This window comes from Aeromicrobium sp. 636 (assembly GCF_024433585.1).
Lineage (GTDB): Bacteria > Actinomycetota > Actinomycetes > Propionibacteriales > Nocardioidaceae > Aeromicrobium > Aeromicrobium senzhongii.
The window spans coordinates 1-57,671 of the sequence record NZ_WNJU01000003.1 but is presented as its reverse complement, the minus strand read 5'-3'; the positions used below and the strand labels follow the sequence as shown (position 1 = coordinate 57,671).

General features: G+C 68.8%; 48 protein-coding genes (1 of these 48 running past the window's edge). 33 read left to right on the top strand and 15 right to left on the bottom strand.

The window, feature by feature from the left end; translation table 11 throughout:
* The 3 genes from GL325_RS11025 to GL325_RS11015 all read left to right on the top strand — a co-directional run.
* On the top strand, positions 1–1,043 hold the 3' portion of the coding sequence (locus tag GL325_RS11025; RefSeq protein WP_187769604.1) for a glycosyltransferase. Its footprint begins 64 nt before the window's first position; the window shows 1,043 of its 1,107 coding nt (coding positions 65–1,107); the start codon falls outside the window, past its left edge; its stop codon occupies positions 1,041–1,043.
* A 245-nt stretch (positions 1,044–1,288) separates the two neighbouring features.
* Positions 1,289–2,068 (top strand): glycosyltransferase family 1 protein, encoded by a 780-nt coding sequence (locus GL325_RS11020; RefSeq protein WP_223111231.1) that lies wholly within the window; start codon positions 1,289–1,291, stop codon positions 2,066–2,068.
* Positions 2,065–2,976, top strand: a complete 912-nt coding sequence (locus GL325_RS11015) for a glycosyltransferase (protein WP_187769602.1) — start codon at positions 2,065–2,067, stop codon at positions 2,974–2,976. Before GL325_RS11020 ends, GL325_RS11015 begins: the two co-directional genes overlap by 4 nt.
* Here the strand turns inward: GL325_RS11015 and GL325_RS11010 are convergent.
* Positions 2,973–4,427: a lipopolysaccharide biosynthesis protein gene (locus GL325_RS11010; protein WP_187769601.1), complete on the bottom strand. Its 1,455-nt coding sequence runs from the start codon at positions 4,425–4,427 to the stop codon at positions 2,973–2,975. The genes GL325_RS11015 and GL325_RS11010 overlap by 4 nt on opposite strands.
* A gap of 64 nt (positions 4,428–4,491) precedes the next feature.
* On the opposite strand from GL325_RS11010, the gene GL325_RS16120 reads away from it, so the two are divergent.
* From GL325_RS16120 to GL325_RS11000, 4 genes are all read left to right on the top strand, one after another.
* A complete protein-coding gene (locus GL325_RS16120; protein ID WP_369412548.1) occupies positions 4,492–5,433 on the top strand; it encodes a glycosyltransferase family 2 protein in 942 nt (313 codons plus the stop codon).
* 53 nt (positions 5,434–5,486) lie between these two features.
* Entirely contained in the window at positions 5,487–6,668 is a 1,182-nt protein-coding gene (locus GL325_RS16115) for a polysaccharide pyruvyl transferase family protein (RefSeq protein ID WP_187769599.1), read from the top strand.
* A gap of 285 nt (positions 6,669–6,953) precedes the next feature.
* Positions 6,954–8,045 carry a glycosyltransferase gene (locus tag GL325_RS11005; RefSeq protein WP_187769598.1) on the top strand — a complete coding sequence of 364 codons (1,092 nt, stop codon included), beginning with the start codon at positions 6,954–6,956 and terminating at the stop codon, positions 8,043–8,045.
* 509 nt (positions 8,046–8,554) lie between these two features.
* The gene (locus GL325_RS11000) at positions 8,555–9,301 is read left to right on the top strand and encodes an O-antigen ligase (RefSeq protein WP_187769597.1); all 747 of its coding nucleotides are present in this window, start codon (positions 8,555–8,557) and stop codon (positions 9,299–9,301) included.
* 15 nt (positions 9,302–9,316) lie between these two features.
* Here GL325_RS11000 and GL325_RS10995 read toward each other — a convergent pair whose 3' ends face one another.
* On the bottom strand, positions 9,317–10,030 hold the full coding sequence (locus tag GL325_RS10995) for a MerR family transcriptional regulator (protein ID WP_255956079.1): 714 nt from the start codon (positions 10,028–10,030) through the stop codon (positions 9,317–9,319).
* Between the two features lie 125 nt (positions 10,031–10,155).
* Here GL325_RS10995 and GL325_RS10990 point away from each other — a divergent pair, with 125 nt between their 5' ends.
* The 4 genes from GL325_RS10990 to GL325_RS10975 all read left to right on the top strand — a co-directional run bounded on the left by GL325_RS10990 (position 10,156) and on the right by GL325_RS10975 (position 14,860).
* Positions 10,156–10,665 (top strand): VanZ family protein, encoded by a 510-nt coding sequence (locus GL325_RS10990; RefSeq protein ID WP_187769596.1) that lies wholly within the window; start codon positions 10,156–10,158, stop codon positions 10,663–10,665.
* A gap of 103 nt (positions 10,666–10,768) precedes the next feature.
* Positions 10,769–11,281 carry a VanZ family protein gene (locus tag GL325_RS10985; RefSeq protein WP_187769595.1) on the top strand — a complete coding sequence of 171 codons (513 nt, stop codon included), beginning with the start codon at positions 10,769–10,771 and terminating at the stop codon, positions 11,279–11,281.
* 136 nt (positions 11,282–11,417) lie between these two features.
* Positions 11,418–12,632: an acetyl-CoA C-acetyltransferase gene (locus GL325_RS10980; RefSeq protein ID WP_154597386.1), complete on the top strand. Its 1,215-nt coding sequence runs from the start codon at positions 11,418–11,420 to the stop codon at positions 12,630–12,632.
* Between the two features lie 35 nt (positions 12,633–12,667).
* Positions 12,668–14,860 carry a 3-hydroxyacyl-CoA dehydrogenase NAD-binding domain-containing protein gene (locus GL325_RS10975; protein ID WP_187769594.1) on the top strand — a complete coding sequence of 731 codons (2,193 nt, stop codon included), beginning with the start codon at positions 12,668–12,670 and terminating at the stop codon, positions 14,858–14,860.
* Positions 14,861–14,930: 70 nt separating this feature from the next.
* On the opposite strand, the gene GL325_RS10970 is transcribed toward GL325_RS10975, so the two are convergent.
* Positions 14,931–16,439, bottom strand: coding sequence for a sugar transferase (locus tag GL325_RS10970; RefSeq protein WP_187769593.1), 1,509 nt, complete (start codon positions 16,437–16,439; stop codon positions 14,931–14,933).
* A gap of 254 nt (positions 16,440–16,693) precedes the next feature.
* Here GL325_RS10970 and GL325_RS10965 point away from each other — a divergent pair, with 254 nt between their 5' ends.
* Both GL325_RS10965 and GL325_RS10960 read left to right on the top strand, forming a co-directional pair.
* Positions 16,694–17,218 (top strand): LPXTG cell wall anchor domain-containing protein, encoded by a 525-nt coding sequence (locus tag GL325_RS10965; protein ID WP_187769592.1) that lies wholly within the window; start codon positions 16,694–16,696, stop codon positions 17,216–17,218.
* Between the two features lie 87 nt (positions 17,219–17,305).
* On the top strand, positions 17,306–19,051 hold the full coding sequence (locus GL325_RS10960) for a DUF4012 domain-containing protein (RefSeq protein ID WP_187769591.1): 1,746 nt from the start codon (positions 17,306–17,308) through the stop codon (positions 19,049–19,051).
* A 14-nt stretch (positions 19,052–19,065) separates the two neighbouring features.
* On the opposite strand, the gene GL325_RS10955 is transcribed toward GL325_RS10960, so the two are convergent.
* A complete protein-coding gene (locus tag GL325_RS10955; RefSeq protein ID WP_154597391.1) occupies positions 19,066–19,593 on the bottom strand; it encodes a hypothetical protein in 528 nt (175 codons plus the stop codon).
* A gap of 80 nt (positions 19,594–19,673) precedes the next feature.
* Between GL325_RS10955 and GL325_RS10950 the strand changes: the two genes are divergently transcribed.
* The 4 genes from GL325_RS10950 to GL325_RS10935 all read left to right on the top strand — a co-directional run bounded on the left by GL325_RS10950 (position 19,674) and on the right by GL325_RS10935 (position 26,576).
* Complete coding sequence (locus GL325_RS10950) at positions 19,674–21,104, top strand: polysaccharide biosynthesis tyrosine autokinase (protein ID WP_187769590.1); 1,431 nt, start codon at positions 19,674–19,676, stop codon at positions 21,102–21,104.
* Between the two features lie 82 nt (positions 21,105–21,186).
* On the top strand, positions 21,187–22,053 hold the full coding sequence (locus GL325_RS10945; protein WP_187769589.1) for an aldose 1-epimerase family protein: 867 nt from the start codon (positions 21,187–21,189) through the stop codon (positions 22,051–22,053).
* Between the two features lie 61 nt (positions 22,054–22,114).
* Positions 22,115–24,628, top strand: coding sequence for a LuxR family transcriptional regulator (locus GL325_RS10940; protein WP_187769588.1), 2,514 nt, complete (start codon positions 22,115–22,117; stop codon positions 24,626–24,628).
* Positions 24,629–24,761: 133 nt separating this feature from the next.
* A complete protein-coding gene (locus GL325_RS10935; RefSeq protein ID WP_187769587.1) occupies positions 24,762–26,576 on the top strand; it encodes a collagen-binding domain-containing protein in 1,815 nt (604 codons plus the stop codon).
* 58 nt (positions 26,577–26,634) lie between these two features.
* On the opposite strand, the gene GL325_RS10930 is transcribed toward GL325_RS10935, so the two are convergent.
* Both GL325_RS10930 and GL325_RS10925 read right to left on the bottom strand, forming a co-directional pair.
* Positions 26,635–28,122 carry an amino acid permease gene (locus GL325_RS10930; RefSeq protein ID WP_187769586.1) on the bottom strand — a complete coding sequence of 496 codons (1,488 nt, stop codon included), beginning with the start codon at positions 28,120–28,122 and terminating at the stop codon, positions 26,635–26,637.
* A 52-nt stretch (positions 28,123–28,174) separates the two neighbouring features.
* Entirely contained in the window at positions 28,175–29,629 is a 1,455-nt protein-coding gene (locus GL325_RS10925) for an SDR family oxidoreductase (RefSeq protein WP_187769585.1), read from the bottom strand.
* A gap of 94 nt (positions 29,630–29,723) precedes the next feature.
* Here GL325_RS10925 and GL325_RS10920 point away from each other — a divergent pair, with 94 nt between their 5' ends.
* Positions 29,724–30,239 carry a hypothetical protein gene (locus GL325_RS10920; RefSeq protein WP_187769584.1) on the top strand — a complete coding sequence of 172 codons (516 nt, stop codon included), beginning with the start codon at positions 29,724–29,726 and terminating at the stop codon, positions 30,237–30,239.
* Here GL325_RS10920 and ptsP read toward each other — a convergent pair.
* A complete protein-coding gene (gene ptsP, locus GL325_RS10915) occupies positions 30,236–31,891 on the bottom strand; it encodes a phosphoenolpyruvate--protein phosphotransferase (protein WP_255956072.1) in 1,656 nt (551 codons plus the stop codon). The two genes, GL325_RS10920 and ptsP, sit on opposite strands and share 4 nt — an antisense overlap.
* Before the next feature lie 163 nt (positions 31,892–32,054).
* Here ptsP and GL325_RS10910 point away from each other — a divergent pair, with 163 nt between their 5' ends.
* The 7 genes from GL325_RS10910 to GL325_RS10880 all read left to right on the top strand — a co-directional run bounded on the left by GL325_RS10910 (position 32,055) and on the right by GL325_RS10880 (position 38,223).
* The gene (locus tag GL325_RS10910; RefSeq protein ID WP_187769582.1) at positions 32,055–33,020 is read left to right on the top strand and encodes a 1-phosphofructokinase family hexose kinase; all 966 of its coding nucleotides are present in this window, start codon (positions 32,055–32,057) and stop codon (positions 33,018–33,020) included.
* A complete protein-coding gene (locus GL325_RS10905) occupies positions 33,008–35,074 on the top strand; it encodes a fructose-specific PTS transporter subunit EIIC (protein WP_187769581.1) in 2,067 nt (688 codons plus the stop codon). Before GL325_RS10910 ends, GL325_RS10905 begins: the two co-directional genes overlap by 13 nt.
* Before the next feature lie 13 nt (positions 35,075–35,087).
* On the top strand, positions 35,088–35,351 hold the full coding sequence (locus tag GL325_RS10900) for an HPr family phosphocarrier protein (protein ID WP_154597401.1): 264 nt from the start codon (positions 35,088–35,090) through the stop codon (positions 35,349–35,351).
* Between the two features lie 89 nt (positions 35,352–35,440).
* A complete protein-coding gene (locus tag GL325_RS10895; protein WP_154597402.1) occupies positions 35,441–35,878 on the top strand; it encodes an OsmC family protein in 438 nt (145 codons plus the stop codon).
* Positions 35,879–35,945: 67 nt separating this feature from the next.
* On the top strand, positions 35,946–36,614 hold the full coding sequence (locus GL325_RS10890) for a nitroreductase (protein ID WP_187769580.1): 669 nt from the start codon (positions 35,946–35,948) through the stop codon (positions 36,612–36,614).
* On the top strand, positions 36,611–37,477 hold the full coding sequence (locus GL325_RS10885; protein WP_187769579.1) for an alpha/beta fold hydrolase: 867 nt from the start codon (positions 36,611–36,613) through the stop codon (positions 37,475–37,477). The genes GL325_RS10890 and GL325_RS10885 overlap by 4 nt, the downstream gene beginning before the upstream one ends.
* Positions 37,474–38,223 carry an enoyl-CoA hydratase-related protein gene (locus GL325_RS10880; RefSeq protein ID WP_154597405.1) on the top strand — a complete coding sequence of 250 codons (750 nt, stop codon included), beginning with the start codon at positions 37,474–37,476 and terminating at the stop codon, positions 38,221–38,223. Before GL325_RS10885 ends, GL325_RS10880 begins: the two co-directional genes overlap by 4 nt.
* Here the strand turns inward: GL325_RS10880 and GL325_RS10875 are convergent.
* Together GL325_RS10875 and GL325_RS10870 are read right to left on the bottom strand one after the other, a co-directional pair.
* Positions 38,210–40,048 carry an endonuclease/exonuclease/phosphatase family protein gene (locus GL325_RS10875; RefSeq protein ID WP_187769578.1) on the bottom strand — a complete coding sequence of 613 codons (1,839 nt, stop codon included), beginning with the start codon at positions 40,046–40,048 and terminating at the stop codon, positions 38,210–38,212. The two genes, GL325_RS10880 and GL325_RS10875, sit on opposite strands and share 14 nt — an antisense overlap.
* 36 nt (positions 40,049–40,084) lie before the next feature.
* A complete protein-coding gene (locus GL325_RS10870) occupies positions 40,085–41,485 on the bottom strand; it encodes a hypothetical protein (protein WP_187769577.1) in 1,401 nt (466 codons plus the stop codon).
* A 71-nt stretch (positions 41,486–41,556) separates the two neighbouring features.
* Here GL325_RS10870 and GL325_RS10865 point away from each other — a divergent pair, with 71 nt between their 5' ends.
* The 4 genes from GL325_RS10865 to GL325_RS10850 are packed head-to-tail and all read left to right on the top strand — an operon-like array spanning position 41,557 to position 44,421.
* On the top strand, positions 41,557–42,528 hold the full coding sequence (locus tag GL325_RS10865; protein ID WP_154597408.1) for an NADPH:quinone oxidoreductase family protein: 972 nt from the start codon (positions 41,557–41,559) through the stop codon (positions 42,526–42,528).
* 4 nt (positions 42,529–42,532) lie between these two features.
* On the top strand, positions 42,533–43,201 hold the full coding sequence (locus tag GL325_RS10860; protein WP_187769576.1) for a histidine phosphatase family protein: 669 nt from the start codon (positions 42,533–42,535) through the stop codon (positions 43,199–43,201).
* Between the two features lie 19 nt (positions 43,202–43,220).
* Positions 43,221–43,979 (top strand): SDR family oxidoreductase, encoded by a 759-nt coding sequence (locus tag GL325_RS10855; RefSeq protein ID WP_154597410.1) that lies wholly within the window; start codon positions 43,221–43,223, stop codon positions 43,977–43,979.
* 1 nt (position 43,980) lies between these two features.
* Positions 43,981–44,421, top strand: a complete 441-nt coding sequence (locus tag GL325_RS10850; protein ID WP_187411602.1) for a cytidine deaminase — start codon at positions 43,981–43,983, stop codon at positions 44,419–44,421.
* A 6-nt stretch (positions 44,422–44,427) separates the two neighbouring features.
* Here the strand turns inward: GL325_RS10850 and GL325_RS10845 are convergent, their stop codons facing one another.
* Positions 44,428–45,162 (bottom strand): nitroreductase, encoded by a 735-nt coding sequence (locus GL325_RS10845; protein ID WP_223111227.1) that lies wholly within the window; start codon positions 45,160–45,162, stop codon positions 44,428–44,430.
* Positions 45,159–46,160, bottom strand: coding sequence for an NADP-dependent oxidoreductase (locus GL325_RS10840; protein ID WP_154597423.1), 1,002 nt, complete (start codon positions 46,158–46,160; stop codon positions 45,159–45,161). The genes GL325_RS10845 and GL325_RS10840 overlap by 4 nt, the downstream gene beginning before the upstream one ends.
* 198 nt (positions 46,161–46,358) lie before the next feature.
* Between GL325_RS10840 and GL325_RS10835 the strand changes: the two genes are divergently transcribed.
* The 3 genes from GL325_RS10835 to GL325_RS10825 all read left to right on the top strand — a co-directional run bounded on the left by GL325_RS10835 (position 46,359) and on the right by GL325_RS10825 (position 50,068).
* The gene (locus GL325_RS10835) at positions 46,359–47,315 is read left to right on the top strand and encodes a phosphotriesterase (RefSeq protein WP_154597424.1); all 957 of its coding nucleotides are present in this window, start codon (positions 46,359–46,361) and stop codon (positions 47,313–47,315) included.
* Between the two features lie 219 nt (positions 47,316–47,534).
* On the top strand, positions 47,535–48,950 hold the full coding sequence (locus GL325_RS10830) for a DEAD/DEAH box helicase (RefSeq protein WP_154597425.1): 1,416 nt from the start codon (positions 47,535–47,537) through the stop codon (positions 48,948–48,950).
* Positions 48,951–49,207: 257 nt separating this feature from the next.
* Complete coding sequence (locus GL325_RS10825) at positions 49,208–50,068, top strand: alpha/beta hydrolase (protein WP_187769575.1); 861 nt, start codon at positions 49,208–49,210, stop codon at positions 50,066–50,068.
* A 139-nt stretch (positions 50,069–50,207) separates the two neighbouring features.
* On the opposite strand, the gene GL325_RS10820 is transcribed toward GL325_RS10825, so the two are convergent.
* The 3 genes from GL325_RS10820 to GL325_RS10810 form a co-directional block, all read right to left on the bottom strand.
* On the bottom strand, positions 50,208–51,191 hold the full coding sequence (locus GL325_RS10820; RefSeq protein ID WP_187769574.1) for a homoserine O-acetyltransferase: 984 nt from the start codon (positions 51,189–51,191) through the stop codon (positions 50,208–50,210).
* A 3-nt stretch (positions 51,192–51,194) separates the two neighbouring features.
* Positions 51,195–52,484, bottom strand: coding sequence for a bifunctional o-acetylhomoserine/o-acetylserine sulfhydrylase (locus tag GL325_RS10815; RefSeq protein ID WP_187769573.1), 1,290 nt, complete (start codon positions 52,482–52,484; stop codon positions 51,195–51,197).
* A gap of 121 nt (positions 52,485–52,605) precedes the next feature.
* Complete coding sequence (locus GL325_RS10810) at positions 52,606–53,928, bottom strand: ATP-dependent 6-phosphofructokinase (protein ID WP_187411598.1); 1,323 nt, start codon at positions 53,926–53,928, stop codon at positions 52,606–52,608.
* 139 nt (positions 53,929–54,067) lie between these two features.
* Here GL325_RS10810 and GL325_RS10805 point away from each other — a divergent pair, with 139 nt between their 5' ends.
* The gene (locus GL325_RS10805; protein WP_187769572.1) at positions 54,068–55,129 is read left to right on the top strand and encodes an alpha/beta hydrolase; all 1,062 of its coding nucleotides are present in this window, start codon (positions 54,068–54,070) and stop codon (positions 55,127–55,129) included.
* A 1-nt stretch (position 55,130) separates the two neighbouring features.
* On the opposite strand, the gene GL325_RS10800 is transcribed toward GL325_RS10805, so the two are convergent.
* Positions 55,131–57,671 (bottom strand): Ig-like domain-containing protein (locus tag GL325_RS10800; protein WP_187769571.1); only part of this gene is annotated, 2,541 nt, incomplete at its 5' end.

The following is a 57,671-nucleotide window of genomic DNA, read 5'->3' as shown; positions in this document are numbered from 1 at the left end:
AGCTCTCCCGGGTCCTGCCGAGTGCTCAGCGGATGTGTCTCTGGAACGACGCCCCTACGCGGTTTGGTGCAGACGTGAGGGAGACCTGGCTGGCGCGGTCGCCACTACGTCGTTCCAAGGCCTTGGCCTATCCGTTTCTTGCGGACGCTTGGAATCGAGTAGACATAAGTGGCGTTGATCGCGTCGTCGTGAGTTCTCACGCCTCATCGCACTACTTAGCTTCGCGCGCGGCCGAGTCCGGGATCCCGTCATTTGCGTATGTCCACACGCCACCCAGATACGTTTGGGCTCCGGAGTTTGATGAGCGAGGGCAGTCGGCTTTGGCGAGAGCCGGGCGCGGAGTGTTCAAGAGACTGGATCGGAAGCTGACCTCCCGGCGGGTCTCCTTTGCAGCGAACAGCCACTTCGTTCGGACGCGCATTCAGGATGCTTGGGGTATCGACGCGCGCGTGATTTACCCTCCCGTTGACGTGGAGGGGATCCAGGCGGTAAACGACTGGCGAACTGAGATTACTGATGAGGCGGAGATCCGGGTAATAGGTGCCTTGCCCGACCAATTTGTGCTTGGCGCATCGCGCCTGGTCGAGTACAAACGGCTTGACGTCGCCATCGAGGTTGGGGAAGCCCTAGGACTTCCGGTCGTCATCGCCGGATCAGGGCCATTCGAGGCGAGGTTGCGTGAGCTCGCGAGGGTTAGCAGCGTCCCTGTGACCTTCCTGGGGCGCGTAAGCACGCCAGCTCTGTACGCGCTGTATCAGGCTGCTGCGCTATTTGTATTCATGGCGATCGAGGACTTCGGGATCATGCCGGTCGAGGCTATGGCACTTGGTACGCCGGTCTTGGTCTCTGGAGTAGGTGGAGCACGTGAGAGCGTCGAAGCTGTCAGGGGCGGCGCCGTGCTAGAACCGGGGCAGCGCGTAGAAGGACTCGATCTCCGGGTGAGCGATGACATGAAACACAGGACGCTCGAATTCTCTCGGTCGTCGTTTGGTCGCGCGGTTCGCTCCTGGCTGACTGAACCCGAGGAGTCTGGCGTCGCATGACTACGGCAGTCATCAACGGCGCATTCCGGCCGCAACGCGTTACAGGCCAGCAACGGTACGCGCGTGAGATCGCGGATCGATTGATTCGGGATTACGGAGTGGATGAGCTCTCGATAAGCAGTGCTGCCGGTCCATTGAGCGCTTGGCTGCAGTCGCAAACTCTGAGCTTCCGAAACCGAGATCCAGAAGCCGTATTGCTGACTCTCACCAGCCGTGGTCCGATTTGGGCACGGCGGCAAGTGATCGTGGTCCACGACCTCTTCGTTCTCACGAATCCCGAGTGGTTCTCGCGGAAGTACTCCATTACGCACGCACCGGTCCTGCGCGCTCAGATGGCGAGCGCCGCCGCAATTGTGACCGTGAGCCCCGTTGTCGCGGAGCAGGTTTCCGGGCTGGTCGGAAGGAGCAAGAGGGTAGTGGTCGCTCCCAACGCGCCGGCGGATGAGTTTCTACGTGCTACTCCTGCCGCTTCGGTGAAGGTGCCGAGCGAGGTGGGCGAACGTCCGTTCATGCTCTGCGTAGGGAGCATGGACCCGAGGAAGAATCTTCGCCTTCTTATTGACGCTTATGCGGGTCTTCCTGTTTCTGTCCGCAAAGAGGTGCGGCTGGTCCTCGTCGGAGCCAAGTCTGGAAACTTCTCCAGCGCCGCCACAGCAAGTGGGACGGATCCGGAGGGTGTCATCAGGCTGGGATACGTGTCGGACGTTGAACTGGCCACTCTCTATAGGGCGGCTGAGGTGGTGCTCTTTCCTTCGTTGGCAGAGGGTTTCGGGCTGCCGATCGTGGAAGCGCTCGGCGTCGGTGCTCGGGTCATCGCGAGTGACATTCCTGTCTTTCGCTGGGTCGGAGGTGACATGGTCACCTTTGTCGACCCCCATAGCGAAAAGGGCTGGCGCACGGCGATGCAGAGGATTGCTGACGGCGGCGGACACGTATGCGAGGGACCCCATCGCCGCGAACTCGCGGGCCGGTTCTCTTGGGATGCGAGTGCCGCTCGGATCATGGACTTGGTGACGGGACTATGACCAACGTGCGGGACACGAACGTAGTGGCCGTTGTTCTGAACTGGCGCGACACTGCCAGGACAATCGCCTGCGCCGAATCCCTGACGGCGCTTCGCGAAGTGTCGTTGGTCGTCGTTGTCGACAACGAGTCGGACGGTGAACTGGCAGAGCGAGTGGGAACCTCTCTCTCGCCTGTCCTTGCGTCCAAGTTGCGAATCGTGCCGGTCGCGGAGAATCGCGGTTTTGCTGGTGGTGTAAATGTTGCTCTGCGTATCGAGGAAGTTCGATGCGCCGACATGGTGCTTGCCATCAATAACGACGCCGTGCTTGGGCGCTCGGCCTTGGTGCGTCTGCGTGATGCATTGGTGAGTCACCCAGCGGCTGGTGCGGTCGGTCCTATCGTCCGCAATGTGGATGGCACCGTCCAGAGCAAGGGCGCGGCGCTCACGCCGACGGGACTACGAATCTCCCAAGTTGCCACTTCCCCCGATTACCTAACCTGGGCCTGCGTCCTTCTCAGGGGCCAGGCTATGCGTGAGGTGGGACTCCTGGATGAACAGTTCTTCATGTACTGGGAGGACTACGACTACGGACTTCGGTTGAAGTCGGGCGGCTGGGGACTCCTATTAGTCGAAGATGCGGATGCCGTCCATGAGTTGTCGGCCTCCGGGTCGTCAGCAGGAAATCTCTTGCGCACCTATTACGCGGAGTCCCTGCTCTTATTCGCCATCAAATGGCGAGCGAACCTTGGCGTACGGCCATGGGTACATTTCGCTGCCATCCTGGGTTCACGTGTTGCCCGGCGTGACGGAAGGGGACTTCTTGCGCTCCTTGCGGCTATCCCATCCACGTTCAGGTACGTCGGTGCATGCCGGTCCGCGGAGGGAGCGACACCTCGCTGGGCGCTTCGGCCGCAGAAGAACTCCTAGGAACGGACGAGGCGCTTCAGGTCTGCAGCGGCTCCCCTGCTGGATGGGAAAACCAAGATGGATGCCGACGTGACCGTGATCGCTGCCGCCAGCCCGGCAGCTAACCCTCCGGCAGTCCCGGCCCACTCGCCAACCAGCCGTTCGCAGAGCGATCCAGCAATGAACCCGAGCCCGCCAGAGACGAGCAGTTTTCCGCCGTTCAGCAAGAACCTCACAGCGGGGAGCTCAACGGTACGGCCCAACCAGAAGAGGTTAAGAAGCCAACTGAACGCGAGTCCGGCTGAGTATCCAGTTGCTACGCCGTGGAGTCCGTAGAGCGAACCGACACATACAAGAGCAATCACCATGGGCTTGGATACGAGGTTGTACCTAAGCAGTTCCCTCGGTTTTGCGTGTACAAGGAACGCCCAATAACTCACGTAGGAAAGTACGTTGAAGCAACCTCCGACAGCCAAGATCGCAAAAATGGGAGCTGTCCGTTCCCATCCAGGTCCAAGTAGCAGGTCCACCAGCGGACTGGCGACGGCGGCTGTCGCCGCGAAGACGACGACTCCGGGGGCACCCAGCAGAAACTGGAGCTTCAGGAGTATCTCGTTCCTCTCGCGGGGACCTCTTTCTCTAGCGTTGAAAGTTGGAAGCGCCACCTGAGTCAGCGGGCCGAGAAGCCGGGATATCGGCGCGGTTAGCAACTGAAACGCCCGATTGTAGTAGCCAACCTCTGCGGGCCCCAGTGCTGCACCGATAACGATGGTGTCTACGTTGGCAGATGCGAAGGTCAGCACTTGCGAAGCACCAATGTGGGCACCGGCTCGGACTGTCTCAAGAGTGCCGGCTCCACGGGCGGGTCTCGCAGGGAGCCAACGCGCCACGCTGGTGCGGAGCAAAAGTAGCGCTATAGATGCCATGACTGCCTGCGCGACGAGCGCCCAGTAACCGCCGCCAGCAACCGCAATCCCTATTGCCGCGACGAGCGCCACGACCTGCGCCAATAGATCCGTGAGATTCAGTGCGAGAAACCGCCCCGCCCGGGCGAGTTGCACCTGTAACTGCACCTGGAGGCCATTGAGAACAAGTGTGAGAGCTAGGGCAGGCACGAGCGGTGTTAGCCGGGGCTCGTCGTAAAGTGCGGCGAGCAGCGGGGTGGAGGCTATGACGAGAACGGCTGCTGCGCTGCCTAGGAGTGCATTGACCCAGAACATGTTGGATGCCTGCTGATGCGAGAGCTCTCTAGCTTGCAGGGCGGCAGTGGGCATACCAAAGTCACGGAGCAAATCTCCGAGCGCCAGAGCGACGGTGACCATAGCCACCAAGCCAAAGTCATCTGGGTCCAGGAGGCGCGACAGGACTACCAAGGAGACGAGTTGGAGCAAGGTTTTCGACAACTGGGCGATCACCGTTATCCCGCCGCCACGAAGTCCTCGTTTGGCGTTTGATGTTGCCACGCTGGCCATCTTCGCAGAGTTCCTCGGATCGAATGGAAACGGTCGCTGGGTCCCCGTCCAGTACGGTTGCCCGGTGCCTTCCAATACCGGAAAACAAAGCCCGGCGTCAGTCGGGACGGGGGTTGATCTACCGGTTGTCGTCGCCGTTTGTACGTTTCGTCGCCCGGTGCTTCTGGCTGCCCTCCTTGAAGCTCTCACTTCGCAACTGGATACGAGAACACGGATAGTCGTCGTAGATAACGACCATGCGGGATCCGCAGAACGCGTAGTCAGGGAATTCTCGGGCGTCGCCTATGTCTTGGAGGGCCGACCAGGGGTCGCAGTCGCTCGCAACAGGGCGCTCCGAGAGCGGCGGCCGGGCGAAGCCATTGCATTTATCGACGACGATGAAATTCCCTCTTCGCAGTGGCTCGAGAACTTGCGGTCTTGCATGGGAGAGAGTGGCGGCGATGCGGTCGGGGGACCAGTGCTAACTCGGTACGCCTCCGGAGTCCCGTGCTGGGTCAGGCGGACGGGAATTCACCAGCGTTCTGAGCGTCCCGCGGGGCCCACCGGCCACCTCGCAACCAACAACGTATTGGTGGCGCCGAGCGCCTTCGAGAAGATGCCAGACCCCACATTCTCCCTTGAGTTCAACTCCACTGGCGGCGAGGACACCGATTTCTTTGATCGTCTGATCGCAGCGGGCGGGAGAACACACTGGTGCCCCAGCGCGACCGTCGAAGAAGTGGTGGAGCGGGATCGGTCGAATCTCCGCTGGATTTTCTCGCGCGGTGTCCAGACGGGCGTCACCTCGGCCCGTCTCGCAGCGAGAACAAAACCCCGGATACTCGTCGCCGCAAAGGGAGGAGCGCGATTCCTTCGCGGGGCTTGCCTACTGATTGCATCCCTCGGTCTGAACTTTGGATTGATTCGTTCAGCGATACTGGACCTCAGTAACGGGTTCGGCACGCTAAAGGGAAGTCTGGGGTTGACGAAGGACTATTACGGAGCCGGTAGTTCGGGTCACGAATAACAGGCGAGCTGTCCCCACGTCGGTTTCCCTGGCGCCTTCGCTACTGTGAGGTTATGGACGTTGCCCAGCAGTCCAAGCGCCGCGTCTTGATACGGACTTTGATGCGGACAACGACGCCCGAACACCTGAACTATGGCGGATTGCTGCAAGCTTGGGCTCTCCAGCAGGCTGTACGTGGGTTGGGGTACGAATGTGCGACTGATGAGTCGAGACCCGACGTGCCAATTCGCCCCCGAAGTCGTCTGTTGGCCAGAACGGTCGTGAAGGCCGCGCCGCCTGCCTTAGTCCCCATGAAGTTCGCTCGCAATCAGTTAGAGGCAGAGTTGAATGAGAGGCTCCTCAGGTTTGGCCTTCAGAACTTGGAACGGGTCCGGGTTTTCGGGCGGGACGGGCGTCTTGATGAGGACGCCCTCGACGATTTCGACGCATGGGTAGTCGGTAGCGACCAAGTTTGGCGGAGTGACTACGGCGACGTGTTGAGCTACCTCTTGGACTTTCTTCCCAAGTCGTTCGCTGGCCCCCGGGTTGCTTATGCGGCCTCGTTCGGGTCGGCCGAGCCGTCTGAGGAATCTGCGGCCCTCTCGCGGAGCGCCGGAGAGGCGGCCCGAAGGTTAACGGCCGTATCAGTCCGAGAAGATTCGGGCATTGACGTGACCCGTGAACTGTGGGGCGTCAAGGCAGAACGGGTCTTGGATCCGACTTTGTTGTTGTATCCGCACGACTATTCTGAGCGACTTTCGATTGAAACGCCTGAGGCAGCGCGTGGCGCTGTTGTCTCTTACGTCTTAGACCCTGACCAGCGAAAGCGAGCGTTCACCGAGGACCTGGCGAACGGTCTGGGTCTTGAGAGTTACCAAATGCTCCCGCCTCCGCCGCGTAGTTACGCCGCGTTTGTCGCTGATCGCGAACGCTATTTGCGCCCATCCGTGGAGGCGTGGATTGGTGCGATTGCCAACGCCGATTGCGTACTGACGGATTCGTTTCACGGTTGTGCCTTCGCCATTCTCTTTAGCCGCCCTTTTTTGGTGGTCCCAAACCACCAGAGGGGCTTGGCGCGATTCGAATCGCTCCTGCAGTTGGTCGGGCTCACGGACCGTTTCATCGGTGAGGGAGATGTCAGCAGGCAGATGCGTCGGCCTATCGACTGGGGGCAGGTACGGGCTTCGCTCGAAGCAGACCGACTTCGATCGATGGAGTTCCTTGGGTCGGCACTCAACTCACCGTCCCGACTTTAGGGGCACTCTTTGGTCTCTTGGGACTGCGAATGTGCCGCCCCATAGGCTTGCCGCATGGGACACGGTATCCAGCCAGTGGTCGGACGGGACCTGTATCGGCTGCGGTGCGTGCTCCTCCATGACCGGCTGGGCCGGCACGGCGCAGATCGGGACGAAGGGGACATATGAATAGGACATCTCCGGTGCTAGTGCCGAGTATCGCCGATTGTTCAGTGTTGCGCGCCATGGCGCGCGTTGCTGATCGTCGTCTCGTCCGCACCGTCAGGAAAGATTGGCGATGAGTGAATGACTGAGGAGCCCTCCGAGGGCGCGCTTAGAGTTTACGACGGCCTCCGCACGGCCCACTTGGAGAGGCTGCAGTGCCGCCAGCTCGGGAGTCTCTACTACCGCAAGACGAGCTACGACTTTGACGAGGATCTCGCGCGCAGGATGGGCGCGAGGAGGTTGGGACGTCTTGGCATTTTGGCAGGCGTCATTCGTTCTCGGTTCGCGGTGGTTCATGTGAACGAGCCATTGGACATGTATTGCTGGCCTACAACCTTGGTTGTCTATTTGGGGGTTGTGATTCGTCGCTTCGTCCTGCGACAACCCGCCATGGTCGTCACCTATGCCATTGAGAACAAGGATCTGGAGCGCGCGCTCGCTTTCCGCTTTCCTCGCTTACCTCGTGCGCTCGTTCGGGCTGCCGCTATCAGCGTCCCCTACCTGCTCGTGCGGTTCTCGGATCGAATCGCCTTTGGAACGCCGGCAGCCTTGGAGAATTATCGAAGGCTCCCTGGAAACCCACTCAAGCGAGTCTGCAACACGCTCATCGTGGGGACAGCCACGGTCTGCAAAGCATGTGACGCGGAGAAGAAGCGCGCGGGGAGCGTGGTCTTCCTGGGAGCCTTTGACGAGCGCAAGGGCGTGATTCCCTTCATGGAAGCCGTTGAGAGCATCAATGCAGATCTTCGGGTGGAGGTGCTTGGGAAGGGGCCTCTCGTCGACAGGGTGCTTGAGATGTCCACGGGTGATTCGCGCATTTGCGTCAGACAGGACCCCGATCGCGCGACCATTCACGACGTCCTTGCGTCGACCCGAGTATTGGTGCTCCCATCTGTGTCGACCGGAGAGTGGGTCGAGCAGATCGGCCTACCGATCGTGGAGGGACTTGCGCACGGTTGCGTAATCGTGACTACTCGCGAGACGGGCCTATCCCCCTGGCTGGAGGAGCATGGGCACGTTGTGATCAACTCGGCGAGCAGGACTGAACTCGCAGCAGCGATTCTTGCCGCGCTTCAAACTTCGAAGGCACCCTCGGAGGTCTTGATGGATCTGCCTGAGAAGGACCCGCGGCTCGCTGCTGACGACTGGCTTGAGGCTACGCCGTGGATGTGAGCCGAAGAACGCCGCCGACCACCTCCACAACTGATTCGGACCGCCAGCGGGTCGCGCGACGTGGCTGTGACCGGACCCTTGTTCTCATCTTGGTCGGACTCGCTCTGATCGGTCCCAGTGCCGGGTCCGCCTGGTTGGGGGTGTTGGCAGCGCTTTCTGGGGCGGCAACGTTCAATTCCCTCGTTCGGACCCATCGCGCGGGCTTGCGGGTGCATCGAGGGCCGGCGCTGTGGTCAGCGCTTTGGCTGACCGGCACATTTGTGATCGCCACTACGATCCATTCGCCCTTAACCGACGCTGCGGGTCAATTGCTGCTCTGGTTGCCGGTGGTGTGCGCTGTCCTCGCGCTGGAAAATGGATCGCCCCACAGTGTGTCTCGATTCGCGTGGGCTCTTGCCTCGATTGGCGTTGTTCAAGCAATAGTCGCGATCACGCAGTACACCACCCTGTGGCCCATGTGGGGCGGGTTCTTGGGCACCGGTCGAGGCCCCATTGTGGGAGTCAACAACGTGCTCCCTGAACTGGCGGGGCGGACAATTGGCACACTGTCCCACCCGATTGTCCTTGGTTCGGTCGCTGCACTTGTCATCCTCGTCCCGCTGACCACCGGATTCTCGCGAAGGCCGTGGTGGCGTCTTACCTGTCTAGCCGCCGGCGTGGTTGCGCTTTGCTTGTCGGGCACTCGTAGTGCGCTGATTGTCGTAGTGGTCGCGATCTTCGTCCAAGCGCTTCGAGGAAGGACGATCATCTCAGGAGTGTCAGGGAGAATCTGCCTGACGCTGCTGGCACTGTTCTCCATCACCTTGGTGGACTTTAGAGAACTGCGCGTGATCAGTTCCCTAGAAGGCTCGTTGTCGCTCATAAACCGGCTGGGTTCGTGGCGGGTCCTCATGACGGTATTCGAAGAGTCCCCGGCCGACCTACTGGTGGGCTTGGGCGCGAACGCCAACGAGATCTTGGCGCGAGAAGGCTACCTAGCAACCAGTCTCACGTCCGCTATCGACAACGCTTTCGTGTCGACCCTGCTGTCCGGCGGGCTTTCCGCGGTCCTCGTCTTGATCTTCATCTCTGTCCGAGCGTTGGCGAATTCCGATGCCCTTGCGTCCGGTCTGGCCTTGGTGTCTGTCGGGATGATGTTGTCGTTTGACGTGCTCTTCTGGCCGGTGCCTACGCTGGTGCTTCTCGTGGCGTCCTTCCGTCCAAGGCAGACCAAGCCTGAGGAGCCCACGGCGGCGAGTTCGCCTGACGCTTGGTGAGACAGCGAAGTTGACTCAGCTGCGTCGCCGAACGGTCTCCCGCTTCTGCTCGTCAATTGCCTGCTCGTAGGCGGTAACCAGCGCCTGAATCGTCAGTGGTTTGAACCGCTCGATCATCGCGGTCGTGGCTTCGGGCGGCTGCCCGGAAGACTTGAGGTGAGGCCACACTTGATCGCGGAAGAGCGCGGTCAGTTCGTTGGCCAGTGCCGTGCCGTGGGCAAGGATGACTTTCCGCGCCGCATGGGCAGCATCGATCGGCAGCTCTGCATCGAGGAACCCGATGCCCACGGCGAGGTGGGCCGGCGCCAGTCGGAAGACGTCTTCGTCGGGCGTGGGCTCGATGACGCCGAGAGCGATCAGTAGCTCCAGGTCGTCGTCAGAAAGTTCACGGCCGGCGCGCTTCTCCAGCGCGGGGCGTTCGACCGTTTCCGGTAGATCAGGCATCCACGGAGCCAGCAGGGTCCGGTGGAGCGCCACTTGGTCGGGGCTGGAGTCGGATGGGATCTTCTCGAGATATCCCTCGATGGCCTGCAAGGTGAAGCCGTGTGCTTGGAGCTCCCGAACCAGCTCGAGCCGGGCGATGTGGTCGGCTCCGTAGTACCCGTTGCGGCCCTCGCGTCGCGGTGGGGGGATGAGGCCCCGCCCTGCGTAGAACCGCACGGTTCGCACGGACATGCCGACGCGCTCAGCAAGCTGCTCGATGCCGATCGACTCCACGGGCTCGTTCACGGTCACGAGACTAGTGGGAGCCGTGAGTTGCCCTGATACACAGGGGAAAACCACTGCGATGGAGGTCACTTCGTTGATCCACGAAAGCACTCAACCGGCAGAAAAAGCGTTCTTACGCTGGCCGCATGGGTGCACACCGCCGACCGCCTCTCGCGCTTGCCTTCGTGGCTGCGTACGTCGCGGTGTTGGCGGTGGTGGGGTGGTGGCCGCGGCAGGTCGACGCGGATGTGGGGATCGTTCACTGGTCGCCCGTCCAGACCATGGCGCGGCTCGTGACGGTCCAGCCCGCTGAAGTCCTCGCGGGTGTCGAAGTGGCCGCCCATGCGGCGCTCTTCGTTCCGGTCGGCGTCTTCATCGCCTTGCGATGGCGACGGGCCTCCGCAGGCACGGCCGTGGTCGTCGCCTCAGCGCTGGCTCTCGCCATCGAGACCGTGCAGTGGATCGCGCCGATCGACCGGACTGCGTCGGCCGTCGATCTGGTGGCCGACGTCGCAGGAGGTCTCCTGGGTTTTGTCGCCGTGCGAGCCGTGACGCATCACCCGAGGGCGGGCGCGACGATCGTCGGGGGACTCGTCGTGATCGTTCTCGGCGTGGCGGCGGTGCTCATTTGGGGAATGGCCGTATCGACGGCCTGATTTCGCTCCGCTCGCGAAGGGCGCGGCTGGCCGGCGCGGGCAGCGACGAAGGTCACGCCCCGGGCCCCGCCTGCGAAGCAAGGGCCGTCCCTAGGCTGGGCCGATGGAGTCCCCGCCCCGGCCGCACGGTCCCGTGCTCGTCCTGGCCGGGGCCTACGCCGTGCTGCTGGCGCTGGTCGGACTGTGGCCCGATCACGTCGACTCCGGCCTGGGGCTGGTCGACCAGCCGGTCGTGCGTGCGCTCGCCGAGCTCCTGACGGTCACTCCGACGAGGTTGGTCTCCCTCGGCGAGGTGCTGGCCAACCTGTTCCTGTTCGTGCCGGTCGGCGTGGTCGTCGCGTATGGATGGCCCCGGGCCCGCCTGTCCGTGGCGGGCATCGCCGCACTGGCCATCTCCGCGGTGATCGAGACCGTGCAGTGGGCGGCCCCCATCGACCGGACGGCCTCGGCGCTGGACCTCGTCGTCAACACCGCCGGTGGCTGCTTGGGCTTCGTCGTCGTGCAGGCGGTGAGCGGTCGCCAGCGGGCGCAGTGGTGGGTGCTGGGCAGTCTGACGGCGATCGTCCTGGCGGTGTGCGCGGTGCTGGTCTGGGGACTGGTCGCCACCGGGTCCTGAAAGGTCGGGGCGGACGGCACGTGGGACCCTCGCGCGACTTGGGTTCAGGGTGAAATACTGGGGTCCTGTGGCCACTCTGACAGTAATGGTGTCAGAATCAGCGCCAACTGCTTTTCTTCCGGCTGTGAGGACATCCATGACCGAGGCATTCATCTACGACGCCATCCGTACCCCTCGTGGGCGCGGCAAGAAGACCGGGTCGCTCCACGAGGTCAAGCCGATCTCGCTGGTCAACGGCCTGCTCGACGAGATGCGGGTCCGCAACCCCGATCTCGATCCCAACCAGGTCGACGACGTGATCCTGGGCGTCGTCTCGCCCGTGGGTGACCAGGGCGCCGACATCGCCCGCACCGCTGTTCTGGCCGCCGGCTTCGGCGAGCAGGTCGCCGGTGTGCAGCTGAACCGCTTCTGCGCCTCGGGCCTGGAGTCGGTCAACCAGGCCGCCGCCCGCGTGAAGTCGGGCTGGGAGGACCTCATCGTCGCCGGTGGCGTCGAGTCCATGAGCCGTGTGCCCATGGGATCTGACGGCGGCGCCTGGGCGATGGACCCCAAGACGTCGCTCGACACCGGCTTCGCGCCCCAGGGCATCGGCGCCGACCTGATCGCCACGATCGAGGGCTACAGCCGCGAGGACGTCGACACGTTCGCCGCCGAGTCGCAGGCGCGCGCCGCCAAGGCGATCGCCAACGGCTACTTCGACAAGTCGATCGTTCCGGTCAAGGACCTCAGCGGTCTGACGATCCTCGATCACGACGAGTTCGTCCGCGAGGGCACCACCGTCGAGTCGCTGTCCGGCCTCAAGCCGTCCTTCGCCGACATCGGCGACCTCGGTGGCTTCGACGCCGTTGCGCTGCAGAAGTACGTGGACGTCGATCGGATCAACCACGTCCACCACGCGGGCAACAGCTCGGGCATCGTCGACGGCGCCTCGCTGGTGCTGATCGGCAACGAGCGTGCCGGTGAGCGTCACGGGCTCAAGCCGCGTGCGCGCATCGTCTCGACCGCCGTCATCGGCTCCGAGCCGACGATCATGCTGACGGGCCCCGGCCCCGCCTGCCGCAAGGCACTGGACAAGGCCGGCCTGTCGATCGAGGACATCGATCTGCTCGAGATCAACGAGGCCTTCGCCGCCGTCGCGCTCAAGCTCATGCGCGACCTCGACGACTTCCCGCACGACCGCACCAACGTCAACGGCGGCTCGATCGCGATGGGCCACCCGCTGGGTGCGACCGGCGCGATGATCCTGGGCACGCTCGTCGACGAGCTGGAGCGCCGCGAGAAGCGCTACGGCATGGCCACGCTCTGCATCGGCGGTGGCATGGGTATCGCCACCATCGTCGAGCGCATCTGATCCGACCGACCCGAACACACCACGAAGGAATACGCATGACCACGACTGACGCGGTGCGCTACGAGGTCGAGAACGGCATCGTCACCTTGACGATGGACGATCCGGACCAGAGCGCCAACACGATGAACGAGACCTACCGCGCCTCCATGGAGGCCGCGGTCGACCGTCTCGCCCGCGAGATCGCCGACGACGGCGACTCGATCAAGGGCGTCGTCGTCACCAGCGCGAAGAAGACCTTCTTCGCCGGTGGCGACCTCAAGCTCATGACCCAGGCCACGCCGGACGACGCCCAGGCGCTGTTCGACAACGTCGAGTCGATCAAGGCCACGCTGCGCAAGCTCGAGAAGATCGGCAAGCCCGTCGTCGCGGCCATCAACGGCGCCGCGCTCGGTGGCGGCCTCGAGATCGCCCTGGCGTGCCACCACCGCATCGCGGCGGAGGGTCGCTACGAGATCGGCCTGCCCGAGGTGTCGTTGGGCCTGCTGCCCGGTGGCGGCGGCGTCACGCGCACCGTGCGCATGTTCGGCATCCAGGACGCGCTGATGAACGTCCTGCTGCAGGGCCAGCGCAACAAGCCCGAGAAGGCGCTCAAGATCGGCCTGATCGATGAGATCGTGCCGGCGGGCGAGCTGATCGTCGCGGCGCGTGCGTGGATCGAGTCCAACGCGGGCAACGAGGAAGCGGCCTCGCAGCCGTGGGACCGCCCCGGCTACAAGATCCCCGGCGGCACGCCCAGCAACCCCAAGCTGGCGGCCTTCCTGCCCAGCTTCCCGGCCAACCTGAAGAAGCAGCTCAAGGGTGCGCCGTACATCGCGCCGCGCCACATCATGAGCGCTGCGGTCGAGGGTGCCCAGGTCGACTTCGACACCGCCAGCCGGATCGAGTCGCGCTACCTGGTCAACCTGCTGATCGGTCAGCAGTTCAAGAACATGACGCAGGCGTTCTTCTTCGACCTCGGCGCGATCAACGCCGGTGGCTCCCGTCCCGCGGGTGTCCCCGAGCGCAAGGCCGAGAAGCTGGCCGTGCTGGGCGCCGGCATGATGGGCGCGGGCATCGCCTACGAGGCGGCGCGTGCGGGCATCGAGGTCGTCCTGAAGGACATCAGCATCGAGGCTGCCGAGAAGGGCAAGAGCTACTCGGACAAGCTGCTGACCAAGCAGGTCGAGCGCGGTCGCCTGACGCAGGAGAAGAAGGACGAGATCCTCGGCCGCATCCAGCCCACGGCCGACTACGCCGACCTGGCCGGCTGCGACTTCGTCGTCGAGGCCGTCTTCGAGTCGGTCGAGCTGAAGCACAGCGTCTTCGGTGAGCTCGAGCCCATCGTCAACGGCGATGCCCTGCTCGGCTCGAACACGTCGACGCTGCCGATCACCACGTTGGCCGAGGGCGTCCAGCGTCCCGAGGACTTCATCGGCATCCACTTCTTCAGCCCGGTCGACAAGATGCAGCTGGTCGAGATCATCGTGGGCGAGAAGACGTCGGACGAGGCCCTGGCCCGCGCGATCGACTTCACGAAGCAGATCCGCAAGATCCCGATCGTCGTCAACGACAGCCGCGGCTTCTTCACCTCGCGCGTGTTCGGCACGCTGGTGATGGAGGGCGTCGAGATGCTGGCCGAGGGTGTCGACCCGATCCGCATCGAGCGCGCCTCGCAGCTGGCCGGCTTCCCGGGCCAGCCCTTGGCGATGTCCGACGAGGTCTCGCTGACGCTGCAGCAGAAGATCGAGGGCGAGGCCCGCAAGGCGGCCGCCGCCGAGGGCAAGGAGCTGCCGGTCACCCCCGCGATGGAGGTCGTCAACAAGATGGTCGAGCTCGGTCGCGCGGGCAAGGCCGCCGGCGCCGGCTTCTACGAGTACCCCGAGGGCGGCAAGAAGTTCCTGTGGCCCGAGCTGTGGGACCTCTTCGTCAAGGAGGGCGCCGACGTCCCGCTCGAGGACATCAAGGAGCGCCTGACGTTCATCATGGCTCTCGAGACGATCCGGTGCTTCGAGGAGGGCGTCATCCGCCAGGTGGCCGACGCCAACATCGGCTCCATCTTCGGCATCGGCTTCCCGCCGGTCCACGGTGGTGCGCTGCAGTACGTCAACGGCTACGAGTCCGCCGCCGGCGAGATCGGCGTCAAGGCGTTCACCGAGCGTGCGCAGCAGCTGGCCGAGAAGTACGGCGAGCGCTTCAGCCCGCCGGCCCTGCTGATCGAGAAGGCCGAGAAGGGCGAGAAGTTCGCCTGATCCGCACCCAGTGACGACGAAGCCCCGGTCCATCGGACCGGGGCTTCGTCGTGTGTCTGTTGGGTGATCCTCAGACAGCGCCGTCCTTGGCCAGCACGGCCTTCAGGGTGCGCGCCAGGATCTGCAGATCGCCCATCAGCGACCAGTTCTCGACGTAGTGCATGTCCAGCTGGATCGCCTCCTCCCACGTGAGGTTGGAGCGACCCGACACCTGCCACAGGCCCGTCATGCCGGGGCGTACCCGCAGCCGCCGCCAGTCGCTGTGGCGGTACAGGGCGACCTCGCCCTCGCGTTGCGGGCGGGGCCCGACGAGGCTCATCTCGCCGCGCAGCACGTTGATCAGCTGGGGCAGCTCGTCGATCGAGTACCGGCGGATGATCTGGCCGATCTTCGTGATGCGCGGGTCGTCCTCGACCTTGAACAACGGGGCGTCGGCGGTGCCCTGGGCCTCCAGCAGTTCGCGCAGTTCGGCGTCGGCGTTCTCGCGCATCGAGCGGAACTTGATCATGGGGAACGGGTCGCCGTTGCGGCCGACCCGCTCCTGCCGGTAGAAGATCGGGCCGGGGCTGGTCAGTTTCACGCCCAGGGCGGTGACGAGGAAGACGGGTGAGGCCAGCAGCAGGATCACGGCAGCACCGATCCGGTCGAAGACCAGCTTCGGCCAGTTCCCCGCCTCGGCGTACTGCGGCTTCTTCACGTGGACGAACGGCATGCCGGCGACAGTCCTCATGCTGATCCGCGAACCGGCGACGGCCACCAGGTTGGGCGAGAGCATCAGGTCGATGCCGGCTGCCTCGAGATCCCACGTCAGGTCCCGGAGTCCGTGGTGCCCCAGTTCGTCGGTGGAGGAGACCACCACCATGTCGGCGGCCGCCAGCTTCAGCGCCGACTGCAGCGACTCAGCCCCGCTGATGGCGGGGATGAACCGCTCGCCGATTCGGATTCCTTCGAGTCCGGCGTGACCGCCGGGACGCCACACGCCCGTGACATCGAGGCCGGCATGCGCATGCCGCGAGAACCAGCCCGCGATCTCGTTCGCCGACTCCGGAAGTCCGACGACGAGGACACGCTTGACGTTCTGGCCCCTGCTGAACTGGCGCTCGCGCGCCTTCCGCCAGGTGCGGCGCGAGAAGAGCAGCCCGACCAGCCCGAGGGGGAACGCGACGGCGAGGTATCCCCGCGAAAGGTTGAGCTCCAGCAGCAGGGCGATGATCGCGAGGACGCCGAACGTGGTGACCGTGACCCGCACGATCCGCTGGTACTCGTCGCTGGAGCCCAGCACGTTGCGGCTCCGGGTCGCGCCCAGGCGCAGGCCGAACCACCACACGAACGCCAACAGGACGCCGAACTTGGTGTAGCCGATGCCGAACTGCGGCTCGATGGTGTCGGCGTCAGGGCCCAGCCAGAGGTACTCGGAGGCCACGACGGCGGTCACCAGGATGACGAAGTCGGCGATCGCGATCCGTTGGACGTGTCTTCGGTGGGCAGCGCCGACGGCGCCGACCCGGTGTGGACGATGTGGTGCCGTGCTCCCGAGGTCGTCGGCGGTGGAGGGTTCTCTTCCGCTGTCGACTGTCACCTTGGTGACGATAAACCGTGCCAGGGTGCTCTTGACAAGTCTCAGGAAGAGAGTCCGGCAGATGATACGGGTGGGACCAATTGTTACAAGGGGGAAACCTGAGAAGTGTGATGTGAGTCACTCTGTTCGACAGAGCCGACCATCTCTGGTTGCATGGTACTCATCCCGCACCATTACTTTTATCGAGGGGAACCACTCAGATGGTCCTGAAAATGCTACGCCCGTTCACTCTTCTGATCGGATTCGGGGCCCTGATGGTTCTCGCCCTGGCCGGTCCCGCATCCTCCGAGGGCTATGGCGATCCCGCCATCGTCCAGGACGGTGCCGCCGAGGTCGCCGAGCCCGGCGCGCCCTTCACCGTCAGCTTCTCGTCCAACGTCGAGTGCGCCTGGTCCTCCAGCTTCGACGGCCAGACCGGTGCCACGGCTGTCGGCTTCGACTACAGCGCCACGTTCACCGCGCCCACCGAGCCCGGCACGTACGAGGGCACCGTCGTGTGCCGCTTCTCCAACGCCGGCCCGTTCCGTCCGGTCGCCTACAGCGCCGACGCCACGTACGCCGCCGGTCGCGACCAGGTGAGCACCCAGACCTTCACCGTGGTCGTTGACGGCGATGCTGCCAACGGCGGTGACGACGACACCGCGGGTGCGGGCGACAACAACAACGAGGGCGCCCTGGCCGACACCGGTGGATCCAACTGGCAGCTGCTCGCCGTCGGCGCCGGCCTGCTGGTCGTCGGTGGCGGGGTCGCCGTGGCCGCTCGACGTCGCAAGTCCTGAACACTCATCACCGCCGGCTGACCAGTCGGCACTCCTAGGATGGCCGCCATGTTCTCTCGGATCACATGGCGGTCTCCTGCTGTCTGGGTGACCACCGGATTCGTGCTGGCCGTCGTGGCCTTCGCGCTGGTGCCGTTCGGGCTGGAGGCGCGCACCGTGGCCTCCAGCCTGCTGCGGGCCCAGGATGAAGCCACGCGCGTCAAGGATCAGCTGGCGGCCGGCGATGCCGACGGGGCTCGCGCCTCATTGGCTCGGCTCCAGTCCGACAGCGCCGAGGCGCACCGGCTCAGCCGGGGCGGCATGTGGGACGCCACCGCGAAGATCCCGTGGCTCGGCCGCAACGTCGAGGCGGTCCAGATCACCTCGGCGTCGATCGACGACATCGCCGCCCGCGGGCTGCCGCCCGTCGTCGAGGCCGGATCAGCGCTCTCGGCCGACAGCTTCAAGCCGCGTGACGGCAAGATCGACGTCAAGGCCCTGGCCGCTCTGGCCCCGGCCGTGGCTTCGGCCAGCGGCGTGTTGGAGCAGAACGCCGACCGGATCGGTGCGATCGAGGCCGAGGGTCTCGTCGGTCCGCTGGTGCGTCCCGTGCTGGACCTGCAGCGTCAGATCGACGAGGCCGACCGCGCCGCCGACGCCGCCAGCCGCGTGATGGCCCTCGCGCCGGCCTCGCTCGGCGCCGACGGCGAACAGAACTACCTGCTGGTGTTCCAGACCAACGCCGAGATCCGCTCCACCGGTGGCATGGGTGGCGTGTTCGTGCTGCTCAGCACCGAGGACGGCAAGCTGACGCTCAGCGCGCAGTCGAGCTCCGACGAGCTCAACTTCGGAACCGATGGCTCGCGCCTGGCCGACGCCGAACTCAGTGACGACGAGGAGCAGGCGTTCGGCACGATCATGGGACGCGACGTCCGCTCGTCCAACATCAGCCCCGACTACCCGCGCGTCGCCCAGATCTGGGCCGACCGCGCCGAGGCGGCCTACGGGGTCGATGTCGACGGCGTGATCAGTCTGGACGCCATCGCCATGTCGTACGTGCTGCGCGGCGTCGGGTCAGTCGACGTCGGCACGGGGGCCAAGCTCACCGCGGACAACGCGATCGACCGCCTGCTGAACGGCGTCTACCTCGAGTACGAGGACCCCGCCGATCAGAACGCCTACTTCGAGGCGGCCACCGGCCGCACCTTCGAGGCCGTGATGAACGGCCGCGGTGACTGGACGCAGGTCGTCTCCTCGCTGTCCTCCGCCGTCAAGGAGCGTCGCCTGCAGGTGTGGTTCCGCGACAAGGACCGCCAGAAGGTCATCGCATCGACGGCCGTGGCCGGCCGGGTCACCCAGCCGGACGAGACGCCGCACGTCGGTCTCTACATCACCGATTCGGCCCAGTCGAAGATGCAGTACTACCTGCGGTACGACACCCGCGTGAAGGCCACGACCTGCTCGGCCGACCGGCGCCAGACCATCTCGGTCACGACGTCGTTCCGCAACCAGTTCAGCGGCAACCCGAAGAAGGCGCCCTGGTACATCGTCGGTCGCGGCAACCGCACCGAGAAGGGCAACCAGCTGCTGACCTACCGGCTGCTGACGCCCAAGGGTGGCAAGGTCACCGGCTTCACGATCGATGGCGCCGAGCAGTACCTGGCGTCCAGCAAGGTCACCTACAAGGACCGCGCCGTCCAGTACGGCACCCTGACGGTGCCGCCCGGGGACGAGATCTCGGTGACGTGGCAGGTCCAGACGGCGCCGGGCGCCGTCGCGGACGCGCGCTACTTCGAGACGCCGGGCATCGACACGTCCAGCAACGACGTCCGAGTGCCGAGCGCATGCCGGTAGCGCGAGGCGCGTCCTCAGCCCTCGAGGCGGCCGAGGACCTCCGCGATCGTCCGGACCGCGGTCTCGATGCGTGCGGCGACCTCGGCATGGACCTCGGTCGGCTGTCCGATCGGGTCGATCAGGTCGACGTCGCGCGGGCCGCGCGAGCGCTCGGTTGCCGCTGCGGCGACCAGGCCGGCGAAGTCCGTGGCCTCGACCTGCGTGCACAGCGCGGCGAACTCGACCAGCGTGAAGGTGCGCCGCAGGGCGCGCGGATCCAGGTCGAGCACATCGGCCCGATGCGCCCGCGTGGCGGTCAGCACCAGATCGGCCGCCGTGACCAGGTCGCGCTTCAGTTGGCGCGCGGTCCGCTCGGGCACGGGCACGTTCCGGGCGCGCAGTTGGGCGGCCGACTCGGGATCGATGGGCGTGCCGCGCGGTGCCATGACGCCGGCGCTGGCCACCTCGAACCGCGTCGGGTCCAGCAGCTGTGCCAACATCGCTTCCATCACCGGGGATCGACAGACGTTCGCGGTGCAGACGACCAAGATCCCGTGACTCACGGGCAGGAGCCTACTGCCGGAGACCCCCGGCCGCGGCCGTTGCCCGGACTCGCCCCTCACTTCCCCCTTCGGAGGCACCCATGGAGTTGAAGGACTACCTGCGCATCGCACGGGATCGGTGGCTGTTGATCGCCTTCGTGTGCTTGATCGTCGTCCTGGCGTCCGGCATGTACACGCTCTCGGTCACGCCGCAGTACCAGTCGACCGCTCGCCTGTTCGTCAAGACGCCGCAGAGCTCCGAGAGTGGCGAGCTGGCCCAGGGCGGTCAGTTCAGCCAGCAGCGAGTGAAGTCCTACGCCACGCTCATCAAGGGTGAGGAGGTGGCCAGCCGCGTCATCGAGAAGCTGGGCATCGACGAGACGCCCCAGCAGTTGATGGCACGCACCGAGACCGGCGTCGAGCTGGACACCGTCGTGCTCTCCGTGTCGGTCACCGACCCTTCGCCCGAGCGCGCCCAGCAGCTGACGCAGACCGTCGCCGAGGCGTTCGTCGGCTACGTGCGCGAGCTCGAGACCCCCGACGGCCAGAGCGAGGCGCCGGTCAAGGCCTCGATCGTGGACCGCGCGACGGTGGCGGACTCGCCCGTGTCGCCGCAGCCGGTGCGCAACCTCGGCCTCGGCCTGGTGCTGGGCCTGTTGCTCGGTTTCGGCCTGGCCGTGGCGCGCGAGATGATGGACAACCGCATCACCTCGCAGGAGGACATCAGCAAGGTGTCGGGCCGCGAGGTCCCGGTGCTGGGCAACATCCACTTCAACCGCGACGCCATCAAGAACCCGCTGGTGCGCGACCTGCCCGGGTACGACCCGCGGGTCGAGGCGTTCCGCGTGCTGCGCACGAACCTGCAGTTCATCGACGCCGGCGCCAGTCACAAGTGCTACGTCGTCACCAGCTCGGTGCCGTCGGAGGGCAAGTCCACGACGGCGGCGAACCTCGCGCAGATCCTGGCCAAGAGCGGTCAGCGTGTACTGCTCGTCGAGGCCGACCTGCGCCGACCCAAGCTGGCCGAGTACCTCCAGCTGGAGGGCAGCGTCGGCATCACCACGATCCTGCTCGGCCGCGTCGAGCCGCACGAGGCCATCCAGCAGGTCGGCGACTCGCTGGACGTCCTTCCCTCGGGCCGGATCCCCCCGAACCCGGCCGAGCTGCTGGAGTCGCCGGAGATGATCAAGCTGCTGCACCGTCTGCGCCAGGAGTACGACATCGTCCTGGTCGACGCTCCGCCGCTGCTGCCTGTCACGGACGCCGCTCCGCTGGCTGCGGCCACCGACGGCGCGATCATGGTGATCAAGCACGGGTCGACCACGACCGACCAGTACGCCGCCGCGCTCGAGCGCCTCAACAGCGTCGACGCTCGCCTGTGCGGCACGGTCGTGACGATGTCGCCCCAGCCCAAGAAGCGCGGGTCGGGCTCGGCCTACGGCTACGGGTACGGGTATGGCTACGGTTACGGACCCGAGTCGGCCAAGCGTGTCGCTCCCAAGCGCTCGCTGTTCGGCCGCGCGAAGAAGTGAACGTGACATTCTGCGTGTGACATTGAAGACCAAGCCCCTGTTCGCCGTGCGGACAGAGGCTTCGTCTGACTACGGTCAGGGCATGGGTTCGTCCATCGTCATCCGTGGGGAGAAGATCGCCGTGGCGATCTCGCCCGACGGCGCCGAGCCCGTCTCGATGCGTGACGAGGACGACCACGAGTACCTGTGGTCCGGTGACGACCCATGGCACCGCCACGCGCCGATCCTGTTCCCCGTGATCTGCCGGGTCCCCGACGACCGCATCCGCGTCGGCGACGAGACGTTCCCCATGCCGCAGCACGGCTTCGCCCGCGACCGCCGCTGGACGGTCGTCGACAGCGCGAACGACCGGGTCTCGCTCGTGCTCGTCTCCGACGAGGAGACGCGGAAGCACTTCCCCTTCGACTTCGCCCTGGCCGCGACGTACGTGACCGAGGGCCGCACCCTCACCACCCACTACACGGTCGAGAACCGCGGCGACGAGCCGATGCCGTTCGCGCTGGGCTCGCACCCGGCCTTCGTGTGGCCACTCGAGGACGGGCAGCCGCGGTCGATGCACCAGATCCGCTTCGACGAGCCCGAGACGGCGCCGATGCGTCGGGTCGTCGACAACCTGCTGACGCCCGAGCGCTTCGACAACCCGGCGTGGGAACGCGTCGTGACGCTCAACGACTCCTGGTTCACCGACGGCGCCGTGATCCTGCCCGAGGTCGCCAGCAAGGGCCTGACCTACTCCTCACCCCAGGGCCGCGTGGTGCGCCTGTCGTGGGAGGGCTTCACCGGCATCACCCTCTGGTCCGTCCCAGGTGCGCGCTTCGTGTGCGTCGAGCCGTGGCGCGGCCAGCCGGCACCGGTCGACTTCGTCGGCCAGTTCGCCGGCAAACCGGGCAACGTCGTCCTGCCGCCGGGCGGACGCGACACCCTGTCCTACTGCGTCGAACTCCTCTGACCAGCGCCCCCGGGGCGTGGGGGACAATGGAGGTTGACCCCCGGAACAGAGGAGATGCGGCGTGGCCGAGCTGGTGCGCCCACGCCTGATGGCACGCCTGGACACGGGCCTGCCGCTCGTCGTCGTCGAGGCACTGCCCGGATCGGGCAAGCGCACCCTGCTCCGCCAGTGGGCTGCCGACGCGAGCGCCGCTGAGGAGCGCCTGCTGGTTGACGCCGGAGGACACGAGCTCGACGCGGCCGGCGTCACGACCGCGCTGCTCGCCGCGTTGGACGCGCGGGGCGTGCCGATCGATGCGCGCGATGCGGCGACTCGCCCGGAGCGTGCCGCGGAGTCCGCACTGCGCGCCCTGGGGGAGGCGAGGATCGCGCTCGTCGGCGTCGACCGGGTCGAGCCGACGATCCTGCGTGACCTCGTCACCCGGTGGTCCCGTGAGGCAGGCGTCCGCACCGTCGTGGCCACGCAGGACGCGACCGATCTCATCGCGTTGCTCACCGAGAGCGCGATCGCGCACCGGCTCATCACCGACGCGGAACTGCGCCTGCAACGCAGTGAGCTCGCCTACTACCTGAGGTCGGCCCTGCCCGAGGTCACGGAGCCTGCCGTCGATCGGGTGATGGAGCTGACGGCCGGGACGGTGGGTCTCGTGGCCACGCTCGTGCGCAGCTGCCCCGGCGACGTCCTGGCCTCGACCCTCACCTGGGACGAGGTGGTCCCCGCGACGTGGGCGCCCTCCCCTCGGGCCACCGGCCCGTTCGAGCAGTTCCTCTCGGCGGCGATCCTGGTGCCGCGATTCCCGCTCAGCGCGCTGTCCGAACTGGTCGCCGTCCACGACGACCAGCGTCAGGTGGAGCGTGCCGTCGAACTGGGCCTGGCCGACCTGGCGATCTCCGGCCGCTCCCGGGCGCCGATGTTCACCTGGCGGCCCTTCGTGCGCGAGCACCTGCTGAGGATCCAGGACCGCTCGCCCGAGGACATCGCCCGTGAGCACGTGCGCATCGCCGGGATCGCGCGACGGCACGGCGACCACGAGCAGGAGGTGCTCTCGCTCGTGTCGGCCGGTGACCTGCCCGGCGCCGCACGCGCAGCGCGAGCGCGGATGTGGGAGCTGATGAGCACCGAGCACCTGTCCTCGTGGGCGCCGCTGCTCGAACTGCCGGTGGCCTCGCTCATGGACTTCCCGTCGCTCGCCTGCCTGCGCATGGTCCTGCGATCCCGGCTGGGGCACCGCCTGGGCCGCAGCACGGTGATGCGTGAACTGGGGCGCCGGACGCCCCCGTCGGGCAGCGGGCCGCCGGCCGACCGCTTCCACCACCGGGCGATGGCGGTCTACACCGCTGTCCGGCTCGGCGAGGTCGAGCTGGCCCACGGGGCGATCCAGGAACTGGGCGGCTTCGCCGAGTTGTTGCCCGACCTGAGCATGGACGCCGGCTCGGTCTCGGACCTGCTGCTGTCGGTCGAGGCCCTGGTCCGGATGGACCGGATCGACCTGGCCGCGTCGGCCGCCCGGTACGCGATCCGGGCGCTCGAGCTGGACGCAGCCCGGCTGACCGATCCGGACGGGCGTCGCCGCGACCACGCGGAGCTCGTGCTGGAGATGTGCGCTCGGCACGTGGGTGACCTGGAGGTGCTGGCCCGAGGCCCGGCGCCGAGCCTTCCGGTGGACCCGTGGCGCGAGCTGGACGTGGTCGCCGATGCGGTGCTGCGGGGGTGGGAGGCACTGGACGCCACGGACCCCGATCGTGCCGTTCGGCTGACGGGCGCGGCGATGGAGAAGGTCGACCCGGTGGAGTGGCCGTTGCTGCTGGTGGCGCATGCGCTCTCGGCCGCCGGGGCCGGCCGCCTCGACGAGCTGGACCGGGTGTGGGTCAGGTACCTGAGGGGCCGACGCTGGCGCTCGCGGCACCTCACGCCGACGAGGACGGGCGTGGCTGCCCGCCAGCTGGACGCGTTGTGCGTCCGTGTCCTGAACGTCTGGCCGCCCGGTGGTGAGAAGGACACCGTGTCGGCGGCACTCGATGCTCAGACAGGACCATCGGCCCTGGAGTCGGCCGGTCGGCCCTTGCCGCTGAACGAGCAGTTGACCAACGACGACCCGTTCCTGGACCTCGGCGCCCTCGACCCGCGGTCGCAGGAGATGGCGCTGATGCTCGAGACGACCCGCGCCGTGCGCGCCGGTGAGCCGGAGCGTGCTCTGGCGGCGTTGGGGCGGGCGACCGAGTGCGCCCCCGGATCGGGCCTCGTCCGGGTCCTGCTCGGCACGACGGCGCCGGCCGACCTGACGCGACTGCGCGAGTACGTCGCGGCGGGAACGGGTCAGGACGCGCAGCGGCTGTCCGACCTGCTGGCCGGAACGGTCGAGATCGGCCGCTCACGCGAGAGGGCGCCGCATCTGTCCGAGCGCGAGCGTGAGGTGCTGGCGCTCGTGCGCGCGGGGCGCACGAACAAGGAGATCGCCGAGCACCTCTTCCTCTCGGTGAACACGGTCAAGTTCCACCGCGCCAACCTCTACCGCAAGTTCGGCGTGGACACCCGCGACCGCCTCGTGGCGGCCATTCACCGACTGGGGATGTGACCCCCTTCACGGCAGGGGTGGGGAGGCGGGGTGGTTTCCCGTTCTTACCGGCCGATCGGGCCGTGTTCCTGCCTAGGTTCGACTCGACCGCCACAACGCCGTGGCGGTCTTGTGACGTTGGAGGAGCGAACTCGTGGACAGCACGACTCGGGTACGGAAGAACGCGAACCGCTGGACGGCACTGACGGTCGCGGTCACGGTGGCGGCCGGTGCAGGCCTGGCCGTGATGGCGGCGCCCACGGCGACGGCGGCGACCGACACCTTCAACCCGTTCTCGGTGAACCGCGGGTTCAGTGTGGTCGCGCAGGGTGACGCGGTGCTGGGCAACGGCGAGATCGAGGGATCGATCGCCGCGTTCGGCAGCGTCGCCTCGTCCGAGCGGAACGGCTACCCGGTGGTGCACACCGCCGCCGGCATGTCCGACTACGGCGTGCCGTCGATCGACGGAAAGCCGGTGCGGATCCTGGCGAACCGGTTCGTCGGCTCGGGTGCGTTCGACGTCTCCAACCGCGACGACACCAACACGATCAAGGCAGGCTCCGACGAGGCGCGCGCCGGCGTCAAGCTCGTCGACGTCACCGGACTGACCGGTTCGGCCCGTGGTGGCGGCGCCTGGGCCGCCGCGGGGAAGGACTTCCTGCGTGTCACGAACCCGTCCGGCGGCCTCCTCGACCTGAAGGTCGAGCCGTTCGCCACGTCGTCGGTGAGTGATCTGGCCACCTCGCTGCCCTCGGTGGCGGCGTACTTCCCGGGTCTGGCGGCCGAGCTCGCCCGGATCGACGACTGCCTCGTGTCGATGTACGACCCGGCGAACGACCTGGTCACGGTCGTGAACGCCCGCGAGGAGCACGGGATGCTGTTCCCCGACAACTTCTCGAGGACCCGTCCGAACGTGCTGGACTACGCCGCTGTCGCTGGCAAGACGGTCAAGATGGACCGGGCCGGCGGCTACGTGCCCACCGCGCAGGCGCCGCTGGTCATCAAGGTGCCCGCCGGGACCACGCGGGTCGGCGCCATCAACATCGAGGGATGGAGCGCGGACCGCAGTCGCGACCAGGCTTTCGCCCGCCACATCCTGATCGACCTGTCCGACGTCACAGGCCCGGTGCGGATCGACGGGCTGACCATGGGCGCGGTGTGGGCGCCCGACGCGGACCTGGTGTTCGACTCCAACGTCACCACCAACGGCCAGTGGTTCGCCGGGGACGTCACCACCGGACCTGCCCGCGGCGAGATCCACCACCACGCCTTCGACGCGGCGCTCCCGTGCGCCTCCGCGACGACGGAGCCGACGACGGAGCCGACGACGGAGCCGACGACGGAGCCGACCACGGAGCCCACGACGGAGCCCACGACCGAGCCGACGACGGAGCCCACGACGGAGCTCACGACGGAGCCGACCACGGAGCCCACGACCGAGCCGACGACGGAGCCGACGACGGAGCCGACGACGGAGCCGACCACGGAGCCCACGACGGAGCCGACGACGGAGCCGACGACGGAGCCGACGACGGAGCCGACCACGGAGCCCACGACGGAGCCCACGACCGAGCCGACGACCGAGCCGACGACCGAGCCGACGACCGAGCCGACGACCGAGCCGACGACCGAGCCGACGACCGAGCCGACGACGGAGCCGACCACGGAGCCGACCACGGAGCCGACGACCGAGCCGACGACCGAGCCGACCACGGAGCCGACGACCGAGCCGACGACCGAGCCGACCACGGAGCCGACGACCGAGCCCACCGAGATCGGCGGGTCCGGGGACAGCAACGACCCCGGTGAGTCCGGTTCCGGGGACGATCGCGGCGATGGGCCGGACGGCGGCTACCTGGCCTCCACAGGATCGGGCGCCACGGCGGCCATCGCGCTGAGCGGCCTGCTGGCGGTGCTGGTCGGTCTCGGCCTCATCGTCGCGCGCCGCGCGGGACGCAAGTCCAACTGACGATGCCGGTGAGGACGGTCGCGAGAACGCGGCCGTCCTCACCGTTCAGCGGTGTGGGTCAGTCGGCACGGGGCTCGGTCGGCGTGGCTTCAGGCGCCGCCTCCGACTGGCCGAGCCGCGAGTGCGTGCGCCCGTAGACCGCGTAGATCACGACGCCGATGGCCATCCAGATGATGAAGCGCTCCCACGTCAGCAGGGAGAGGTTCAGCATCAGCCAGATGCAGGTCAGGATCGAGCCGCTGGCCACGAGCGGAGCCCACTTCACGCGGAACGCCCGCGGCAGGTCCGGGCGCGTGCGGCGCAGGATCAGCACGCCGGCCGACACCAGCGCGAACGCGAACAGCGTGCCGATGCTGACCAGGTGACTCAACTCGGCCAGCGGGACGAAGCCGGCCAGGACCGCCACGACGGCCGACGTGATGAGCGTGATGCGGTGCGGGGTGCCGTACTTCGGGTGGACCGTCGCCAGCTGGCGCGGCAGCAGACCGTCGCGGCACATCGCGAACAGGATGCGCGACTGGCCCAGCAGCAGCACCAGGATCGTCGTGATCATGCCGGCGACGGCCCCCAGGGAGATGAGGTTGGCGGCCCACTCGACCCCGTTCGCCGAGAACGCCTCGGCCAGCGGTGCGCTCGTGTCCATCCGCTTGTCGGTGTACGGCAGCATGCCGGTGATCACGAACGACACGGCCATGTACAGCAGGGTGCAGATCAGCAGCGAGCCCAGGATGCCCCGGGGCACGTCGCGCTGCGGGTTCTTCGTCTCCTCGGCCGTCGTGGCGACGACGTCGAAGCCGATGTAGCTGAAGAAGACCACCGAGGCGGCCGCGACGATGCCCATGACACCGAACGCGGTCGGCGCCATGCCGAAGACCGCCTGCAGCAGTGTCTCGTCGGCGCCCTTGGCCAGCTCGGCCGGCTCCGACGGCGGGATGAACGGCGAGTAGTTCGCGGCCTTGATGTAGAACAGGCCGGCGATGACGACGAAGAGGACCACGCCGACCTTGATCGCGACGAAGATGCTCGAGACCGAGCTGGAGAGCTTGGTGCCCGCGATCACCAGGAATGCCAGGATCCCCACGATCGCCATCGCCGCGACGTCGACGACCGCCTGGTCGCCCGCGACCTGCGTCGGCAGCTCGAGCAGCTCCTGGAGATAGCCCGACCATCCTCGCGCGACCACCGCCGCACCCAGGGCCAGCTCGAGCAGCAGGTCCCAGCCGATGATCCAGGCGATGAACTCGCCCAGGGTCGCGTAACTGAACGTGTAGGCACTGCCGGCGACCGGCACGGCCGCCGCGAACTCGGCGTAACAGAGGGCGGCGAGGGCGCAGACGGCTCCGGCGATGAGGAAGCTGATGACGATGGCCGGGCCCGCGTGGTTGTGCGCCTCCTGCCCCGTCAGTACGAAGATGCCGGTGCCGATGATGACCCCGATACCGAAGACGATGAGGTCCTTCGTGGTCAGCTCGCGCTTGAGCTGGTGCTCCGGCTCATCGGTCTCCGCGATCGACTGTTCGATGCTCTTCGTCCGGAACAGGTTCATGGCCTCGATGCTGGTCCTCCGGAGGCGCTGTTGCAACCCGCCACCGTCAGGCTCAGTCCTCGGCCGCCTTCGCCACGTTGCGCTGCATGCCGCCGAAGATGATGCCGTGGAACGGCCACACGGCCCACCAGTAGAGATGGCCCAGTAGGCCGCGCGGATGGAACAGGGCGCGTTGATGGAAGGACGTCGTGCCCGAGTCGTCCGAACCCACCCGCAGCTCGAGCCACGCCAGTCCGGGCACCTTCATCTCGGCCCGCAGTCGCAGGAAGGAGCCCTCCTCCTCGTCCTCGACCCGCCAGAAGTCCACGGCGTCGCCGACCACCAGCCGGCTGTGGTCGCGCCGGCCCCGGCGCAGGCCGGGACCGCCGAACGCCCGGTCGATCAGCCCGCGGATCTGCCAGGCCAGCGGCCACGAGTACCAGCCGTGGTCGCCGCCGATGCCCTCGATGACCGCCCACAGCCGCTCGGGCGTCGCCTGGACCTCGCGCGTGCGCTCGTCGACGTAGAGCGAGCCGCCGGCCCAGTCCGGGTCGACGGGAAGCGGCTCGGACGGGGCGCCGCCGGTCGAGGCCGACGACCAGCGGGTGGGGACGTCGAGGTCGCGGATCTTGGTCAGGGCCAGTTCGACGGCCCGCTCGAAGCCGGTCCGGCCGCCCGGCGGCAGGTGGACGTAGCGCGTGATGTCGTCCTCCTGCGCGACGACGTTGTTGCGCAGACTCTCGACGAGCGGGCGGGCCAGGCTGGCGGGCACGGGCGTGACCAGGCCGACCCAGAGGCTCGAGACACGCGGCGACAGCACCGGCACCCGCAGGATGCGCCGCGGCGACAGCCCGGCCACCTTCGCGTAGCGCTGCATCATGTCGAGGTACGTCAGGACGTCCGGTCCGCCGATGTCGAAGCGCCGGTTCACGTCCGGCGGCAGGTTCGCGCAGCCGACCAGGATGTGCAGCACGTCGCGGATCGCGATCGGCTGGATGCGCGAGTCCACCCACCGCGGCGTGACCATCGCGGGTAGCCGTTCGGTGAGGTAGCGCAGCATCTCGAACGACGCCGAGCCCGAGCCGATGATGATTCCCGCCTGCAGGACCGCCGTCGGGACGGACGAGTCCAGCAGCACCCGGGCGACCTCGTCGCGCGAGCGCAGGTGCTCGGACAGCTCCTCGTTCTCGGGCGCCATCCCCGAGAGGTAGACGAAGCGCCCCACGCCGGCGTCCTCGGCGGCTCGGGCGATCGTGTCGGCCATCTCGTGCTCGGTGCGCACCAGATCGCCCTTCGAGCCGATCGAGTGCAGCAGGTAGTAGAAGACGTCGATGCCCTCACAGGCCCGTCGGACGTCGTCGCCGTCGGTCGCGTCGCCCACGACGATCTCGACCCGGTCGGCCCAGGGGTGGGCGCGCGCCTTCCGCTCGTCGCGGACGAGGACCCGCACCTCGTGCCCGGCGGCCAGCAGCTCGGGGACCAGACGGCCCCCGACGTATCCGGTCGAGCCGGTGACGAGACAGCGCATGGTCCGAGTCTCAGGGCCCGTCGTGCCCACCGCACCCGGGGGAGCCGGGGCGGTTCATGGGTGCCGGCCGGCCCGGTGCCCCATGATGGAACCCGTGTCCACGCTGCTGATCCTCATGTCCGTCGTCGTCACGCTCGTCTTCGGACTGTTCGCCGTGGGCGTGGTCCTGCTCCTGGTGCGGGCGACGCAGACCCCGCCCCACAAGATCCAGCAGTCCGGCTGGCAGGGCGCCGCCTCGGGGACGCCGCCCGTCCCGGGAGCCGGCTCCTGGAACGCCGAGGTGATGAGCGACGGACTCGTCGGCATGGCCGGTGGCAGCCTGCGATCGACCTTCGGGCGCTTCGACCTGCGCGACGGTGCCCTCGCGTTCACGCCGAACGGCGAGGCCGCGCCCGCCTGGCAGGCACGGTGCGCCGACCTCGCCGTGACCCGCCACGGCATGCTGTCGCCGCACGCGGTGACGTTGCAGGGCCCGATGGGCGTCGTGCGCTGCAGTGTCAGCATCGAGCACATCAACCGCTTCTCGCGCAACAGCATCAAGACGATGCGCCAGGCCAACTACGCCACCCAGTTCGTGCAGGTCCTGCGCGCCAACGGCGCCCGCGGCTAGGCGGGCTGCAGGACGTCCTTGGCCGCCTTGGCGGCGGTCAGGTTGTCGGTGGCCTCGAGGGCCGCGGCGGCGGCCTCCTCGCACTGCGCGAACGTGACCTGCGAGAGGCGCGCGCCGACGGCTCGCACGGCCGTGGCCGCGCAGGACAGCGACGTGACGCCCAAGCCGGTCAGCACGCACGCCAGCAGCGGATGGGCCGCAGCCTCGCCACAGACGCCGACGGGCTTGCCGGCCCGGCGTCCGGCATCGGCCACGAGCTTGATCGAGGCCAGCAGCGCGGGCTGCCACGGATCGGTCAGGTTGCTGAGCGTGGGCGCCATCCGGTCGGCCGCGAACGTGTACTGCGACAGGTCGTTGGTGCCGATCGAGACGAAGTCCAGGTGCCGGAACAGGCGGTCGGCCAGCAGCACGGTCGAGGGGGTCTCGATCATGATCCCGGCCAGCATGCCGCGCGCACGGACGCGCTCGGCGAACCACTGCGCCTCGGCCTCGGTGGTGACCATCGGAGCCATGACGCGCACGTCCGCGCTGGTCCGCTCGCGGGCCGCGGCGATGCCGTCCAGCTGACGATCGAGGATCCCCGGGTCGGCCAGGCCGATGCGCAGGCCGCGCACGCCCAGGGCCGGGTTCGGCTCGTCGGGCTGCGTCGCGAAGGCCAGCGGCTTGTCCGAGCCGGCGTCGAGCGTGCGAACGATGACCTTCTTGTCGCCCATGGCCTCGAAGACGGCGGAGTAGAGCTCGGCCTGCTCCTCGACGGACGGCTCGGTGGTGCGCTCGAGGAACAGCAGCTCGGTGCGGAACAGGCCGACGCCCTCGATCGGCTGCTCGGCGGCGACGCGGGCACCCGGGCCGTCCTGCACGTTGGCCAGGATCTGGACGGGATGACCGTCGGAGGTCCGGCCGGGGCCCGACCATCCCTCGGCCGCCTCGCGGCTGCGGCGGTCCTGCTCGATGAGCGCGTTGATCTGGTCCTCGTCCGGATCGACCGTGACGGTGCCGGCGGTGCCGTCGACGGCGACCCGCCCGCCCGCGGGGACCTCCTTGAGGTCGGTGACGGCGACGACGCAGGGGATGCCCAGCTGGCGGGCGATGATCGCGGTGTGGCTGGTCGAACCGCCCAGCTCGGTGGCGATCGCGACGATCTTGGTCGGATCGAGACCGGCGGTGTCGGCGGGCGCGAGGTCCTCGGCGAGCAGGACGACGGGCTCGTCCGGCACCGGGATGCCGGGCTCGGGCAGGTGGAGCAGCTCGGCGACGATCCGGTCGCGGACGTCGTAGAGGTCGGTGACGCGCTCGGCCATCAGGCCACCGGCCGCCGTGAACATGGCGGCGAGCTCGTCGATGGCCTTCGAGGTGGCCGTGGCCGGGCCGGCGCCGGCGGCGGCGTGCTTGGTGACGAACGTGGCCAGGCCACGGTCCTCGGCCAGGGCGGCCGTGGCGGCGAGCACCTCGGACGCAGCTCCGCTGGCGGCATCGGAACGGGCGCGCAGACGCTGCGCGACCTCGGCGGCGGCCGAGCCGAACGCGACCGTCGTGGCGGAGGGGTCACCGGCCGGTTCGTTCTCGGGGGCGGTGGGGCGCGGAGCCGGACGAACGGCCGGGCCGACACCGATTCCGGGGACGACGGCGGTTCCGGAGTAGAGGCTGGTCACCCTTCGACGGTATCCCGCGCGTGATCGGCCGCACAGGGGAGCCTTGACATTTCTGCGAATGAGACATAAAACAAGAAAAGACCACGTCAAAGTCACACGAAACCACATCGCGGAAGTGGCGCAGGCGTGTGACCGTGGAAGGAGCGGACCGAAGGGGGTCGTCGTGATCGTCACCGTCACTGCCAATCCCGCGACCGACAGGCTGATCAGCCTGCTCGAGCCGCTCGAGCCCGGTGCCGTCCTGCGCAGCGAGGCGGCCCACGACGATCCCGGTGGCAAGGGGATCAACGTCGCTCGGGTGCTGCACGCCGCGGGGGTGCCCGTGACCGCGGTCCTGCCGGGCGCCGAGGACGAGCCCCTGCTCGCCGCGCTCGACGACCTGGGACTGACTTACCGAGCCGTCCCCGTCCGCGAGCGGCTGCGGGTGAACCTGACCCTCGCCGATCCTGACGGCACCACGACCAAGATCAACTCGCCCGGCCCGACTCTGGACGAGGACGAGCTGAAGCAGCTCACCGAGACCCTCGTCGACGCCGCGCACCCCGGCGACTGGGCGGTTCTCTCCGGCTCGCTCCCGCCGGGCGTGCCCGGCGACTGGTACGCCGCCACGACCAACGCCCTGAAGCAGGCCGGTGTCCGCGTCGCCGTCGACACCTCGGGTGACGCCCTGGGGCGGACGGTCGAGCACGCGTCGCCCGATCTGCTCAAGCCCAACTCCGACGAGTTGGCCGAGCTGCTGGGATGCGACGCGAGCGAGATCGAGCGCGATCACGGCCAGGCCGCGGCCCGCGCCCAGCAACTGCGCGAGACCGGGGGAGTCGGCACCGTCCTGCTGACACTCGGTGGCGACGGCGCCGTGCTGGCCACCGCCGAGGGCTCCTGGTTCTGCCCGCCCGTCCGGATCACCCAGCGCAGCACCGTGGGTGCCGGGGACTCGTCCCTCGCCGGATACCTCGTCGCGGAGGTCGCGGGCCGGTCGCCGGCCGAGTGCCTCGCCAGCGCTGCTGCACACGGGGCCGCCGCGGCGTCCCTTCCCGGTTCGGCACTGCCGGTGCCGACCGACCTCCCGCCACTGCCCACCGCGGTGGCTGTCGAACCAGCCTCTTGGAGGACGACATGGAACAGCTGATCACCAACGACCTCGTCTCACTGGACGTCGACCTCGGCGCAGACTCCTCGGCCGTCATCGAGGCCCTGGCCGCCCGCATCACGTCGGTCGGCCGCGCGGTTTCGGCCGACGAGCTGGCCGACGCGGCCAAGGCGCGCGAGACGCAAGCCGGAACCGGCGTGCCGGGCGGCATCGCGATCCCGCACTGCCGCACTGCCACGGTCACGGCCCCGACGCTCGCCTTCGCGCGACTGACCAACCCTGCCGACTTCGGCGCCCCGGACGGGCCCGCCGACATCGTCTTCATGATCGCCGCGCCCGAGGGTGCCGGGGACGCCCACCTGAAGCTGCTCTCGTCGCTGGCGCGAGCGCTGGTCCGGCCCGACTTCACCCAGGCGCTGCGCGATGCGCAGACACCCGGTGAGATCGTCACCCTCGTCGAGGAGGTCACCTCGGGCACCGACCTCAAGTCCGGTGCGGCTCCCGCGAACACCGAGACGCCGGCGACGACCGGGAGCACCGGCGGCGACACGCCGCACCTCGTGGCCGTCACGGCCTGCACGACCGGCATCGCCCACACCTACATGGCGGCCGACGCGCTCACGCAGGCCGCGAGCGACGCCGGGATCGACCTGGTCGTCGAGCCGCAGGGCTCGTCCGGCAGCTCCCCGCTCACGCGGGAGCAGATCGCCGCGGCCGACGCCGTGATCTTCGCGACCGACGTGGGCGTCAAGGACCAGGCCAGGTTCGCCGGCAAGCCCGTCGTCCGCAGCGGCGTCAAGCGCGCCATCAACGAGCCGCGCGTCATGATCGACGAGGCGCTCGCGGCCGCGAACGACCCGTCGGCGCGCCGGGTCGAGGGCGACTCCGACGAGACGACCGCGGCCGAGTCCGGCGGCGAGAACGAGAACGCGGGCAAGAAGCTGCAGCGCTGGCTGTTGACCGGCGTCAGCTACATGATCCCGTTCGTGGCAGCCGGCGGCCTGATGATCGCGATCGGCTACCTGCTGGGGGGCTACGACGTCAGCGACAAGGCGAGCGACATCCTCGCCAACAACTCGCTGACGAACCTGCCCGCGGCCGGCGACCACGCCCTGTTCGGCAGTGCTTTCCTCTACTACATCGGCGCGCTGGTCTTCCTGCTCGGCTCGTGGGCCTTCAGCTTCCTGGTGCCCGCCCTGGCCGGCTTCATCGCCTACGCGATCGCCGACCGGCCGGGCATCGCGCCGGGCTTCGTCATGGGTTTCGCCGCCACCCAGATCGGCGTGACCGACACCAACCCCAACGGCGCCGGCTTCATCGGCGGCATCGTCGGCGGTCTGCTCGCCGGACTCGTCGCGGCGTGGTTCGCCCACCGCGGCGTGCCGCGCTGGCTGGCCGGCCTGATGCCGGTCGTCGTGATCCCGCTGGTCTCCACGCTGGTGGTCGGCATGGCGATGATCCTCGTGCTGGCCAAGCCGCTCGCGTGGCTGAACGAGGCCCTCGTCGACGGGCTCAACAGCATGACCGGCAGCTCGGCCATCGTGCTGGGCGCCGTGCTCGGCCTGATGATGTGCTTCGACCTCGGAGGACCGGTGAACAAGGCGGCCTACGTCTTCGCCGTCACGGGCCTGTCCACCACGGGCGCGCTCGATCCGGGCTCGTCGCAGTCCAAGATCATGGCGGCCGTGATGCTGGCCGGCATGGTGCCGCCGTTGGCGATGGCGCTCTCCACCGTGTTGCGTCCGAAGCTCTACACACCGGCCGAGCGCGAGAACGGCAAGGCGGCGTGGTTGCTCGGCGCCTCGTTCATCTCCGAGGGCGCCATCCCGTTCGCGGCGGCGGATCCCTTCCGGGTGATCCCGGCGATGATGGCCGGCGGCGTCGTCACCGGCGCGATGTCGATGGCCGCGGGCGTCACCTGCGTGGCGCCGCACGGCGGCATCTTCGTGTTCTTCGCGGTGGACCACGTGCTGTGGTTCTTCGCGTCGCTGGCCGCCGGGACACTGGTGGCAGGATTCCTCGTGACCGCCCTCAAGCAGGCCGGCCACTCCAAGCAGGCGGCCGCTGCCGCCGATGACCCCGTCAACGTCTGAGAGGACACCCCACATGCCCAGCAAGACCGTCACCGTCGGATCCGCCGTGGGACTCCACGCCCGTCCGGCCGCCACGATCGCTGCCGCCGTCAGCGAGTCGGGGGTCCCCGTCACCCTCGCGGTCGCCGGTGGCGACCCCGTCGACGCCGGCTCGGCGCTGCTGATCATGACGCTCGGCGCCGGCCAGGGCGCCGAGGTCACGGTCGAGAGCGACGACGAGGCGACGCTCGCCAAGATCGCCGCACTCGTCGAGGCCGACCTGGACGCCGACGCCTGATCCGCCCCACCGGTTCCCGTCCCACGTGGGCGGGAACCGGGCCGCGCGATGGGGGTGCCGCCGTGCCCGACCGGTCCTAGGGTCGAGGTATGAGCGTCGAATCCTCCATGCGCAGTGTCCATCTCGTCCGTACCGGTCCGCAGGAGTACCGCGCCGAGAACCCGCGCGGTGGCGTGATCGCCTTCGGCGAGGGACAGAACACCGACTTCACGCCGGTCGAGCTGCTGCTGGTCGCCCTCGGCGGCTGCAACGCGCTGACCCTCGAGGCGCTGACCAAGCGCGCCGAGCCCACCCGCTTCGACATCGCCGTCGAGGGCCAGAAGCGCGAGCGACCCGGTGGCGGCACGACTCTCGACGACCTCGTCGTCACGATCGACATCACCTTCCCTCATGACGAGGACGGCCGAGCCATGGCCGAGCGGGTGCCGTCGGCGATGGAGAAGTCGCACCAGCTGTGCACCGTCAGCCAGACCATCGAGTCCGCCTCGCCGGTCCGCGTCGTGCAGGTGCGCACCAGCCAGGAGTGATCCCGGCGCCCGGCGCAGAAACCGTCACGCGTGACCGGAAGTGATGCCCGGCCGGTACGGTGGCCTCATGGTCGACGCAGACGCCGAGGTCCTGGACCGCCTGCTGGCGGCGCGGTTCAGCTGCCGCGGGTTCCGTCCCGACGAGATTCCCGAGGACGACATCCGGGCGGTCCTGCGCTCGGCCTCCCGCACTCCCTCGTGGTGCAACGTCCAACCGTGGCACGTCGACATCGTGTCCGGTGACGCCCTCGAGCGGCTGCGCCGCGACCTCGCGGTCGACGCCTCCCTGGGCTCGGACTACCCGTTCCCGCCGGGGTACGAGGGTGTCCACGCCGAGCGGCGTCGCGAGGTCGGCTGGCAGCTGTACGAGGCCGTCGGCGTCGAGAAGGGCGACCGCGCGGCGTCGATGCGCGAGATGCTGCGCAACTTCGAGTTCTTCGACGCGCCCCACGTCGCCGTCGTCTCGGCGCCCGCGCCGCTGGGCGTGTACGCCGCCATCGACTGCGGGCTGTTCGTCCAGTCGTTCCTCCTCGCGGCACAGGCCCGCGGGATCGCCACGGTCGCCCAGGCGGCGCTGGCGCAGAAGTCCGACTTCCTGCGCGAGCGGCTCAACCTTCCGCAGGACCGCTCGATCGTCTGCGGCATCTCGTTCGGCTACGCCGACCCCGACCACCCGGCGAACTCGTTCCGCGCCGGCCGCGCGCAGGTGCACGAGCTGGCGAGGTTCCACCGGTGACCGTTCCCGAGTGGTTCCGCTGGGCCCTGGACCAGAAGCCGCAGCACCTCGAGGTCGAGGTCGACGGCGTCCCGATCGCCTACCGCGCCTGGGGTGACCCGGGCGACCCCGTCGCGGTGCTGGTCCACGGTGGCGCCGCGCACGCGGGCTGGTGGGACCACGTCGCACCCCACCTCGCGGTCGGGCACCGGGTCCTGGCGCCCGACCTGAGCGGGCACGGCGACAGCGGCCGTCGCGACGCGTACACGCTCGAGGCGTGGGCCCGCGAGATCCTCGCGGTCGCCTCGGCGGAGTCGGCCGAGAAGCCGGTCGTGTTCGGGCACAGCATGGGCGGGTTCGTCGCCCTCACGGCCGCCCGCGAGCACGGGGCCGATCTGCTCGGCGCCGCCGCGATCGACTCGCCGGTCCAGGCCGTCTCGCCCGAGGCGCGCTCGTGGCGGGCAGACCGTGCGGTGCTGTCGATGCCGCTCTACCCGGACGCGGCCACCATGGTCAGCCGGTTCCGGACGCTGCCCGAGGACCCCTCGTGCCTGCCGTACATCCGCGACCACATCGCCCGCGAGTCGATCCGCCACGTCGACCGACCGGACGGCACGGGGTGGACGTGGAAGTTCGATCCCCGCGTGTTCCTGCGCTCGATGATGGAGCCCGACGACGTGGCCCGCAGTCAGTGCGAGGTCGCGCTGTTGCGTGGCGAGCGGGGCATGGCCACCACGGACATCACCGAGGAGATCCGATCGCGGCTCGGCGGGAACGTGCCGGTGACCGTGATCCCGGACTCGGGCCACCACATCATGCTGGACCAGCCCACGGCACTGATCGCGGTGCTGCAGACGTTGCTCGGACAATGGAGGAGACGATGACCGATCTGCTGGTCGACCGCACGGACGGCGTCCTGCGACTGACGCTCAACTGCCCCGAACGGCTGAACTCGGTCACCACCGAGATGTTCGACGCGATGAGCGACGCGCTGGCCGACGCCGACGGGGTCCGCGTCGCCGTGATCACCGGCGAGGGCCGCGCCTTCTGCTCCGGAGCCGTGATGCGCCCGGACGCGACCAACACCGGCATCCTCGAGGCCGCCGACCGGTTGATCCACCTCGTCACCGAGGCGCCGTTCCCGGTCGTCGCGGCGCTCAACGGGCTGACCGCCGGCATCGGGTCCTCGCTGGCGCTGGCCGCCGATTTCCAGGTCGCGAAGGACACCGACTACATCCTCCAGGCGTTCGTCAACGTCGGCCTGATGGGCGACGGCGCGGCGCACGAGCTGATCGCCGCCTCGATCGGCCGCGCCCGCGCGACCCGGCTGTTGATGCTCGGCGAGAAGTTCCCCAACACCGAGGCGTTCGCCGCCGGGCTCATCACGCACTGCGTCAGCCCCGACGAGTGGCAGGCCACGGTCGACGGGTTGGTCGAGAAGCTGCGCACCGGGCCGACGATGGCCTACGCGCGCATCAAGCGGACGATCAACGCCGCGTCACTGATGAACCTCGACGAGACGCTGAGGACCGAGGCGGCCGAGCAGGCTGTCCTCGGCGCCAGCGCCGACTTCGCCGAGGGCGTCGCCGCCTTCACGGAGAAGCGGCGGGCCAGCTTCACCGGTCACTGACGGTGTTCATCGCCGCCAGCGCGAAGGTCGCGATCACCGGAAGGTGGTCCGAGGCCTGCAGCCGCGGCACCTCCACGTCGACGGCTCTGAGGGTGGGGCTCGAGAAGAGGTAGTCGATCCGTTGCTCCGGCCGGTCCGCCGGGCTGGTGGGCATGCCCCGGGGGGAGGCGTCGTGCAGACCCAGTGACGTCACCGTGGCGTGGGCTGCGCTGCCCTCCTGCATGTTGAAGTCGCCACCCAGGACGACCTCGCCGTCGAGCGTGCGCACCCAGTCCGCGAGATCGGCGGCCTGCGCCGTGACGCCCTCGTCGCCGTCGGTCGGCTGCAGGTGCGTCGAGACGAACCAGGTGGACGACCAGCGCCCGTCGGGCCGCACGGCGATGGCCTGCGCTCCGGTGACGGCGCCGTGTGAGGGCAGTTGGTGGCGTCGCACCTCGGCGCGGTCGGCGTCCAACAGCACGGCGTCGCCCCACACCGGATCCGCGGCGGCCCCGAACCAGGCCGTGCGGCCCGTCAGTCGAGCCAGGATCGCCAGTTGGTCCTGTCCGCCGTTGAGGAACCAGCCGCGGTCGATCTCGCTGATCAGAGCGACGTCGGCCGACGCCAGCACGGACGCGACCTCGCGCGGCCGGAACACGCCGTTCATGCCGTAGCCCATCCGCAGGTTGTACGCAGCGACCCGTACCTGCAGGTCGTCCACCGGCTCGGTCTCGAGCGGACGGATGGTCACCATCGGTCCGACCAGTGCCAGCGCGCCGGCGACCACCGCGGCGCCCGTGACGCCGACGAGAACGGCCGGGCGGGCCATGGGCCCGGAGGCCGTTGGGGCGGTGGCTCCGACGAGGCCGATGACCGCTGCCACGACGACCAGCAGCCAGTCCGCGCGGTAACCGAGGTCGTAGCCGGCGTAGTAGGCGAACAGCAGCGCGACCCAGACGACGCCCCCGGAGGCGATGGTCACGGCCCCGGCGCGCCGACCGGCGTTCGCCGCGAGCCACAGGTGCGCCAGTGCGGGCATCCCGATCAGGAACGCCACGACCGTCCAGGCAGGCAGAAGCCCTTCCGCGTCGGTGATCAGGGCCGAGACGGCCACCGCCAGCACGAGGGCCACGGCGGCCAACACGGCCGACCAACGCCGCACCGGGACGAGCGTCGCCAGGATCGCGAGAGTGGCGGCACAGGCGGTCGCGGCGGCTCCGAGCTCGCCGGCCGCCGCGGAGGCGCGGGCGGCGTTGGCCACGACCACGCCGCTCAGGAACAGTCCGGGTAAGAGCGTGAGGGCCAGGCGCCGGCCGAGCCCGTCCTCGCGGCCGCGACGGGTGAACGCCGGCACGAGACAGGCGATCTGGACCACGAGCAGTGCCCACGCCCAGCCGTCGGAGCGCCAGACCGCGCCCCACGTGCCGAGGGCCGCATGGGTGGTGACCGAGACGGCCAGTCCCGCCACGACGCCCGTGACGGCCGCCTCGCGATGGCGGGGCAGGGCCAGGGCGAGCCAGGTGACCGCCGCGACGACCCCGCCGGACGCCAGCACGAGGTGCGGCCGGCCGCCGTCGGTCGGCTCGAGTCCGATGCGGCTCAGCACGGCCGCCGCCAGCGCGATGCTCGCGGCGGCGTGCGAGATGCGGCGGCGCGTCCCGATCAGGGCCAGGACCACCGGGACGACCATGCAGGCGAGCGCGAACGCGCCGATCAGCTCAGGCGGCGTCGAGGCAGCCTGCCCGAAGATCGTGATGAGGGTCGGCGTCCACGCCCGCAACAGGTCCAGCAGCAGCCACGTCCCGCCCGCGAGGGCGACGACGTCGGTCCACCCGGGTCGATTCATGCCCCCCGTTCTACCGGGGCGGAACGTCGCGCGGGGTCAGGCGCGGGAACCGGCGAGTCCCAGCACCGCGGCCAGGCCCAGTGCCGAGCGCGGGTGGTAGCCCGCGGTCCACAGTCCGCCGTGCGCGGCCGCGAAGGCCTCCTCGCGCCACGGCTCGTCCGACGGCGTGCGGTCGCTGCGCAGGTCGTGGACCAGCAGGGCGGCCATCAGCACATTGCTCGTCGCCGGCTCGAAGATCTCGACGCCGAACCGGTGGGCACCGGCGTAGGCCGCGGCCAGCGCCCGGTTCTTGAGGACCGAGGCCGTCCGGGTCGCGGGTGCCACGTTGAGCGACACGGTCGCGCCCTCGGCGCGGGCGACGGCCGCGCGCCAGCGCTGGACCCGCTTGGCCAACGCGTAGTTGGGTCCCTGCTGCGGCACGAGGGAGTCGCACAGGCCGATCTCGGCCTCCGGCGGGTAGTTCCGCTGCAACAACCGGCCCCCGCTGAGGGCGCGGAAGGGCGCCCGGACGATCCGCCGGCCCGCCGAGTACGCCTCGTTGGACGTGGTGACCGCGCCCGCGGGCACGGCGAACACGTCGGTGGGGGTGGCCAGGTAGGCCAGCGCCGTGTCAGGGCGCTCGGCCAGCAGCCGCGTGGCGATCGCGTCGGCGGCCATCGACACCCGCACGTGGGTGGCGCCGTCGGCGTAGCAGTACGTGCCGAGCACGAGACGGCCGTCGAGGCTCTCGAGCCAGTGGGCCAGTTCGGGCAGGTTGTGCAGCAGGTCGGCGCCGGTCTCCTTGCCGCCGACGGGCAGCCGCACGCGACCTGCGCCCTCCCGCGCGTAGGACCGGATCCGCTGCTGGACGTCAGCACGGGGCAGGTCGACCGCGACCACGTCGGCACCCCAGCGCAGCAGGGACCGGTAAGGACCCATCTCGGCGCCGGCGCCCAGGACGACGACGGTGTCGCCCTCGAGGCGCAACCACTCGGGGTGCGCGGCGACCTCGCGGATCGCGTCGCAGAAGGTGGGCTCGACGACGCCTCGGCGCACCCAGTCGTCGAGCTGCGCGTCGAGCTCGGCCCCGGTCAGGCGCCGGCCGCGGTAGGGGATGCTCAGCTCGGTCTCCGGCTCGGCGTCACCCTGGATCTCGACCGTGCTCCACGGTGCCTCGGTCGGGGGCGCGGACACCGCCTCGGCCAGCGGGAGGTCGCCACAGAGCATCTGCTCGTTCATGCTGCGCAGTCCCTCGGAGGCGATCGTCACCGCGTCCTGCGGTGCCCCGAGCCCGGCTTCGACGAGCCGGGAGAAGTGGGTCAGGTACCCGCGCCGCCAGTTCGTCTCCTGCTCGACGGAGCGCGCGCCGACGGGGTCGACCTTGCGCAGCGCGTCGGCCACGACGTGCCGTGCGGTCGCGGTGGAGCTGTCAGTGGGGAAGCGAACTCCGGATGCCATGAACATGAGGATACCCTCATGTACGGCGAGATTGTCTAAGCAAGCGCTTAGGCATCCGCTAGGCTCACCCCATGCGAGCGATCCAGATCACATCCCTGGACGGCCCCGAAGCCGTCGAACTCGTCGAGATCGAGTCCCCGGCGCGGGCCGAAGACCAGGTCCTCATCGACGTCAAGGCCGCCGGCGTGGCCTTCCCCGAGCTGCTGCAGAGCCGCGGCCTGTACCAGCTCAAGCCACCGCTTCCCTTCGTCCCGGGCGCCGAGATCGCCGGTGTCGTCGTCGAGGCCCCGGTCGACTCCGGCTTCGCGCCCGGCGATCGCGTCGCCGCGCTGCCGATGCTGGGCGGCTTCGCCGAGCAGGTCGTCGCCGACGTGGACCTGACCTTCCCGCTGCCCGACGACGTCACGTTCGCCGAGGGTGCGTCCTTCATCTTCAACTACGGCACCGCGTACTTCGGTCTCGTCAACCGCGGCGCCCTGGCGCCCGGCGAGCGCGTGCTGGTCCACGGCGCCTCCGGTGGCATCGGCACCGCCTCGATCCAGGTCGCGAAGGCGTTCGGCGCCGGTCGCGTCATCGCCGTCACCTCGACCGACGAGAAGGGCGAGATCGCCATCGCGGCGGGCGCCGACGAGTACGTGCTCTCCGAGGGCTTCAAGGACGCCGTCAAGGCGCTCGGCGGCGTCGACATCGTCGTCGACCCGGTCGGCAACGCGCCCGAGGGCGACCGTTTCACCGACTCGCTGCGCTGCCTCAACGACGACGGCCGGATCCTGATCATCGGCTTCACGGCCGGCGCGATCCCCAAGATCGCCGCCAACCGCCTGCTGCTCAACAACCTCTCCGCCGTCGGCGTCGGCTGGGGCGCGTACGCGATGAAGCGTCCCGGGCTGATCAAGCAGCAGTGGGAGGCCATGGCCGAGCACCTGGCCTCGGGCGCGCTGCGTCCGGTCGTCGGCCAGACGTTCAGCCTCGAGCGTGCGTCGGAGGCATTGCTGACCCTCGACCGGGCTCAGGCCACCGGCAAGCTCGTCCTGGAGGTTTGAGCGCGTGGGAACCCTGCACCTGGTCCGCCATGGTCAGGCCTCCTTCGGCACCGACGACTACGACCGGCTGAGCGAGCTGGGAACGCGGCAGTCCGCCGCGCTCGGCACCTCGTGGGAGGCCGGGGGAGCCGTCTTCACCGACGCCATCGCGGGCGCGATGCTGCGGCACGCGCAGACCGCGATCGCCGCGATCGACGCGAGCGGTCTGGGTGAGGAGGACGCCGACCCCGGCCTGTCGGGCTACGACGTCGACGCACGGTGGAACGAGTACGACCACCTCGCCGTCGCGACGGCGTTCGACCCGGGCGCCCTGCAGAAGAACTCCAAGGAGTTCCAGGCCGCGCTGAACGAGGCGATCGAGGTGTGGCGCCGCGGTGAGGGCGACTTCTCCGAGCCCTACGCCGTCTTCCGCGACCGCGTCATGGCCGGGTTCGCGGAGGCGGTCGAGCTGGCGTCGCAGCGGGGCCGGCGGGTGCTGGTCTTCACGTCGGGCGGGCCCATCGCGATGGTGGTCTCGCACCTGATCACCGGTGACGACTCGGCGTTCCAGAAGCTCAACGACGTCGTCGTGAACTCCAGCGTCACCACGCTCATGGTCGGGGCCACCGGCCCGCGGGTGCTGACCTTCAACGATCATGGGCACCTGCCCGCGGCGGACGTCACCTTCCGCTGAGCGACACACGAGGAGCGACATGCGACGGAACACGCTGATCACGGGAGCCAGCTCGGGCCTGGGTGAGGGGATGGCGCGCCACCTGGCCGCCTCCGGTCACCACCTGGCCATCACGGCTCGACGCGTCGAGCGGCTCGAGGCCCTCAAGGCCGAGCTGCTCGCCGCGCACCCCGGGATCAAGGTCTCGGTGCACGCGCTCGACGTCAACGATCACGACGCGGTCTTCCGCGTCTTCGGCGAGGCCGCCGCCGAGCTCGGCGGCCTCGACCGGGTGATCGTCAACGCCGGCCTGGGCAAGGGCGGGCGCATCGGCACCGGCAAGTTCGAGGCCAACCGCGAGACCGCGATGACGAACTTCGTCGCCGCGCTGGCCCAGTGCGAGGCCGCCATGCAGCACTTCTACGAGCGCAAGACCGGCCACCTCGTCGTGATCTCGTCGATGTCCGCGATGCGCGGCATGCCGTCGTCGATGACGACGTACGCGGCCACCAAGGCCGGCGTCGCCCACATCGCCGAGGGCATCCGCTCGGACCTCATCGGCCGTTCCGGCCTCGAGATCAAGGTGACCACGCTCTACCCGGGCTACATCGCCAGCGAGATGAACGAGCAGGTCGAGCAGGAGCAGCGGCTCATGGTCGACACGAAGACCGGCACCGCCGCGATGGTGAAGTACATCGAGAAGGAGGTCGCCGAGGCCTCCGTGCCCGCGTGGCCGTGGGCTCCCATCGGCAAGGTCATGAAGCACGCGCCGTTGTCAGTCGTCCGCAAGCTGGTCTGAGGTGTCCGCGGCCCTTCCGGACTCCGCTCGTCCGCTCACCGAGGACGAGGCTGCCCTGGTCGAGCTGGCGCGCCGGACCATCGACGCGACCACCGACGCCGGACCGGACGAGGACGGCGTGCACACCATGGGTGCCGCCGTGCGCTCGAGCGACGGTCGCCTGTTCGCCGGTGTGAACCTCTACCACTTCACCGGCGGCCCGTGTGCCGAGCTGGTGGCGCTCGGCACGGCTCGTGCGGCCGGAGCCACCGAGATCACGCACGTGGTGGCGGTGGGCAACCACGGCCGGGGCGTCAAGGCCCCGTGCGGGCGCGACCGGCAGGTCATCGCCGATCTCCACCCGGCCGCGCGGGTCGTGGTGCCGACGCCCGAGGGACTCCGGAGCGTCTCGGTGCGGGACCTGCTGCCGCTGCAGTTCGACACGGCGGCCGAGCAGGCCTGAGCCGGCTCAGTCGAAGCCGACGAACCGCGCCACGTCGTCGACGGACTCGCGGGCCGAACGGACCAGGTTGGCCTGGAAGTCCGGGTCGGGGAAGCCCATCGCCACGGCGGTGAAGATGGTCTGGTCGTCGGGGATCTGCGCCTCGCGGCGGACCACGGCGCCCTGCATGATGCCCTGGCTGTTGATGACCGTGCCGAGGCCGTGCGACCACGCCGACAGCACGAGTGCGTGCACGACTGCGCCGAGGTCGAAGTGCGCGACCGGCCCGATCGGCTCGAGGCTGCGGTCGAACGCCACGACGATCGAGACCGGCGCGTCGAACTGACGGAACCCGCGCATCGTCCAGTCGAGGCGCCCGTCGGTGTCGTCGCGCGCAATGCCCATGGCGGCGAACAACCGCTTGGCGATGTCGACCTGGCGCTCGCGGTGGACGCCCTCGTACTTCTCGGACACCGTGATCTCGCGCTGGATCGGGGCACCACTGAGCATCAGCCGCGAGTTCTCGGCGCGGATGCGGTCCAGGACGTCGCCGGTCAGCACGTGCAGCTTCCACGGCTGGGTGTTCATCGACGAGGGGGCCAAGATGGCGTCGGCCAGGACGTCGCGAATCAGCTCCTGCGGGACCGGGTCGGGCCGGTAGCCGCGGATGCTGCGCCGCCCCCGGAGGAGGTCGCGCAGCGACGCGCGATCCCCCTCGCCGAGGGCGTGCAGCTCCTGCGGAGCCAGGTCGTGCGTGGTCACGCGATCTTCAGGACGAGCTTGCCGGTGTTGCGGCCCTCGAACAGGCCCAGCAGGGTGCGGCCGAACTCCTCGACCCCGCCCTCGACGACCGTCTCGCGCGCGACGAGCTGGCCGGACGAGATCAGCTCGGACATGTCGGCGATGGCCGCGGCGTCCTTCTCGGGGTAGTCGAAGACCAGGAAGCCCTGCATCTTCGCGCGGAAGACCAGCAGCGACATGTAGCGCTTGGGGCCCGGCGCCAGCTGCTCGTCGTTGTAGGTCGAGATCGCGCCGCAGATGATGACGCGGGCGCCGCGGCGCAGGTTGGCCAGCGCGGCGTCGAGGATGTCGCCGCCGACGTTGTCGAAGTAGACGTCGATGCCCTTCGGCGCGACGGCACGCAGGCGCTTGAGCACGTTCTCGTTCTTGTAGTCGATGACCTCGTCGAAGCCGATCTCCTTGAGCCAGGCGCACTTCTCGGGGCCGCCGGCGATGCCGATCACGGTGCAGCCCTTGGCCTTGGCCAGCTGGCCGGCGACGCTGCCGACGGCTCCGGCGGCAGCGGAGATCACGACCGTGTCACCGGCCTTCATCTCGCCGACCTCGTGCAGACCGTGGTACGCCGTGAGGCCGGGCATGCCGAGGGCGCCGAGCCAGGTGGCCGGGCCCGCGACGGAGGTGTCGATCTTCTGGACGCCCTCGCCGTCGGTGACCGCGTACTGGGTGACGCCGAAGTTGCCCGTGACGGCGTCGCCGACGGCGAAGTCGGGGTGGTTCGACTCGACGACCGTGCCGGTGGCGGCGGCGCGCATGACCTCACCGATCTGGACCGGCGGCAGGTACGAGCGAACGTCGTTGAGCCAGCCGCGCATCGCGGGATCGAGCGAGATGTGGTCGACCTTCACGAGGAACTCGCCGTCGCCGGGGGCGGGCAGGTCGACGGTCTCGCTGGCCCAGGTGCTGTCATCGGGGAGGCCGGAGGGTCGCTGGGCGAGGGTGATGCGCTCGGTGGTGGTCATGCTTCACGACCGTACTGGTTGGAGTCGACGCGGGACATGGTTGCGATGTCGGCGGGGGAGACGGGCGATTCCAGGGCGGATCGGGCGCTCACGGGGATTCCTCTCGGAAGACAGTTGAATTCGGACTCAGGTTCAGTACTGTAGGGATCCTATGATGTGACACAAAGCACATCAAGAGCGAAGATCCAAGGAGTGCGCATGGCGACCGTCCAGACCGTCAAAGGCCCGATCGACAGCAGCGATCTGGGACGGACCCTCGTCCACGAGCACGTCTTCGTGTTGGGCGAGGAGTACCGACTGAACTACGAGGACTGGGACGAGGATCAGAAGGTCGCCGACGCGGTCCGCGACCTCAACGACCTCAAGGCAGCCGGGATCGACACGATCTTCGACCCGACCGTCCTGGGCCTGGGCCGGTACATCCCGCGCATCCAGAAGGTCGCGGCGCAGACCGACCTGAACATCGTGGTGGCCACCGGTCTCTACACGTACAACGACGTCCCGCACCAGTTCGAGCACCGGGGCCCGGGCCTGCTGTTCGACCAGCCCGAGCCGCTGGTCGAGATGTTCCTCAAGGACATCAACGAGGGCATCGCCGACACCGGCGTGAAGGCCGCCTTCCTCAAGTGCGTCATCGAGGAGCCGGGCCTGACGCCGGGCGTCGAGCGCGTCATGCGTGCCGTGGGCCAGACCAGCTCGCAGACCGGCGCGCCCGTCACCGTCCACACCAACCCGCACACCCGCTCGGGCCTCGTGGCGCAGAAGGTCCTCGGCGAGGAGGGCGTCGATCCGGCGAAGATCGTGTTGGGTCACTCCGGTGACTCCGACGACATCGACTACCTCAGCGAGCTGGCCGAGAACGGCTCCCTGCTGGGCATGGACCGGTTCGGCCTGGACGTCTACCTGAGCACCGAGAAGCGCGTCGACACGATCGTCGAGCTGGTGCGCCGTGGGTACGTCGAGAAGATCACGCTGGCCCACGACGCCTCGTGCTTCATCGACTACTTCGACCCGAAGGCCAAGGCGGAGGTCCAGCCGAACTGGAACTTCCGCCACATCCCCGACGACGTGCTGCCGATGCTGCTGGAGAAGGGCGTCAGCGAGGACGACATCGACACGATGCTGGTGAAGAACCCGCGCCGATACTTCGAGTGATCCTCCCACTCGAACCTGGAGGACCCCGGCCCCGGCCGGGGTCCTTCGGCGTCCGGGGAGGGCGACGAGTCGGGGCTCACGTCGGCACGATGAGGCCGTCGCCGCGTGCGGCTGCTAGGGTCGAAAGGTGAACGCGCCTTTCGAGCGCTGTTCCGGCCCGACGATGTTGCGCGGAGAATCGCGCCCCTGGCAAGCGGGCACATCATCGATTGAGACCCCTTGACCCTGATTGACAGCAGCCCTGTGCTGCCCACGTTCAACGACTTCAACCTCGCCGACGGCCTCGTGCGCAAGCTCGCCATGCAGGACATCGTCAACCCGAGCCCCATCCAGCAGGCCGTCATCCCGGCCGCGCTCGAGGGCCGCAACGTCCTCGGCCGCGCCCGCACCGGATCGGGCAAGACGCTCGCGTTCGGCCTGCCGGTCCTGGCTCGCCTCGCCGGTGGCACCAGCCGCCCCAAGGCGCCCCGCGCGCTGATCCTGCTGCCCACCCGCGAGCTGGCCATCCAGGTGCACACCGCCCTGCTGCCGCTCGTGCAGAAGCTCGGCCTGAAGCACACCACCGTCTACGGCGGCGTGCCGATCAACAAGCAGATCAACGCCATGAAGGGCGGCGTCGACCTGGTCATCGCGACTCCCGGTCGCCTGACCGACCTGCTCGACCGTCGCTGCATGACGCTCGACGCCATCGAGATCACCGTCCTCGACGAGGCCGACCATCTGTGCGACCTCGGTTTCTTCAAGCCGATCGACGCGCTGCTCTCGCGCACCCCCGCGGGCAGCCAGCGCCTGCTGCTGTCGGCCACGCTCGACGGCGACGTCGACAAGCTCGTGAAGCGGCACCTGCCGCAGCACGCGCTGTTCGAGGTGGACTCCACCGACGACAACGTCGAGACGATGGAGCACCACGTGCTCGTCACCGAGGCGACCGACAAGACCCGCGCGGCCTACGAGCTGCTGAGCGCCAACCCGCGCAGCATCGTGTTCACCCGCACCCGTCGTGGCGCGACGCGCCTGGCCAAGCAGCTGAGCATGAAGGGCGTCACCGCCGTCGACATGCACGGCGATCTCTCGCAGCGTCACCGTGAGCGCAACCTGGCGCAGTTCAGCCGGGGCGACGCGTCCGTCATCGTCGCGACCGATGTCGCCGCGCGTGGCATCCACGTCGACGGCATCGGCCTGGTCGTGCACTACGACGCCCCCGCCGAGCACAAGGCGTACCTGCACCGCTCGGGCCGCACCGCCCGCGCGGGCGAGTCCGGATCCGTCGTCACGATGACGACGCCCGCCGACCTGCGCGACGTCATGATGCTGCAGCGCAAGGCGGGCGTCACCGCTCGTCACCACAACGCCTCGTCGGCTCCGTCGCCGATGACGGCCGAGTCGCTCTCGACCGCCGGCACCGAGGCGCCCGAGATGGCCTCCGACTCCCGCTCGCGTGGCGGCAGCCAGGGTGGCCGTGGCGGTCAGAGCCGCGGTGGCCAGGGTGGTCGTGGCGGTCAGAGCCGTGGCGGCTCGGGTCGCGGCGGCCAGGGCCGCGGTGGACCCGGCGGTCGCCCGCAGGGCTCGCGCACGCCCGGTCGTCGCCGTGACGGTGCGCCCACCAGCGCCCCGACCAGCGCGCGGAGCAACTGACTCCCAGCACGACATCCCACGAGGGCCCCGGCACACGCCGGGGCCCTCGTGGCGTCCGCGCTCGTCGTTGTCTCGTGATGTGGCACAGGTCACAGCAGGCCCTTGACATTGCCTCGCGCCCGTCTGCATGGTGAGTTCACCAACTATGTGCACCTATGGTGCAGATATCTTGGATCGGCCCGTCATCGGGGGGCAAGCCACGTGTTTGAGACGAGCTCGTCCCGTCGGTTCGATCCAGACCGTCAAAGGAGACGAGCATGAAACTGTCCAGACTGATCGCGATGGCGTTCGCCAGCGCGGCACTCACCGTGGGTGCGGCAACCCAGCCGGTCGCGGCGGCCGACAACCCGTACGAGCGCGGTCCGAACCCGTCCAACAGCAGCATCGAGGCGTCGCGCGGCCCCTTCGCGGTGAGCACGAAGACGATCTCGTCGTTGTCGGCCCGTGGTTTCGGTGGCGGCACGATCTACTACCCGACCTCCACGGCGGAGGGCACCTTCGGTGTCGTCGCGATCTCGCCGGGGTACACCGCGGGGCAGTCCACGATCTCGTGGCTCGGTCCGCGCATCGCCTCGCAGGGGTTCGTCGTCATCACGATCGACACGAACAGCCGGTTCGACCAGCCAGGCTCGCGCGGCAACCAGTTGCTCGCGGCGCTGGACCAGACGATCGCCGACACGACGGTCCGTAACCGGGTCGACGCCTCGCGGCAGGCCGTGATGGGCCACTCGATGGGTGGTGGCGGCACGCTCGAGGCCGCCAAGTCGCGTCGCTCGCTCGAGGCGACGGTCGGGCTGACCCCGTGGAACCTCGACAAGTCGTGGCCTGAGGTCGAGGCCGCCTCGCTCGAGATCGGTGCCCAGAACGACTCGATCGCGTCCCCCGGATCGCACGCGATCCCGTTCTACAACTCCCTGACGAACGCCGAACGGCGTGGATACCTGGAGCTGCGGGGTGCCAGCCACTTCGCACCGAACACCAGCAACACGACGATCGCGAAGTACTCGATCGCCTGGCTCAAGCGCTACGTCGATGACGACACCCGCTACGAGCAGTTCATCTCGCCCGGTCCCAGCCCGTCGCTGACGAACGGCATCTCGGACTACCGCATCGACTGACACAGGACGTCGGGGCCGGCCTTGGGGGCCGGCCCCGACGTGTGTCCGCCCGCGGTGGGGTCAGGAGGAGCGCAGCTCCTCGTACAGATCCGGGTTCTTCAGGCTGGATCGGCGCGACTCGCGCCCGGACCGGAGGGGGTCAGTGCAGCAGGAGGTCGTGGGCGAGCGCGCCGACCTGCTCGTGCTCGATGAGGAACCCGTCGTGGCCGTGCGGCGAGTTGACCACGGCCAGCGGCTCGGCGGTCGGAATCAGGTCGGCCAGCTCCTGCTGCTGGTACGGCGGGTACAGCCGATCGGAGTCGATCGCCGCCACGACGGTGCGCGCGGTGACCCGGCCCAGGGCGGCCGCGAGCCCGCCCCGGCCGCGACCGACGTCATGGCTGTTCATGGCGTCACCGAGGGCGATGTACGACCAGGCGTCGAAGCGCTTGACCAGCTTCTCGCCGTGGTGCTGCAGGTACGACTGGACGGCGAACCGGCCGTCGGGCTGGATCTCGCGACCGAACCGCTCGGCCAGTTCGGCCTCGCTGCGGTACGTGGTGTGGGCGATCCGGCGTGCCAACTCGAGCCCGGCCACCGGTCCGGCGGCGCGGATGATGTCGGCCTGGGTCGTCGTCCAGGCGATCTGCTCGGCCGAGGCGTAGGCCGAGGACGCCAGCAGGAACAGCCGCTGCACCCGCTCGGGGTACATGACCGCCCATTCGACGGCCCGCATGCCGCCGGCCGAGCCGCCGATCACGGCGTGCCAACGGTCGATGCCCAGGTGGTCGGCGAGCATCGCCTCGGCGGCGACCTGGTCGCGGACGGTGACGGCGGGGAACCGGTTGCCCCAGACGCGGCCGTCGGGGCCCTCGGACGCAGGTCCGGTGGTGCCCTTGCAGCCGCCCAGGATGTTGGCCGCGACGACGAAGAAGCGGTCGGTGTCGACGCCCAGGCCCGGACCCACGACCTGGTTCCACCAGCCGTCCGGGCCGGCCACGATCGAGTCGCCGGTCAGCGCGTGCAGGACGAGGACGGCGTTGTCGCCGGTGAACTCACCCCACGTGTCGTACGCGACCTCCAAACGTGGGAGGACCTCACCCCCTTCGAGGGTGAGGTCTCCCAGTGGCTGGATCGTGCTCACGGACTACTTCGCCGCGCGGAAGCCGGCGTCCAGGTCGGCGAGGATGTCGTCGATCCCCTCGATGCCGATCGCCAGACGGACCAGGCCCGGGGTGACGCCGGTGGCGGCGTGCTCCTCGGGCGTGCCCTGCGAGTGGGTCGTGCTGGCCGGGTGGATCGCCAGCGAGCGGACGTCGCCGATGTTCGCGACGTGACTGAACAGCTCGAGGGCGTCGATGAAGCGACGGCCCGCGTCGATGCCGCCGGGCAGCTCGAACGTGAGCACGGCGCCGGAGCCGCGCGGCGTGTACTTGTCGGCCAGCTCCTTGTACGGGTTGCCGTCCAGGGAGGCCCAGGTCACCTTGGCGACGTCCTCGCGGGCCTGCAGCCACTCGGCGACCTTGCGGGTGTTCTCGATGTGGCGCTCGATGCGCAGGCTCAGGGTCTCGAGGCCCTGAGCGATGAGGAACGCGTTGAACGGGGCGACGGCCGGGCCCACGTTGCGCAGGTACTGCACGCGGAGCTTGGTGATGTACGCGGCCGGGCCGAGGGCGTCGGCGAACACGAGGCCGTGGTAGCTGGCGTCGGGCGTCGTGAAGCCGGGGAACTTGTCACCGTACGCGGCGTAGTCGAACGTCCCGCCGTCGATGACGACGCCGGCGATCGCGGTGCCGTGGCCGCCGATGTACTTCGTGGCCGAGTGCACGACCGTGTCGGCGCCGTGCTTGAGCGGGTTGAGCAGGTACGGCGTCGCGACGGTGTTGTCGACGATGAACGGGACGCCGACCTCCTTCGCGACCGCGCCGATGGCCTCGAGGTCGAGGATGTCGCCCTTGGGGTTGCCGATGGTCTCGCCGAAGAACACCTTCGTGTTGTCCCGGACGGCGGCGCGCCACGCATCGGGGTTGTTGTTGTCCTCGACGAACGACACCTCGATGCCGAGCTTCGGGAACGTGTGGCGCAGCAGCGAGTCGGTGCCGCCGTAGAGGCTGGCCGAGGCCACGATGTGGTCGCCCGCCTCGGCGACGTTCGTGAGCGCGCCGGTCGTGGCGGCCTGGCCCGAGGCCACGAGCAGTGCGCCGACGCCGCCCTCGAGGGCCGCGAGGCGCTCCTCGACGACGCCCTGGGTCGGGTTCATGATGCGCGTGTAGATGTTGCCCGGCTCGGCCAGTCCGAAGAGGTCGGCAGCGTGCTGGGTGTCGCGGAACTGGTACGAGGTGGTCTGGTAGATCGGCAGCGCGCGCGCACCCGTGGTGGGGTCGGGCGTCTGGCCGGCATGGATCTGCTTGGTCTCGAACGACCAGTTCTCGCTCATACGTGCTCCTTCGGCGTCGGGGTGACAGGTCGAGCCTGTCACCCTTCGCCTCAGTCTTCTGGGTGTCTCACCATGTGGGAACGGTGTCCACCCCTCAAGCTCGACGCTCAGGCTGCGTCGATCACGACATGTCGAACGGCTGGGCCGTGGACTCGAGCACCGACAGCCACAGGTCACCGTCGGGGTTGACGTTCTGGGTGTTCTTGACGACCACCGAGATCGGCACGTGGGCGAAGCGGTGCCGCGGTCGTCCGATCACCATGTCGGTGCGCCCGGCCATGGCCGCGTGGACGGCCGCCTGCGCCAGCCGGGTGCAGTAGACCGAGTCGGCGGCGTCGGCGGGGACCGAGCGGATCATGTAGCCCGGGTCGAAGTAGCGCAGCGTGAGCGGCTCGTCGTGGTCCTTGAACTCGCGGGCGATCTGGGCGCGCAGGAACCCGGCGAAGTCGCCCAGGATCGGGTTGCCGCTGGCGTCCTTGCGCCGACTGGCCGGCACCAGGTCCTGGCCCGCGCCCTCGGCCAGCACGATGACGGCGCTGCCGCGCTCCTTGACGCGCTTGCGCAGGGACGCGAGCAGCCCGTTCTCGCCCGAGAGACTGAAGGGCACCTCGGGGATCAGCACGAAGTCCGCATCGTGGTTGGCCAGCGCCGAGTAGCAGGCGATGAACCCGGCGGCGCGACCCATGACCTTGACGACGCCGACGCCACCGATGGCCGCCTCGACCTCGACGCGCGCGCCCTTGATGGACTCGGCCGCCTTGGCGTACGCGGTCTGGAAACCGAAGCTCGTGCCGATCAGCGGGATGTCGTTGTCGATCGTCTTGGGGACGCCCACGACGGCGATGTCGAGCTCGCGGTCGAGCGCCTCCTCCGCGATCGCGTGGGCCCCGCGCATCGAGCCGTCACCGCCGATGACGAAGAGGATGTCGATCTGGCGGTGGACCAGGTTGTCGACGATCTGCGGAACGCTCTGGCCGCCGCGCGACGAGCCCAGCACCGTGCCGCCGCGATCGGTGATCGTGTCGACGAAGGCGGGAGTCAGCGTGATCGGGTCCGGAGCCTTGCCGGGCACGAGACCCGCGTAGCCGTTCCTGAACCCGGTGATGTCGGTGACGCCGTAGTGCTCGAACAGCTCCAGCACGATGGCCCGGATGACGTCGTTGAGGCCGGGGCACAGGCCGCCGCACGTGACGATGCCGACCTTGGTCTTCTTGGGATCGAAGAAGATCTTGCGGCGCGGACCGCCCGGCTCGAACGAGGGGACCTCGGTCAAGGGCGTGTCACCCCGGGCCGCCAGCAGCGAGATCGTGTCGTCGATGAGGACGCGATCGGTCTCGGCGACGTAGTACGTGTTGGTGGTGCGGTTCGCGACATACTCGGACAGCGGCGAGTCGTACCGGCACTCGCCGAGAGTGCGGACCTGTAGTTCCTCGAGCGTCACCACGCCCTCAGGCTATCGGAGCCGCCGGGTTCGCACGTGCCTCGTGTGATCGGGCCGCTCGTCCAGGGCGTCCCACGGTGCCCCGCCGTACAGTGAAGTGGTGGCTCCTCGCTCGCATTCCGGCTCAGGACGACGTCGTCCGATGCGTGCCGTGCACACCGCGGCGACGCTCCACGACGACCCCACGCCGCTGGCCCGGATGGTGGATCGCGGCGCCCGGATGACGGTCAAGCCGCTGCTGCGCCTGGCGCCCGTGCACGAGCGCACGTTCCGCCGGCTCCAGCGGTTCTCGGCGGCGGTCAATCGCGGCGGGTCGCCCGACATCACGGCCGAGGTCGGCCCGATCGGCGGCGTGCCGGGGGAGGTGCTGACCCCCGGCGACGGCCCCACGACCGGCCTGCACCTGCTCTACCTGCACGGCGGCGGCTTCTTCACCGGCAGCATCCACTCGTACCGCTCGATGCTCGAGGAGATCGTGCGCGTCACCGGCGGGACGATCTACGCCATCGACTACCGCCAGCTGCCCGACCATCCCGTCGCCGACTCCGTGCAGGACGCGATCAGCGCCTACGAGGACGTGGTCCGACGGGCGGGGAATCCCGAGAAGGTCGTCGTCGCAGGCGACTCCGCCGGCGGGTACCTGACGATGAAGGTCGCCGAGCTGGCCCGCCGTCGAGGCCTCCCCGCGCCGGCCGCGCTGATCGCCTTCTCGCCGCTGTTGAGCCTCGAGCCCGACCGCCAGGACAAGAACGTGCTGCGGGTGGACAAGGTCCGGGAGGCGATCCTCCCCATCGCGCGGGTGGCCGCGCTGCGCCGGCTGTGGCTGCAGGACGACGCGATCATCGAGGGCTTCGCCGACCCGCTGCACGCGACCGCCTACATCACCTCGCCCACCCATCTGGTGGCCGTCGAGGACGAGTTCCTGCGCCCCGAGGTCGAGGCGTTCGCGCTGCTGCTCGACGACAAGGGCGTCGAGGTCGACGTGCACCTGTGGCGGGGTCAGTTGCACGCGTTCCCGATCATGGCCGGATACCTGCCCGACGCCGATCTCGCGATCGAGCTGGCCGCCGAGTTCGCGCTCACCCACATCGGCGAGCCCCCGGCCGTCGAGATCGACGACACGGGGGCCCGTTCCGAGCAGCTCGAGGGGGAGTTGGCGGCCGAGCCCACCCCCGAACGTCAGCGCTTCTTCCAGAGGCGGTAGGTCAGCCGGTGACCTTCACCTTGATGACGTGCAGCTTGCCGTTCTGCGTGTAGCCGAGGTTCCACGCGCGGATCCAGCTCGTCGACATCGACATGCGCACGCCGAGCGCCCACGTCTTCTTGCCGGCCTTCTTGAACGGGACCGAGCCGCGGTGCGGCGTGCCCGGGGCCGGGGTGGCGTAGACGTAGTACGGGCGGGCGCCCTTCACGACGAGGGTGTACGTCTCGCCGCTCTTCACCCGATAGGTGTCACCGACCTTCTTCGCCCCACGGATCGTGGCGTCCGCCAGGCGGTATGCGACACGCTTCGTCCGGACGTTGCCGGCCACGTCGGTCGCCTTCGCCGTGACGACGACCTTGTTGCCCTTGCGCTTGCTGCGGATCTTGCAGGCCTGGACGCCCGAGTGGGAGTCCTTGGCGACGCAGGTCGGCTTCGGGGGGTCGAAGTAGCTGCGGCCTGCCTTGACGCCCTTGATGGCGACGCGGGGCTTGGTTCGGTCGACCTTGAACGCGGCGGTGACGGTGGCGATGCCTCCGTCGGTCGTGTGGATGGTGCGGGTGACGCTGCCGGCACCCTGCCTGATGACGGTGACGGGCGGGGGACACGCCGCGACGAGCTCGGCGCTCTTCGTCTCGCAGGTGAACGTGACGGTGACCGGCGTGCGGTGCCAGCCGTTTCGTGCCTTCGTGGTCGAGCCGACCCGGGCTGTGATGACGGGGTTGGTGCGCGCCGTCGAGGTCACCGACGCGGTGAACTCGGTGCTGCCGACGTACTGGGCCGAGACCGCGAAGTCCTGTCCGTCCGGAGTCGTGCGGGCGAGTGTGGCGACGCCATTGGTCAGGGCGGCGGTGCCGACCTTCGTACCGTCGACGAAGAAGTCCACGTCGCCGGTCGGGGTGCCGACGCCGGGGGCGACGACCTCGACGGTGGCGGTCAGCTCGCTCGGCGTGACCTTGACCGTGGTGGTGGTGGTCGCGGCCGACACCGTCACTGACGCAGAGTCCGAGCTGCGTGCATAGACGTAGTTCTCCTCGGGCGACCAGGTCGCCTCGACCTGGTGGGCGCCGACGCCGAGCTCGAGCGGCAGCGAGGCGCGGCCGTCGCTGTCGTAGGTGACGTGGTCGACGATGTCGCCGTCGACCCGGAACTCCACGACGCCGCCGGCGTCGTCCAGCGAGCCGCCGGTCGTGGCGAGCTGCGCCGTCGCGGTGGGGACCTGGCCGAAGACCGGGTTGGCTGGCGTGAACGTCAGGTCGACCGACGTCGCGAACGCGTTGACCTCGATCTCCTGCTCGACCGGGTCGGCCGGGAAGTGACTCGAGGAGCCGACCTGGTTCGCCACGACGATGCAGTCACCGCCGTGGAACGTCACGGTCGAACCGCTGACGGTGCACCGATCCGTGTTCTTCGAGCTGAAGGTGACCGGGTTGCCGGAGCCGCCGCCGGTTGCGGTCACCGTGTACGTGTCGCCGGGGTACGCGTCGGTCGGCGGGGTCGAGGTGAACGTGATGTCCTGGGACTGCTTCTCCAGCACGGTCAGTGTCGCCGAGTCCGTGGAGCCGGCGTACGTCGCCGAGGCGGTGGGGACGTAGGTCGCGGCGACCTCGTTGTCGCCGATCTCGCCGGTCAGCTCGGGGCTGACCGCGCGTCCGTCGGTGTCGATCTCGACCGGGTCGCCGACGTCGGTGCCCTCGACCGCGAACTGCACGGCGCCACCGGCGGCGCTCAGCGAGCCGGCAGCGACCGTGACCTGCGCCGTGGCCGTCGTGGTCTGCTCCTCATGGATCGTGTCGGAGCCGAGCGAGAGCGACAGGGTGCTCGCGATCTTCGTGACGGTGATGCTCTGGGTGGCCGACCCCGCGGCGTGCAGGCTGTCGCCGGCTTGGGCGGCCTTGACGGTGCAGGTGCCGACGCCGGTGAAGGTGACGGTGCTGCCGCTGACGGTGCATGCATCCGGGGTCGTCGAGGAGAACGTGACCGGGTTGCCCGAGCTGCCTCCGGTCGCGGTCACCGTGTACGTGTCGCCGGGGTACGCGTCGGTCGGCGGGGTCGAGGTGAACGTGATGTCCTGGGACTGCTTCTCCAGCACGGTCAGTGTCGCCGAGTCCGTGGAGCCGGCGTACGTCGCCGAGGCGGTGGGGACGTAGGTCGCGGCGACCTCGTTGTCGCCGATCTCGCCGGTCAGCTCGGGGCTGACCGCGCGTCCGTCGGTGTCGATCTCGACCGGGTCGCCGACGTCGGTGCCCTCGACCGCGAACTGCACGGCGCCACCGGCGGCGCTCAGCGAGCCGGCAGCGACCGTGACCTGCGCCGTGGCCGTCGTGGTCTGCTCCTCATGGATCGTGTCGGAGCCGAGCGAGAGCGACAGGGTGCTCGCGATCTTCGTGACGGTGATGCTCTGGGTGGCCGACCCCGCGGCGTGCAGGCTGTCGCCGGCTTGGGCGGCCTTGACGGTGCAGGTGCCGACGCCGGTGAAGGTGACGGTGCTGCCGCTGACGGTGCATGCATCCGGGGTCGTCGAGGAGAACGTGACCGGGTTGCC

Excerpts from the sequence above, each read along its gene's own strand:
- GL325_RS11015 (WP_187769602.1), top strand. The coding sequence starts at position 2,065 with ATGACCAACGTGCGGGACACGAACGTAGTGGCCGTTGTTCTGAACTGG.
- GL325_RS11010 (WP_187769601.1), bottom strand. The coding sequence starts at position 4,427 with ATGGCCAGCGTGGCAACATCAAACGCCAAACGAGGACTTCGTGGCGGC.
- GL325_RS16115 (WP_187769599.1), top strand. The coding sequence starts at position 5,487 with ATGGACGTTGCCCAGCAGTCCAAGCGCCGCGTCTTGATACGGACTTTG.
- GL325_RS11005 (WP_187769598.1), top strand. The coding sequence starts at position 6,954 with ATGACTGAGGAGCCCTCCGAGGGCGCGCTTAGAGTTTACGACGGCCTC.
- GL325_RS10990 (WP_187769596.1), top strand. The coding sequence starts at position 10,156 with ATGGGTGCACACCGCCGACCGCCTCTCGCGCTTGCCTTCGTGGCTGCG.
- GL325_RS10985 (WP_187769595.1), top strand. The coding sequence starts at position 10,769 with ATGGAGTCCCCGCCCCGGCCGCACGGTCCCGTGCTCGTCCTGGCCGGG.
- GL325_RS10980 (WP_154597386.1), top strand. The coding sequence starts at position 11,418 with ATGACCGAGGCATTCATCTACGACGCCATCCGTACCCCTCGTGGGCGC.
- GL325_RS10975 (WP_187769594.1), top strand. The coding sequence starts at position 12,668 with ATGACCACGACTGACGCGGTGCGCTACGAGGTCGAGAACGGCATCGTC.
- GL325_RS10965 (WP_187769592.1), top strand. The coding sequence starts at position 16,694 with ATGGTTCTCGCCCTGGCCGGTCCCGCATCCTCCGAGGGCTATGGCGAT.
- GL325_RS10950 (WP_187769590.1), top strand. The coding sequence starts at position 19,674 with ATGGAGTTGAAGGACTACCTGCGCATCGCACGGGATCGGTGGCTGTTG.
- GL325_RS10945 (WP_187769589.1), top strand. The coding sequence starts at position 21,187 with ATGGGTTCGTCCATCGTCATCCGTGGGGAGAAGATCGCCGTGGCGATC.
- GL325_RS10930 (WP_187769586.1), bottom strand. The coding sequence starts at position 28,122 with ATGAACCTGTTCCGGACGAAGAGCATCGAACAGTCGATCGCGGAGACC.
- GL325_RS10925 (WP_187769585.1), bottom strand. The coding sequence starts at position 29,629 with ATGCGCTGTCTCGTCACCGGCTCGACCGGATACGTCGGGGGCCGTCTG.
- GL325_RS10905 (WP_187769581.1), top strand. The coding sequence starts at position 33,008 with ATGGAACAGCTGATCACCAACGACCTCGTCTCACTGGACGTCGACCTC.
- GL325_RS10900 (WP_154597401.1), top strand. The coding sequence starts at position 35,088 with ATGCCCAGCAAGACCGTCACCGTCGGATCCGCCGTGGGACTCCACGCC.
- GL325_RS10895 (WP_154597402.1), top strand. The coding sequence starts at position 35,441 with ATGAGCGTCGAATCCTCCATGCGCAGTGTCCATCTCGTCCGTACCGGT.
- GL325_RS10890 (WP_187769580.1), top strand. The coding sequence starts at position 35,946 with ATGGTCGACGCAGACGCCGAGGTCCTGGACCGCCTGCTGGCGGCGCGG.
- GL325_RS10880 (WP_154597405.1), top strand. The coding sequence starts at position 37,474 with ATGACCGATCTGCTGGTCGACCGCACGGACGGCGTCCTGCGACTGACG.
- GL325_RS10875 (WP_187769578.1), bottom strand. The coding sequence starts at position 40,048 with ATGAATCGACCCGGGTGGACCGACGTCGTCGCCCTCGCGGGCGGGACG.
- GL325_RS10870 (WP_187769577.1), bottom strand. The coding sequence starts at position 41,485 with ATGGCATCCGGAGTTCGCTTCCCCACTGACAGCTCCACCGCGACCGCA.
- GL325_RS10865 (WP_154597408.1), top strand. The coding sequence starts at position 41,557 with ATGCGAGCGATCCAGATCACATCCCTGGACGGCCCCGAAGCCGTCGAA.
- GL325_RS10855 (WP_154597410.1), top strand. The coding sequence starts at position 43,221 with ATGCGACGGAACACGCTGATCACGGGAGCCAGCTCGGGCCTGGGTGAG.
- GL325_RS10840 (WP_154597423.1), bottom strand. The coding sequence starts at position 46,160 with ATGACCACCACCGAGCGCATCACCCTCGCCCAGCGACCCTCCGGCCTC.
- GL325_RS10835 (WP_154597424.1), top strand. The coding sequence starts at position 46,359 with ATGGCGACCGTCCAGACCGTCAAAGGCCCGATCGACAGCAGCGATCTG.
- GL325_RS10825 (WP_187769575.1), top strand. The coding sequence starts at position 49,208 with ATGAAACTGTCCAGACTGATCGCGATGGCGTTCGCCAGCGCGGCACTC.
- GL325_RS10815 (WP_187769573.1), bottom strand. The coding sequence starts at position 52,484 with ATGAGCGAGAACTGGTCGTTCGAGACCAAGCAGATCCATGCCGGCCAG.
- GL325_RS10805 (WP_187769572.1), top strand. The coding sequence starts at position 54,068 with ATGCGTGCCGTGCACACCGCGGCGACGCTCCACGACGACCCCACGCCG.